Genomic DNA, 56825 nt, shown 5'->3' with positions numbered 1-56825 from the left:
TCAACCCGGCCGGAGTGCGCCATCAGGTGCATGGCAATATTCTTCAGTCCGCCAGCCGGGTGCTGAAAGAGTTTGTCACCTTTGACGCTTCGGCGGTGACGTCGCTGGACTGGGGCGGCTACCCGATCCTGCGTTTTGACGAGTTGCCGCAGGTGGATGTTCAACTGCTGGACTATCCGGATGAGCCGCCGATGGGGGCGGGAGAATCGGCTTCGGTGCCGAGTGCGGCCGCCATCGCCAATGCGTTATTTGATGCGTTGGGAGTACGCCTGCGGGAGGTGCCCTTTACTCCCGAGCAGGTGCTGAAAGCGTTAAAACAGCAGGCTTCCGCCAACGCAGCAACCAGGGATAAGTCATTATGAGCAAATTAAAGAAAGCCGCTGGATGGGGCAGCCTGGCCGTCGTCGCCGTAGCAGTCACCGGCGCTATTATCAGCTGGCAGCCGGAAATTGCACCTCGTGATGTGAACGAGACCCAGGTTTTTAGCCAGCAACAGATTGCCCGTGGCAAAATGCTGGCCGATCTCGGCGACTGTTCGGTTTGCCATACCCGGCCGGGCGGTAAACGCAATACCGGCGGGCTGGCGATGGAGATCCCATTCGGCACCATCTACACCACCAACATCACTCCTGATAACGAAACCGGCATTGGAAAATGGTCGTATGCCGCCTTTGAACGGGCAATGCGTCATGGGGTCGATCGCCAGGGGCGCTATCTCTATCCTGCCTTCCCCTATACCGCCTTTACCCGTACCAGTGACGAAGATCTGCAGGCGTTATACGCCTACCTGATGTCGCAACCGGCGGTGAACTACCAGCCACCCGTTACCGCACTGAGTTTTCCGTTTAACATTCGCCAGGGCATAGTCACCTGGAACTGGCTATTCCTGACGCCGGGCGCGATGAAGGCAGACCCCGACCAAAGCGCCGAATGGAACCGGGGAGCCTATCTTGCCGAGGGGCTGGGTCATTGCAGCGCCTGTCATTCACCCCGCAATCTGATGTTTGGCGAAAAAGGCGGCAGTGCGCACTTGACCGGCGGCGTGGCGGAGGCCTGGACGGCGCCGTCGCTTACCGGCAGTTCGGTGGCACCGCTGGATTGGACCCGGCAGGATCTCCTCAGCTTTATGCGCAGCGGATATTCAGCAAATCACGGCGTAGCGGCAGGGCCGATGGCACCGGTAATTGAAGAGGGGCTTTCACGCCTGCCGGAGCAGGACCTGCAGGCCATCGCTACCTATCTTCGCAGCTACCATCCGCAGCAGCCCAGAGTCGCAGAGGCACAAAGACTGAACGACTGGGCAGAGTTAAAAACGCAGCCGTTAACCACCGAAGGGGCGCGTATTTTCTCCGGGGCCTGTATGGCTTGCCATGCTCAGGAAAAGGGGGCGCAAATGGCCGGTGTCAGGCCTTCACTGGCGCTGAATACCAATCTGTTTGCCGATACGCCAGACAATGCGATTCGGGTGGTGCTGGACGGTATCCAGCGGCCGGCCAATATCAATCTGGGATATATGCCGGCATTCCGTCATAACCTGAACGATGCACAGATTGCGGCGTTGCTTGATTTCCTGCGGCAAAGTTACGCCGGGAAAGCGCCGTGGCCTGACCTGCAGACGCAAGTCAGCCGCTTACGCAGTGAGACTGAAGATAAATAGGTTTGGTAAATAGATAGGTTCGTTAAATTGGCGGGGGCCATTGCAGGCCCCCAATTTACTGAGTCACGCACAGCTCATTCCAGTAGCTGAAACGGACGCGCTGTTTCAGTCGGTTATTCCACAAATAAAGCGTCATCGTTTGTTCCTCCGCCATGTCTGTCTCAATAAATAACAGCTATTTCTCAACGGGGCGAATACCTTATTTTGCTGAGCTTTTGATATTTTTGGGATAACCCTGCCTGACGTGTATCGGTGATAAAAACGGGTTTTAAGGCGTTTGGCGCTCGTCCGCCAGACAGGGCTTTTTCTTCGCCCGCATCAGTCGCCAACCAAAGTTCATCCCCGCCGCCGCCAGCAAGATGGCCGCAGCGCCCAACAGTTGCATCAGGCTCAGGCGGTGGCCGAACACCGCCCAGTCGACGATAATCGCCACCAACGGATAGATAAACGACAAGGCACCCACCAGGCTGGTCGGGATTTTCTGGATCGCGCTGTACAACAGCGAAGACATCAACCCGGTATGCACCAGGCCAAGGGTTGCCAGCAGCAGCCAGGCATTTGCCGTTGATGGCAGAGCGTCCAGCCCGGCGAAGGGAGCCAACAGCACCACGCCAACGGTGAGCTGAATCAACACGATCAGATGCGGTGGCACCCCTTTCAACTGTTTGACAATCGCTGCCGCGACCGCATACATAAAAGCCGCACCCAGCGCCAGCATCACACCGGTAAAATAATGGGATCCGGAAGCAGCGCCTTCATGTTTTCCGTTAATAATCAGCAACATGCCGCCAAAGGCCAGCAGCAGCCAGCCGATTTTGTTTGCGGTCAGTTTTTCACCAAAAAACAACAGCCCCAGCCCGACCAACATAAAGGGTTGCACGTGGTAAGTGACCGTTGCCACGGCAATAGAGGCGTAGGAATAGGCAGCAAATAACAGCGTCCAGTTCAACACCAGCGCGATCCCACCCAGTACCGCTATTGCGGCCTGTCGCCGGGTTAACCGGCCCTTTTTCAGCAGGCCGAGCAGGGCGCAGGCAACCAGCATCGCCAGCGCGCCAAAGGCACAACGCCAGAAGACCACCGTGGTAGCCGGTTGCCCCAGCATCACCACCGGCCAGCCTACGGTGCCGGAAATCATCATGGCGAGCGTCATCTGCCATACGCCGCTGGTTTTCACCTTCATTCACCTTCTCCCCGTTTGCGCTCAGTGCTTGCCGACATCGGCAGTTACCATTAAAATGAACAACTGAACATTATGATGAACAGCCTGCAGCTGTTCGTCAAGTCGAACAAATGGATGATATGGTAAACAATGAGCGCTAATACCGACAGTAACCTCACTCCTATTGGCCTGCTTTCTAGCGCTATTCGCCGCGAACGCGAGCGGCTGGGGCTGTCGGTTACCGAGTTGGCCCGGCGGGCGGGTATAGCAAAATCGACGCTTTCGCAGCTGGAAACCGGCAACGGTAACCCCAGTCTGGAAACGCTGTGGGCGTTGGCGATGGCGCTGGATGTGCCGGTCAGCCGGTTAATCTCCCAGCCGCGTCAGCACGTGCAGGTGATCCGCGCCAATGAAGGGGTGACCACCGTTTCCGAGCAGGCCAATTACGCCGCGACCTTGTTGGCGACCTGTCCGCCGGGCGCGCAGCGCGATATTTACCGCCTGAGCGTGCAACCGGGCGAGGCACGCATTTCGCGCCCGCATATGCCGGGCACCATTGAGCACGTGATTATCAGTAGTGGCAGGGCGCTAGTCGGGCCGAAGGACCAGGCGGTGGAGTTGAGTCCGGGGGATTACATCAGCTACTCCGCCGATCGGGAGCACATTTTCGAAGCCCTGGCAGCGGATACCACGGCGGTGATGCTGATAGAGCAAGGCTAGTCCCATTGGGTCACTCAGGCAGGTGTTCTGTGTAAAAGGTCATCTTTTGATAATGGTCGTTGAGCAGATTGACCTCCGCCGTCACGTTGAACCCCAGCGTTTGATACATTCTGCCCAGATAGGGTTTACTCTTGTCGGCCAGCAAACCGACCTTTTGGAAACCCTGTTTTTTGGCCTCAAGCGTCACCTGATTAACCAAATGTTTGGCTATGCCCTTGCCCCGGCATTCTGGTAACACCGCCAGAGAATCAATATAGATTTCATCCGGTTCAGACTCATTTTCCATATCGGGCAAATGTTCGGTGATGGACTGAAAACCGGATTCATCTTCACCGCGAAAGTAGAGGATACAACCCAGGATCCCGCTGTGGCTTCTGGCGACAAAGATGTTTCTGTAACTGAAGTAGATATCATCACGACTGAAATTGATTTCGTACTGGTGGAGGGCATCGTTAATATCATCCTTACCGGAAAGAGCCAATACGGCATCTTTATCTGCCAGGGAGATGAGCCTTACAATTTCTGCCGCATCGGTTTTTTTCGCTTTTTCGATAATGATATTTTCCATAAATTGCCTTCCTTTTAAAACGTGGCCTTTGTACTTTGAAACTTGCTGCCCGAATGATACCTCGGATCCTGTCAGGCGAATCGGTATTTTATTGAAAACGCTTCTCATTTATACTATTGTGCCGCGCCTGATTAAGGCCACCGTCATGGTTTAACAACCTTCAAGGACTGAAGATGAAAATTGTTGTTCCCTCGATACTTTTGCTTGCCGGTCTGACTGCGGCGCAACCGGCAACGCTGCTGGCTGCAGAGGCCCCGACGGCTACCGCGCAGGAAAACGCTGCCCGTAATGATTTTAGCTTTGTGCGTTACCGCGCCGATTATCAAGTGCGAGCCAATGCCAGCAATGTGAAAACCGAGAGCTACGAAGTCCTGCTCAAAACCAAAGCCGCGGTCGAGAAATTCAGCCAAATCCGCCTGAGTTACAGTGAGAAAATGGAAACGCTGGAGGTGCTCTCCGCTTATACGTTGACCGCCGATGGCCAGCGCCATGATGTGGCACCCGATCGCATCTATACCCAGGAAAGTTATTCCAGCGCCTCGGCGCCCTTGTATGCCGATCGCAAGGTACGGGTTATCGTCTTCTCCAACCTGGCACCGGGTTCACGCGTGGTGTATGAACTGCGTCGCACGCAAAACACGCCGTATTTCCCGGATTACTTTGGCCTGTGGGAAACCTTCAGCGTATTCGACCAATTTGATGACGCGGAAGTTAACCTGCTCGCGCCGGCAGATTTGCCGATGCATGTGTTTACCCGTGGCGTGGAAGGTGGCAATGCACCACAGATTAGCAATGGCCAGGCACACTGGCGCTGGCGTTATCAGCGCAGCGATCCGCTAAAGGCCCAGAACTGGTCGGCGAACAGTTGGACGTTCAGCCCAACCATCATGGCCAGCACCTACCGTGAATGGCCGCAGTTGGCCAAAGCCTACCAGTTGAAGGCCGGCCAGGCGGCGAAAGTCACCCCGGCAGTGCAAGCCCTGGCGGATAAAATCACCAGCGGTATCAGCGATCGTCGTGAGCAGACGGCGGCGATCTACCGCTGGGTGGCACAGAATATTCGCTACGTTGCCGTGTATTTGGGCAACGGTGGGCTGGAGCCCAATTCGGCGCAGAGTATCCTCGATAACCATTACGGGGACTGCAAGGATCACGTGGTGCTGCTGGAGGCGTTGTTGGCCGCCAAGGGCATCGTCAGTTCGCCGGTGCTGATCGGCATGGATGAAGGGCCAACTCTGCCAACGGTGCCGCTGTTGGGGCGCTTCAACCACGCGATTACCTACGTGCCGGAATTCAATCTGTATCTGGATTCAACTAATCCCTGGGCTCGTTTTGGTCAACTGCCAGGGGCCGATCTCGGGGCGCCGGTGTTGATCACGCGCGAAGCGAAATTGGCACGCACCCCAGACAATGATGAACTGCGTAATAACACGTCACTCAGCGTGGACTTTGTCTTCGATAAAGCGGGCAATATGCGTGGGCAGACGGAGCGCAAACTGGGTGAGGTGGATGAGATTGACCTGAGGGGCTATTTTTCCCAACTTAACCAGCAAAACCAGGCACGGGTGGAAGAAACCATTATGGCGTCTTCCGGTATTGATGGCCGTGGGGAAATTGCACTGCATGGCGATCCACTCGATCTCAAAAAGCAGTTTGGTTACAGCTATCGTTTCAAGGCCGAGGACTATGTCGATTTTGGCGTGGTCGGCGGGATGACGGTGCCAACGCCGCCCGGTGGGAAATCTTTCCGTACGCTTTACTCGACGACGTCGGCACCGACCAACGAAACGCCGTTCTATTGCACCGCACAACGCTATGATGAGACCTATCGTCTGAGTTTGCCCACCGGCGTGCCGATCATTGCGGTTCCAAAGAACCAGCAGTTCAATAATGCCGCCGGTGAATACCGGGTGACATGGCAGTTGGAGGGACGGCAGGTGATGGTTAACCATCGGTTGCAGATGAATGCCGTTCGCGGCAAGGATGCCCTCTGTCAGCCGCAGGATTACCCGGCATTCCGCGAGCTGTTCCAGCAGGTACGTCGCGGTTTCCGTGGGCAGGTGGTTTATGGTGAATTGACTCAAGGGGCCGTTAAAGCGGCTACGGCTGCGAGGTAATAAAGCCAACCGGGCGGGCTTACTGTGAAGCCGCCCGGTTTTTATCGTTACTTTTTCACCACCAATCCCACGCCGCGGCCACGAGGGTCGGACGCCGTCTCTGGCGTATCGCCGTTGACGCGGATCGCCTGAATATCCCCCATATACCAGCCCTGATCTTCCAGCTTATAGCCCATGGCTTTCAGTTGTTCCGCTACTTTGCCGGTCAGTGGGGCAAAGCTGTCGAAGAAGATGGTGTCTTTAGGGAGAAGTTGGTGATGAACGCGTTGGGCGGCCACGGCTTTGTCCAATGGCAGTTGGTAATCATAGATGTTGTTGATCACCTGGAAAATCGAGGTGAAAATGCGCGAGCCGCCGGGGGTACCAATCACCAGGCTGACGTTACCGTCACGGGTGATAATGGTCGGGCTCATGGATGAAAGCATGCGTTTACCCGGTTCAATGGCATTGGCATCGCTGCCGACCACGCCAAAAGCGTTGGCTACGCCCGGTTTGGCGCTGAAGTCATCCATCTCGTCATTCAGCAGGAAGCCGGCACCTTTCACCACCACACCGCTGCCAAAGTCCCAGTTCAACGTATAGGTGTTGCTGACCGCATTGCCCTGGGCGTCAACAATCGAGAAATGGGTAGTCTGGTGCGGTTCTAGGCCAGGACGCACTTTTTCGGTTGGCGAAATGGCGGTGGGGTTGATCTCCGCTGCGCGTTTTTGCAGGTAGTCCGGCGCGACCAGTTGAGCTACCGGGACCTTGGCAAAGTCCGGGTCGCCGAGGTAATCAGCGCGATCGGCAAACACGCGTTTCTCTATTTCCGACAGCAGGTGAATATAACGTGCGGAGTTAAGTTCTACGCCTTTGAAGTCGGCGGCACGATCTTCTTTGATCCCCAGCAACTGCGCCAGCGCAATGCCGCCAGAACTGGGCAGCGGGGCGGTGTAAAGGGTATTGCCGCGCCAGGAGATTTGCATTGGTTCACGCCATTTAACCCGGTAGTCAGTCAGATCGGCCTGGGTAATCAGGCCGCCATCGTGCTGCATCTGGGCCACCAGCAGTTTGGCCGTTTCCCCCTGATAGAAGTCTTCGGCGCCTTTATTGGCGATGCGCTCCAGCGTTTTGGCCAACTCCGGTTGTTTAAACACCGCGCCGGGTTTCATACTGCCAAAGTAATCGCCAAAGTTGGTTTTTCCGGCGAACAGCTTGTTGGCGTCTTCACGGTACTGATATTGCTGATCGGCGACCTTAAAACCTTGCTGCGCGTAGCCGATGGCCGGGGTCAACAGCTCCGCCCAGGGTAATTTACCAAAGCGTTTATGTGCCTCCCACAGCCCCAGCACCGTGCCGGGCACTCCGGCGGCCTTGGTCCCCACCAAACTGAGGTTTTCAATCACTTCACCTTTTTCGTTCAGGTACATGGTTTTGGTAGCGGCTTTGGGGGCGATTTCACGGTAGTCGAGGAAATAGGGTTTGCCGTCGACGTACAGCGTCATAAAGCCGCCGCCGCCAATGTTACCGGCTTCCGGGTAGGTCACGGCCAGGGTAAAAGCGGTGGCGACTGCCGCATCGACCGCATTACCCCCGGCCTGCAAAATTTGTGCGGCCACTTTGGCACCGTATTGATCCGGTGCCGCTACGGCGCCGGCATTCAGATTTGCGGCCAACACCGAGGGGCTAAGAGTGGCGAGTGCCACGCTGAGTGCTAAGGTTTTTAATAAGCCAGAATGCATAGCGGTTCCTTTTCGAATTGAACGATGGCAGGTGACTTCAATCTCAACAATTACTTAGCGCCATTCTGTGCAGGTTTTCGGGCGCCTGATTGAAGGTAGCATCGCTCAATCCGCCATGCTTTATCCGCTGCATGGATCCGTGAACTGGAGCGTTAAACGGTGGACGGTAATTGTGTTAGCAACCACTCACAAAACTGCCGGGTATGCGGGTTATGTTCGCTGTCGCGGTGGACAAGCAAGGCCCAGTGGGGTCCGCGTACGCTTTGTTCCGTCAGGGGTTGCAATACGCCTTTTGCCTGCGCCTGTCGGGCCAGCAATTGACTGACCAGCGCGATCCCCAGGCCATCGCAGGCGGCATCCAGTAACAGGCCAGGATCCGAGAAATTCAGCCCATGGCTGCTTTGCCCGACATTGACGCCGCCCTGAACGGCCCAATGGCTCCAGTCCATCTCACGTTCGCCGTGCAGGGTGGTTCGTTGCTCAGCCTCCAGTTTCAGTACGTCAGGATGGCCAGCCGGATAGAGTCGGTCCTGATGTAATACCCGGAGGCTGCATTCGGCTTGTGCGCTGAGATCGTCACGGATCGCCAGATCGACGGTTTCCGTTGCCATATCCGGTGGGGCGAAGGTGGTGAACAGCCAAAGGTCGATATCCGGGTGCTGCCGATGAAAACTCTTCAGGTTCGGCACCAGCCAGTGGCGGGCAAACGCCGGAGTGGTATTGACGATCAGTTGGTTGGGTTTGCGGTATTGATCCAGACGGCGGATGCCGACTGCCAGTTGTTGCAGCATCACCTGGGCGGTGCTGTACAGATCGTGCCCGGCGTCGGTCAGGCTGACGCTGCGGCCGCTGCGGAAAAACAACGGTTGTTCCAGATAGGCTTCCAGGCTGCGTATTTGCTGACTGATCGCCGACTGGGTGAGGTGCAGCTCATCGGCGGCCTGGTGGAAACTGCCCAGGCGGGCAGCGGCTTCAAAACCACGTAACGCGTTCATCGGGGGCCAGTGCTTTAGCATTATTGATAAGCCTATCTAATCAGGTGTCTGCTAAATGTATCCTTTGTTATGGCAGTGTTGGAAGCTTTAACATGTATTACATCGAAATCACGCCGTCTTTCACTGAACAGAATATCTTATTTAAATGACGGCAATACAGGAGCTAACCATGTCAACGCGTCGTGAATTTATTAAGCAGGCATCCCTGATTGCCGGCATGAGCCTGACGGCATCCATGGGGCTGACGTTATCCGCCCATGCCGCGCCAGCCGTGCGAGGAGAAGGCTGGCGTATGCCGGATGAAGGCGAGGAGCAGCAACGCGCTTTTATCGCCTTCGGTGCGCAGCGGGCTATTTGGGCTGATTACACTGCGGGTGTGCAGGATGCTTTGGGGCGCATAGCTCGGGCGATCGCTCAATATCAACCGCTAACCGTATTTTGCCGTGAGAGTGAACGTCGTCTGGCGGAAGAAAAATGCGGCAGCCACAATGTGACCTTTATTGTCACCGAGCTTGATGATATCTGGATGCGTGACATTGGCGCCAATTTTGTCGTCAATCAGGCGGGCAAACTGGGGGCGGTGGACTTTAACTTTAACGGTTGGGGCAACAAACAGCAGCACCGCTACGATGCGCGTTTGGCGGCGTTTGAAGCCAGTCATTACGGTGTGGCCAACATATGGCGCAGCGGACTGGTGGGGGAAGGCGGCGGCATCGAAGTGGATGGCCACGGCACCGGTATCATGACCGAGAGCAGTTGGGTCAACAAGAACCGTAACCCAGGCTGGAGTCGTGATCGGGTGGAGCAAGAGTTGAAAGAGATGCTCGGGCTGCGCAAAATTATCTGGCTGCCGGGGATTAAAGGGAAAGATATCACCGACGCCCACGTCGATTTCTACGCCCGTTTTGCCAGCCCGGGAGTCGTGGTGGCCAATCTGGACACCGATCCCGACTCTTACGACCATAAAGTGACCCAGGCGCATTTGGCGATCCTCAAACAGGCGACCGATGCCGATGGCCGCAAGTTGCAGATACATACCATGTCGCCGCCGATGGAACCGCGCCGTAGCCGTTTCAGCAAGGGTAATCCGGACTTTGCGGCGGGATATATCAATTACTTTGTGATCAACGGCGCGGTTATCGCTCCCGAATTTGGCGATCCGGATGCGGATGGTGAAGCGTTGCGATTATTAACCGAGCTTTATCCCGATCGTGAAGTCGTGCAGTTGAATATTGACGCCATTGCCGCAGGCGGCGGGGGCATTCACTGCGTCACCAATCAACTGCCGGCGGTTTAAGTCGGGTAACAGTGCAGGGCCGGCTCTGGCTCTGCCTATTGATTGCTTTGTTCATGATTCTTTCGCAGAATTCATCATCGAGGTCTATTAGATTATATCCCAGCGTAGCAGACAGGATTTTGCCAACGGTACTTTTACCAGCACCGCCGGGACCTATCAGAAAAATATAATCTGCCATACCTTCTCCATCAACATTAGTCTCATCGTTAGAATCAACTTGGTACAGGGGTTTAAAAATTTTTTATTTATAAAAATTTAGCCTTCATCTTTTAGTTTCAAAACATACTTTTTCCAGAAGTGGCTGGAAAGGAAGGCATAAAGCAGGGTGACGATGATTGAAGCAAGGCAGGCATTAAACAAAGAACCGGGGAAGTGAAACTCCCTGATATGGGTTATCAAATAGACGGTAAAAGAGACGCCCGCGACCAGCTTTAATCTTTTGAGCCTTTCCTGCTTCATAGCTAAACCCTTTATCCTAAAGAGGTGAGGTCATAATCTCTCATTTCTCCGACCGAACGTAAAATCATTAATGCCCGTTTTCAATACCTCAGCGCTTTGGCCCCAGACCGTGGGTCAGCAGCGTAATGGCGTGACGGGCGATAATATCGGCGCTTAGTGGGTTGCTGTCATCACGGTGCCATTTGGGCGCGGTGGCCAACGGCAACAGCGTCATGCCAAACAGGGTGATAAACAGCAAAGAGGGTTCCAGTCCTGCATGCAGTTTACCTTCCGCCTGCCAACGGATGATCGATTGCAGCGCACCTTTGCGCTGGGTGTCGCCAAAACGCTCGTTCATGCGCTGCTTCAGTACGCCGTTATCACTCATCACCTCACGCAGCCACAGCGGGGGAAACCACGGGTGCTCGCTGGAAATATCAATAAACCGCTGCGCCAATTGGGTAAATGCGGCCACCGGATCGTCGGTATTGGCGTCAAAAACGCTGCTGGCAGCGAGCCTCACCGGCATAAAACGTTCGTCGATCAACACATCCAGCAGCTGTTCACGGTTGTGAAAGTAGTAGTGCAGCATGGCTGGAGTCACGCCGGCCTCACGGGCGATGGCGTTCAGCGATGTTTCGGCAATGCCCTGACGGGCAAACATATTTAGCGCCGTGTCGAGCAAATGCTCGCGCTTTTCTGCGCCATTGGCGCTGCCGCTGGGGCGACCGGGGCGGCGTGGTTTTTGAACGTTTTGTGCTGTCATCGCGGTGAGATCCATTGACCGGAGAAAAGAATAACCCATATATTAATTACCCGATTAATTAATTACAAGCAGGCTCGGCTAAATGGGTATTGATAACGTAGCAGGCAACGAAGAAAGCGGCAGGGAGTCTGAACAGGCACCCTCGATCCGCTTGCTGTTCTCCGCGCTGCTGCTGGTTATGCTGCTGGCAGCACTCGATCAGACCATTGTATCTACCGCATTACCGACCATCGTCGGCGAATTTGGTGGCCTGGAGAATCTGTCGTGGGTGGTGACCGCCTATCTGTTGGCATCCACCATCGTGGTGCCGCTGTATGGCAAGTTTGGCGACCTGTTCGGTCGCAAGATAGTGTTGCAGATCGCCATTGTGGTGTTCCTGCTCGGTTCGGTGCTGTGTGGGTTGGCACAGAATATGACGGAACTTATCCTGATGCGTGCGCTGCAAGGGCTGGGCGGCGGGGGTCTGTTGGTGGTGACCATGGCGGTGGTCGGCGATGTGATCCCACCGGCCGATCGTGGACGCTATCAAGGGTTGTTTGGCGGGGTATTTGGTCTGGCGACGGTGGTCGGCCCGCTGATCGGCGGGTTGCTGGTGCAGCATTTCTCCTGGCGCTGGATCTTCTATATCAACCTGCCGCTGGGGATCTTCGCGCTGTTGGTGATCGGTGCGGTGTTCCAGTCCAAGGTTAACCGGGTGAAGCACGAAATTGACTTTCTGGGTGCCAGTTATCTGGCTGCCGCGTTGACCTGCATCATCCTGTTCACCAGCCAGGGCGGCACGGTGATGGCCTGGTCGGACGGTCAACTGTGGTGCATTCTGGCCTTTGGCCTGGTGTCGATAGGCGGGTTTATCTACGAAGAGCGGCTGGCGAGCGAGCCGATTATCCCGCTCGACCTGTTCCGTAATCGCACCTTTGTGCTCTGTGCATTGATAGGTTTTATCGTCGGTATGTCGCTGTTTGGATCGGTGACTTTCCTGCCGCTGTATCTGCAGGTAGTGAAGGATTCCACGCCTACCCAGGCCGGGATGCAGCTGCTGCCGCTGATGGGCGGGATTATGCTCAGTTCGATCATTAGCGGTCGGTTGATCAGCAAGCGCGGCAAATACCGCATTTTCCCGATTATCGGCACCCTGTGTGCCCTGGCAGGCATGGTGTTGCTGGGGACGTTGAAAAACTCGACCCCGGTGCATTTGCTGTACCTCTACATCAGCCTGCTGGGGTTGGGGCTGGGTATGGTGATGCAGGTAATGATCCTGGCGGCGCAAAACAGCGTAGAGCCTAAGCATATGGGGGTAGCGACCTCCAGCGCCACGCTGTTCCGCTCTATTGGCGGCTCTATCGGCGTGGCGGTGTTTGGCGCAATTTTTACCAATGTGTTGCACAGCCGCCTGGCCACCTTGCTGCCGGAGGGCGCAGAGCTGCCGCGTTCACTGGGGGCTGATGCCGTGCACCATTTGCCGGCGCAACTGCAAAATGACTACCTGCAGGCCTTCGGCGGTGCGATCCACTCGGTGTACCAGATTGCGGCGGGAGTAATGGCGCTGGCCTTTGCCTTGACCTGGCTGTTGAAAGACGTGCCTCTGCGCAAGAAATAAACCCTGAGCCGGTGCACGAAATGCGTGCGTACCGGCTATCCACTCGCTCTGCAGTGCACTTTTACTGAATCCTTACGGAACCCTGTCAGACTAAAAACGTCGCTTTCTATATATTGAGAATAAACGTTCTCAATAGGATGAAAAGTCGATGCAAAGGAACAAGGTTTTACTGGTCAGCCTGTCGCTGTGGTTGTCTGCCTGTGATGGTCAGAGCGGCAGTATGCCGCCCGGAGTCGGTGGTTCGCCGGAGGTTGGCGTGGCAACGTTGCGCAGTCAACCGGTCACCTTGAGCAGTGACCTGACGGGCCGGGTCAATGCCACCATGACCTCGGATGTTCGTCCGCAGGTGGAAGGCATTATCAAGGCTCGCCTGTTTACCGAAGGGGCGGAGGTCAAAGCCGGACAGGTGCTGTATCAAATCGATCCCGTGACCTACCAGGCCAGTTACGATCAGGCCGCCGCGCAGTTGAAAAGCGCCCAGGCCACGGTGAAGTCCAGCCGTTTGAAGGCGCAGCGTTATGCCGCACTGGTGAAGGAGAATGGCGTCTCCAAACAGGATGCGGATGATGCGATGGCAACCTATCTGGAAGCCGTAGCCGCCGTCGCGCAGTATCAGGCGGCGCTGGAAACCACCAAAATCAATCTTGCCTATACTCAGGTACGCGCACCGATTTCCGGCCGTATTGGTATTTCTTCGGTCACGCCGGGTGCGCTGGTGACCGCCAGCCAAACCGATGCGCTGGCAACCATTCGCACGCTCGATCCTGTTTATGTCGATCTCACCCAGTCCAGCAGTCAACTGCTCAAATTGCGCAAGCAGCAGGCTTCACTACAACGTGACGATGTCACGCCGGTAGCGATCAAACTCGAAGACGGCACGCCCTATACCCACCTCGGCAAGCTGGAACTGACAGAAGTGTCGGTGGATGAATCTACCGGCTCTGTCACGCTGCGTGCCGTGTTCCCTAACCCCGAGCACGAATTGCTACCGGGCATGTATGTCCATGCCACCCTGGACAACGGGGTCGATCCCAAAGGCATTTTGGCACCGCAACAGGGCATTACCCGCAATGCCAGGGGCGAGGCGACCGCGTTGGTGGTTAACGCGCAAAACAAAGTGGAACAACGCACCGTCACCACCGGACAGGTTATCGGCAGCAGTTGGCTGGTCAACAAAGGGCTGAATGCAGGTGACCGACTGATCGTCGAAGGCACCAGTAAGGTGGCCGTCGGCGTTGAGGTCAAGGCCGTTGAAGTGCAACAGCAGGCGAATAAGGCTGCGACTAACGGCGGGGATCAATAACCATGGCGCAGTTCTTTATTCGGCGGCCGGTGTTTGCCTGGGTGATTGCGATCATCATCATGCTGTGTGGCCTGATGTCGATCAATTCGCTCCCCATCTCGCAATATCCGGACGTCTCCCCACCGCAGATTTCCATTTCCGCCACCTACCCGGGGGCCGATGCGGAAACTCTGGAAAACAGCGTTACCCAGGTGATTGAGCAGCAGCTTACCGGCCTGGACGGACTGCTTTATTTTTCAGCGACCAGCAGCTCCGACGGTTCGGTGAGCATTAACGTGACCTTTGATCAGGGCACGGATCCGGATATCGCTCAGGTGCAGGTGCAAAACAAGGTACAGCAGGCGGAAAGTCGACTGCCGGCAGAGGTGACCGCTCAAGGGGTCACGGTCAAGAAATCCCAGAGCAGTTTTTTGCTGATCGTCGGGCTGTATGATGAAACCGACAAGGCCAGCATGGCGGATATTTCCGACTATCTGGTGAGCAACATTCAGGATCCGCTGTCGCGCATAGACGGCGTCGGTGATGTGCAGGTATTCGGGTCTGAATACGCGATGCGCATCTGGCTTAACCCGACCAAACTGGCGTCTTTTTCGCTGATGCCGTCCGATGTGGAAACGGCGATTGAGGCGCAAAACACCCAGGTTTCTGCCGGTAAGGTCGGCGATTTGCCTTCCGGTGCCGATCAGCAACTGACCGCCACGGTGAAGGCGCAGTCGCGGCTGCAAACGCCGGAGCAGTTCCGCAATATTATCCTGAAAAGCGACAGCAGCGGGGCGTTGGTGCGCCTGGGCGATGTGGCGCGGGTTGAGCTGGGCAACGAGGATTACTCCTCCAGCGCCCGCTTGAATGGCCACCCGGCCTCGGGGATTGCCGTCAAGCTGGCCGCCGGGGCCAATGCGCTCAATACTGCCAAACTGGTCAAGGCCAAGGTGGCGGAATACCAAACCTCAATGCCGCATGGCTACAAGGTGGCCTATCCGAAAGACAGCACCGACTTTATTAATATCTCGATCGAAGAGGTGGTGAAAACCCTGATCGAGGCGGTGGTATTGGTGGTGATCGTGATGTTTGTCTTCCTGCAGAACTTGCGTACCACGCTGATCCCGACCATTACCGTGCCGGTGGTGCTGTTGGGCACCTTCGGTGTACTCGCCGCCTTCGGCTATTCAATCAACACCCTGACGTTGTTTGGCATGGTGCTGGCTATCGGACTCTTGGTGGATGACGCCATCGTGGTGGTGGAGAACGTCGAACGCGTGATGCGGGAAGAGAAACTGCCGCCGCGCGAGGCAACCGAAAAATCGATGAAGGAAATCACCGGCGCGCTGGTTGGCATTGCCATGGTGCTGTCGGCGGTCTTCCTGCCGATGGCGTTTTTCGGCGGTTCCACCGGGGTGATCTACCGCCAGTTCTCGGTCACTATTGTGGCTTCCATGGTGTTGTCGGTGATCCTGGCGTTGACCCTGGCTCCGGCACTGTGCGCCACCTTGCTGAAACCTGCGCATGAGGAACTGACCAACAAGGGCCTGCTGGGCAAATTTAACCGCGGCTATAACCGCCTGCAGGAGAAATATGCCGATAAGGTCGGCAGGGTGATCCACAGCCCAATGCGCTATCTGCTGCTGTACGGCCTGCTGTTGATTGCCGCTGCCGTGATGTATATGCGTTTGCCGACCGGCTTTCTGCCCAATGAAGATCAGGGGGTGGTGATGGTGCAGTATACGCTGCCTGCCGGTGCCACCAATGCCCGTACCTCGGCGGTCAGTGACGAAGTAAAAGATTATTTCCTCAACGATGAGAAGGCCAACGTCAGTACCATTTTCACCATTAACGGCTTTGGTTTCAGCGGCAGTGGCCAAAACGCCGGTATGGCCTTCGTCAGCCTGAAAGACTGGAGTTTACGCTCCGGCAGTGCCAATACCGCTGATGCGATTGCCAAGCGTGCGATGGCGCACTTTGCCAAGATCCGCGATGCCCAGGTGTTCTCGATGAGCCCTCCGGCGATTGACGGTTTTGGCCAGTCTGACGGTTTCACCTTCGAATTGCAGGCCAAAGGCGCAACGACCCGTGCAGAGTTGCAGGTGATGCGTGACCAGATAATTGCGGCGGCGGCGAAAAATCCCAGCCTGAGCGCGGTTCGCGCCAACACTCTGCCGGATACCCCACAGCTGCAGGTGGAGATCGACAATGACAAACTGCAGGCGTTGGGGCTGAGTAATAGCGACGTCAGCAGCACGCTTACCAGCGCCTTCGGCAGCACCTATATCAACGACTTTATCGACCGCAACCGGGTGAAAAAAGTCTATATGCAGGGTGACGTCGAGTACCGTTCAAAACCGGAAGATCTCGAAAAATGGTTTGTCCGTGGGACTTCCAGCAGCGGTACCACCAGCATGACGCCGTTCTCGGCCTTTGCCTCTTCCCACTGGATTTACGGGCCGGAAAACCTGTCGCGCTACAACGGTCTGTCGTCGTTTGAGATCACCGGTGAAGGCGCGCCCGGGACCAGTTCCGGTACGGCAATGGATGAGATGGCAAAGCTGGCGGCGAAGTTCTCTTCCGCCAGCAGCTTTTCCTGGAGCGGTCTGTCTTATCAGGAACGCTTGACCAGCGGACAGGCTGGGTCCCTGTATGCCATTTCACTGGTGGTGGTGTTCCTGTGCCTGGCCGCACTGTATGAGAGCTGGTCAATTCCGTTCGCGGTGATGATGGTGGTGCCGATGGGCGTGGTCGGGTCGCTGTTGGCGATCACTCTGCGTGGGCTGGAAAACGATATTTACTTCCAGGTGGCGCTGTTGACCATCATTGGGCTGTCGGCCAAGAACGCCATTTTGATCGTCGAATTCGCCGAAGAGAAATACCTGCGGGGCGAAACCTTGCTCGCCGCGGCGGTCGAGGCATCCCGCATGCGTCTGCGCCCGATTCTGATGACCTCCCTGGCGTTTAGCGCCGGCGTGTTGCCGCTGGCGGTGTCCAGCGGTGCCGGGGCCAACAGCCGCATCGCCATCGGTACCGGGATCATTGGCGGCACCATCACGGCAACGTTACTGGCGATCTTCTTTGTTCCGTTGTTCTACGTCTTGGTGCGCCGGATGTTTTCACGCAAAACCGTCGTCGCCAAACCGCTGGAAAACACTGCGCCGCAGGCAGGAGAATAATGTGTTGCAACGTTTAATCACTCTGACATTTCCGCTGTTACTGGCGGGGTGTATCTCGCTGGATCCGAACTACCAGCGCCCAGCGGCACCGGTTCCCACCACCATGCCACAGGGGGCGGCTTATACTGCGCCTTCCGGTAAATTATCACTGAGCTACCCGGATATTCCGTGGCGTGACTATGTGGTCGACGCCAAACTGCGGCAGGTGGTAGAGATGGGGCTGAGCAGCAGTCGAGATCTGCGTGAAGCCATTGCCAATATTGAATCGGCGCGGGCGCTCTACGGCGAGCAGCGCTCCGATTTGTTCCCGACCATTAACGCCGGTATGGACGGCAGCCGTGGGCGGGCACTAACCGGTAACGGTAACGCCACCGCGATTAGCCAGAGCTACGAAGCCACGGCCGGCACCAGTGCATTTGAGCTGGATTTGTTCGGCAAGAACCGTAGCCTGTCACGATCGACCTTTGAAACCTATCTGGCAGAGTCGGAGGCGGCCAAAAGCACTCGCCTGACGTTGATCGCCGATATCGTCACCGACTGGGTGAACGTGGCCGCCGAACGCAGCAACCTGAATGCGGCCAAAAGCACCATGGAAAGCGCCAAATTGTCACTGGCCGTGACGCGCAAAAACCAGCAAAACGGCATTCTGTCGATGGTTGATGTCGCTACGGCGGACACGGTGTATCAGCAGGCTCGCTCGGACGTGGCCAGCTACACCACCAGCGCCGCACAGGCGAAAAATGCGCTGGATCTGGTGGTGGGGCAAACTGTACCTGAGAACCTGTTGCCGACGGATATCGCAGCATTGTCCGGCATAATGAAAGATATTCCGGCGAATCTGTCATCCCAGGTGCTGCTGAACCGTCCGGACGTGCTGGAGGCTGAGCATAACCTGAAGGCGGCCAACGCCAATATCGGTTCCGCTCGCGCGGCGTTTTTCCCGTCTATCAGTCTGACGGCCAGTGGCGGTATAGGCAGTGGGGAATTGTCATCACTGTTCAGCAAGGGGGCTGGCGTCTGGTCATTTGCACCGAGTATCAGCCTGCCGATCTTCACCGGCGGCTATAACACCGCCCAGTTGAATTACACCAGGGCGCAGAAAGACCTGTACGTTGCCACCTACGAGAAAGCGGTGCAGACGGCATTCCAGGAAACCGCCGATGCCCTGGCGCGTAAGGGCACTATTCAGGAACAGTTAGCGGCGCAAACCGGCTATGTGGCGGCTTCACAGGAATATTACCGCCTGGCAGAGCTGCGTTATCGCCACGGGGTGGATACCTATCTGACGATGCTTGACGCGCAGCGTACCTTGTATAGCGCTCGTCAGTCGTTGATTTCCACCCAGCAAACCGAATACCAAAACCTGATCACGCTGTATAAAGTGCTGGGCGGGGGTATTAGCGCAGAGAAGCAGAGCGATGGCGTTATTGCCAATAATGTCTCCCTGACCCAATAAGATTTACTGCAAGCAACCATGCTAATACGCAGGATGCCGACAACATTCTGCGTATTTTTATATTCACTCTGTGATGAAAGTGTAAAGAAAAGGAAAATCACTTTGTCATGCAGAACTCGTTACCTTAAGAAAGGTCTGAATATTATCGCATCATTCTCGCGGCCAAATAGTTTGAGGTTGAAATGGAAAGTGATATTCAGCAGCAGGTGATTTCAGTGGTCGACCGTTATAACACGCCGGGCCTGCTCAAAAGGGGCATAGACGTGACTCTCAATACCGAAATAAACAAAGAGCTAAACCTGTCTTTACCTATGTCGGAGACGCTGATGCATGGTTACTTCGACGCCTTCCGAATAGACAGCAGTAATTACAACCATGAGCTGTATTTTCGTCAGGAGTCTAAATCAGTGTCATTATTTTCCCCATCATCCCGACGTGGTAATCATTGGGATCTTGAGATGGAAAGGATCCGCCCCTTGTATGTTTATATGCTGGTGCGATCCGCCCGGGCAAAACGTTGGCTCTATGACATTCACTTTCTGATTGAGCAATTAAAGTAACCTCGAATTGTTGGCGGAATAATTAACCCACGAACAGTTAAAGTAAAATATTGGCCCGCGCTGGGTTGCGGGCCTTTTCATTGCGTTATTCCGCCAGCAGTTCGGCAAATTTCGCCAACCATTGTGGATGTGCCGGCCAGGCCGGGGCGGTCACCAGGTTGCCATCAACATGGGCCTGATCGATGCCGATATCGGCAAAGTGTCCGCCAGCCAACTGCACTTCTGGCGCGCAGGCCGGGTAGGCGCTACAGGTTCTGCCTTTCAACACGCCGGCGGCGGCCAGCAGCTGCGGACCATGGCAAACGGCGGCAATGGGCTTGCGTGCGGCGTCAAAGGCCTGCACCAGCTTGATGACCTGCGGGTTCAGTCGCAGATACTCGGGCGCTCGGCCACCGGGGATCAACAGGGCGTCGTAGTCTGCTTCTTTGGCTGCCGAAAAATCGGCGTTCAGGGTGAAACGATGACCCGGTTTCTCACTGTAGGTTTGCGCACCGTCAAAATCATGGATCGCCGTCATGATGTAGTCGCCTATGGCCTTATCGGGGCACACGGCATCCACCTGATGACCTATCATTTGTAACGCCTGAAACGGCACCATGGTTTCATAATCTTCGGCGTAATCGCCAACCAGCATCAGGATCTTTTTCTTGCTCATCAGGGGCTCTCCGGGAGGGGAAATGATCCCTAACATATAGCCTATCAGGCAGCGGAGCGCGAACCTTTACACTGGTATGACCTCGTCTATACTGATTACTGCCGTGGTTTTTTTTCGCCGCAGGCTGTTCAGGGAGAGCAACCTCAGCGAGGTCGCGCAGTATCTCAGTCGATGACTCACCGGGCATGCCCGGTCTCTGCTTTCGAGAAAACCTCATGCTAAATTTGGCTACATTGCTTGAAGAGAGTGCGCGTTCGTTTCCGGATCGTCTGGCGTTGGTGCAGGAGGATATTCAGTTTAGCTACGCCACGTTGAATCAAAGGGCCAATCAGATCGCTAATTTGCTGATTGCCCGGGGAGTGCAGCCCGGTGAAAGGGTGGCGCTGGCTTGCCCGAACAGTTGGGAGTTTCCCGCTATTTACTATGGCATCCTCAAAACCGGTGCGGTGGTCGTCCCTTTGAACACCTTGTTAAAAGCGGGGGAGTTTGAATATTACCTGCAGGATTCGCAGGCGGTAGTGTTCTTCTGCTTTGAGGGCGGCAATGGATTAACGTTGGGGGAAGAAGCTCGACGCGCGTTTGAAACCGCAGAACATTGCCGTGATTTTATTATTATCGGCGATAGCCTTCCGCTGGCGGGTGACCGTTTCAGTCAGGCGATCGGTAGCCAGTCCACCGATTTTGACAGCGTCAGCACGGTGGAATCCGACACCGCCGTGATCCTCTACACCAGCGGCACCACCGGCCGTGCCAAGGGAGCGGAGCTGACCCATTCCAATCTGGTGCTGAATGCGCTGGGTTCGGTACAGTTGTTCAATAGTTCGTTAGAAAATCCCGATCGCCATTTGGTGACGTTGCCGCTATTCCATACCTTTGGTTCCACCGTGCAGATGAACGCCGGTTTTGCCCTGGCGGCGACGTTGGTCATGGTGCCGCGTTTCGATGCGAAGCAGGCCATTGCACTGATGCAAAAGCACGCCATCACCTTTTTTGCCGGTGTCCCCACCATGTACTGGGCATTACTGAACGCGCTGGATGATACGGCGGATCTTGCCCTGTTACGTAAAAACCTGCGCATGGCGGTCTCCGGCGGTGCCAGTTTGCCGGTGCAAATTATTGAAGATTTTGCCCAGCGTTTCGGGGTGAATATTCTGGAAGGCTATGGCTTATCGGAAACCAGCCCGGTCGCGACCTTTAACCATCCGGGGCGGATCAATAAAGTGGGTTCTATTGGCCAGCCGATTTGGGGGATTGAAGTCCGTCTGGTTGACGTCACCGGTAAAACGCTGACGGAGATAGATCAGGTTGGCGAGATTGCGGTGCGTGGCCACAACGTGATGAAGGGCTACCTTAACCGCCCGGAAGCCACGGCCGAGGTGCTGGAAAAGGGCTGGTTCAGAACCGGTGACCTGGCACGCCGTGATGCCGATGGCTTCTATTTTATCGTCGACCGGTCGAAAGATGTAATTATCCGCGGCGGATTTAACGTCTACCCACGAGAAGTTGAAGAACTGATGATCCGCCATCCGGCCGTATCATTGGTGGCCGTGATTGGCGTACCGCATCCGTCACTCGGTGAAGAGATTAAAGCGGTGGTGGTGCTGAAGGATTTGGACGAACCGGTGAGTGAAGAACAGCTGATCGCCTGGACCAAAGAACGGCTGGCGGCGTTTAAATACCCACGCGTCGTTGAGTTTGTCGAACGGTTACCGATGACCAGTACCGGCAAGGTGATGAAACGACTGCTGCGTTAAAGGGGATCGCTTTGAAATAATCCCGGCCTGCAGAGCAAGCCGGGAGAGATAACGCATTAACCTGGGTAAATGCCACGCTCTTTACGTGCGGTCAGGATACGCTCACAGGCGACGATATAAGCCGCTGTGCGCAGGCTGCACTCTTTCTCTTCGGACTTGTTCCAAACGTGAATCATGGCGTCGGTCATGATCTTGTCCATACGCTCGTTGATTTCGCTTTCGCTCCAGAAGTAGCTGGCCATGTCCTGCACCCATTCGAAGTAGCTGACCGTTACGCCGCCGGCGTTACAGATAACGTCAGGTACCACGGTGATGTTGCGTGAACGCAGCACGTCGTCCGCATCTGGGTAGGTTGGGCCGTTAGCGCCTTCCAGAACCAGTTTGGCGCTGAGGATTTCTGCACGTTGACGGGTAATCTGACCTTCCAGTGCGGCTGGGATCAGGATATCCATGTCTACGGACCAGAAAGCTTCGCTTTCGATTTCGCTGGCGCCAGGGAAGCCGGCGATTTGCTTGTTCTTGGCCTGCCATTCGGTCAGTGCAGTCAAATCGATGCCGTTGGCGTTGAACAGGGTAGCGGAGTGGTCCTGAATCACCACTACGCGCGCGCCGATACCAACAAACAGGCGGGCGGCTTCGCTGCCCACGTTACCAAAGCCCTGAACCGCAACCTTGGCACCTTCGATTTGCACGCCCAGACGTTTCGCCACTTCACAGCCGGTAACGAATACACCGCGACCGGTGGCTTTCTCACGACCCAGAGAGCCGCCCAGGTGAATAGGTTTGCCGGTAACCACGCCGGTGATGGTAGTGCCGTGGTTCATGGAGTAGGTATCCATCATCCAGGCCATGACTTTGGAGTTGGTGCCGACGTCCGGTGCCGGGATATCTTTCTGTGGCCCGATGATAAAACCGATTTCGCTGGTGTAGCGACGGGTCAATCTTTCCAGCTCGCCTTCAGACAGTTTGAAAGGATCGACGCGGATCCCCCCCTTGGCGCCACCGTAGGGCAGGTTGACTGCCGCACATTTGATGGTCATCCAGGCTGACAGCGCCATGACTTCATCGAGATCAACGTCCGGGTGATAACGGATGCCGCCTTTACCCGGGCCGCGCGACAGGTTGTGCTGAACGCGGAAGCCTTCGAAATGGCGGATTGAACCGTCGTCCATCTGCAGTGGGATATCAACGATCAGCGCACGCTTCGGGTGACGCAGGGTATCAACCCAACGCGACAGATCACCCAGGTAAGGTGCAACGCGGTCGATTTGTTGCAGATAGGTGGCCCAGGCCGTTGTGCTGCTTTCTGAAGCGTAGGATAGCTTTTCCATAACCAACCTTTTTTATATAGAGGTGTTTATTTTGTTTAACCGTGGTTTACCAAGTGCATAACACTTTTGCGACGCCAAATTTACCATTAAAAGCGCGGCTTGTTAGCCCCCCCTTGATGGCCTGCGGGGCGGTTTCCAGCGGGTTTTTCGGTGCAAAAATGAATAGTTAATTACTTTTTCAGGAGGGGTTAGCTGACCACGCATATTTTATGCATAAAAAGTGCATAAAATGCGTTTTTATCTATTTTTCAGAACCTTGAATGTGATCAAAAAGTTTCATTTTATTTAAGTGTCGTGTTGACAATGCCGTTTCCTGACGCCAGAGTTAAATTCATGTTAAATCTGTGTTGGTCGCATGTTTTTCTTGAACGGGAATGATAATAACTCACTGATATAAAGCCATTTATCCTCCATGCTCATGCTTCGCATGCTAAATGTGAGCTGGCACTCGGTTCGAACAGTCGTTTTCTGAGTCGTACAGATATTTACTTCCCTTTAACAAAAGGGCAGGCAGCGTTTGGCCTGAATTTCTTTTTTGCCGGTAGAACGCCAACGGCGTTTCACTCCTGCTGCAGCGGTAAAAGCTGCTTAATCGCCTTAATGACGGACAGGTAACACCATGACAAAAAGTAAGCAACATCGGTTGAATACCCTTTCAACCGAGGGGCACGACTGCGCCCAAACATTGCAACGAGGTCTGAGCGAACGCCATATTCAGCTTATTTCCATCGGCGGTGCCATTGGCACCGGGTTGTTTATGGGCTCGGGCAAAACCATCGCGCTTTCCGGCACTTCCATTGTTTTAACCTACGTCATTGTCGGTTTCTTTATGTTTATGGTGATGCGGGCGATGGGCGAATTATTGCTGACCAAGCTCGACTATCGCTCATTTGCCGATTTCGTCTCTGAATACCTGGGGCCCAAAGCCAGTTTTTTTCTCGGTTGGTCTTACTGGCTGAGTTGGGTGGTGACCTGCATTGCCGATGTGGTGGTCTGCGGGGGTTACGTGCAGTACTGGTACCCGGAAGTTTCGCCCTGGCTGCCGGCCTTGCTGACACTGGGGCTACTGTGCCTGTTCAATATGCTGTCGGTGAAGATGTTTGGTGAAGCCGAGTTTTGGTTTGCCATCATTAAAGTGATTGCCATTATCGCGCTGATCCTGACCGGTGCCTGGATGGTATTTATTGGCTGGACCTCGCCGGATGGGGTTAAAGCCTCGGTGAGTAATATCACCGACCCTAATATCTTTATGCCACACGGCATATTCGGCTTTTTTGCCGGCTTCCAGATTGCCATATTCTCCTGTACCGGCATTGAGCTGCTGGGCACCATGTCGGCCGAGACCAAAAATCCGCAGAAAGTACTGCCCAAAGCGATCAACGTGATCCCGGTACGCATCATCATTTTCTATGTGTTTTCGATGCTGGCGATTATCGCCGTGACCTCATGGAGCCACGTTTCGCCGGACAGCAGCCCGTTCGTTATGCTGTTCGACCAGGCTGGTTTGCCTGCGGCAGCCGCGGTGATTAACTTTGTCGCCTTGACCTCCGCCATGTCTTCGGCCAACAGCGGGGTTTATTCCAGCACCCGCATGCTGTATGGCCTGTCGATGGAGAAACACGCGCACGGGCAGTTCAAAATACTGTCACGTACCACCGCTATTCCAATCCGCAGCCTGATGTTCTCCTGCTTCTGTATGGTGGTGGGTACCATGCTGTTGATCCTGATGCCGAACGTGATGACGCTGTTTACCATTGTTTCTACCGTGGCGGCGATACTGGTGGTTTACAGCTGGGGCATGATCCTGGTGGCCTATCTGGTTTATCGTAAGCAACGGCCCGAATTGCATGAGCGTTCTACCTTCAAGATGCCGGGCGGGGTGATCATGACCTGGCTGACGTTGGCGTTTTTCGCTTTCACGCTGGTGCTGATGGTATTTGACCGGGATACGCTGATAGCGCTGTGCAGTATGCCGCTGTGGTTTATCGCCCTGGCGATAGTTTGGCGCTTCAGAATCAAAAATAGCCTGGCCCGGGAAGGCTATGTGTATTACCAGGCTGGTCAAGAGGCTGAGTAGGTTCAGCGATAAAAAAAAAGGCGAGGGCGCCCCCTAAGAAGCCCTCGCCAAAACTCCAATGATTGTTTTAATTTCTGAATGGTTCCGATATAGTTGCTTCATACAACCATATCGGAGTCGCCATCATGCCAACCCCCCAACCGAACCCGTATTTACAACCGATCCGGGATGCGTCACGCCATCTGGTGCGTGAGCTGGGCTTTATGGGCAATACCCTTGCCGGCACAGATTTACCGCCGTCGGCGGTACACGCGTTGATTGAAATCGGCGATCGCCATGTCGATACAGCGGCGGAGCTTTGCAGCGTGCTCAACCTGGAAAAATCCAGCGTTAGTCGCATGCTTAACAAACTGATCAAAACCGGAGAATTGGTGACTTTGCCCAGTGAGCGCGATGCCAGGGAAAAAATCCTGCGGTTAACGGATAAAGGGCGGCAAACTCTTGCTGGGATTAACCGTTTTGCCGAGCATCAGGTTCTTAATGCGCTGGATAAACTGCCACCTGACGCCAGCGCAGGCATTGCCGGTGGCCTGCAGAATTATGCTGCGGCGTTACGCGCTCACCGTTTGGGAGAAGCGTCGCTCTCAGCGCCAGCAATCGAGATTGTCAGCGGTTATCTGCCTGGGTTTACCGGTAGAACGCTGGAAATGCACATGCAATATTATTCGCGCACGGTGGGGTTTGGTGCCTTCTTTGAAGCTGCCGTCGGTACAGCGCTGGCCGATCTGGCCGGGCGGCTGTCGCATCCGCTAAACCAGACCTGGTCTGCATTGAGCGATGGCCGCATTGTCGGATCGGTTTCAATTGATGGGGAAACCCTGGGGGAAAATCGCGCCCACCTGCGTACCTTTATCATCGATGACAGTGTGCGCGGCAGCGGCGTAGGCCGCCAATTGCTGAACCGGGCGGTCAGTTTTTGCGATGAACAGGGCTTTGATGAAACCCATTTGTGGACTTTCAAAGGGCTGGATGCGGCCCGGCATCTGTATGAAAGCGTCGGTTTCACGCTGGCAGAAGAGCAGCCGGGCACACAATGGGGTCAATTGATGACCGAACAGCTATTTATTCGCCCTCAAATTGCCCGAGGTTGACGTATTTGGTTTCGAGATATTCATCAAGCCCGACTGAGGGCCGAAGAAAGTAGAGGCGGAACACGCACAGATTATGAAATCCAATAATATGGGGTTTACCTCCGAGGTTTCTGGTGACTGGGCGAGTATCCGCTAGAGAAGTAATCTTGCAACTGGCCCGGTAAACCGGGCCTTATCGTTATGCGATATGTGCACCAAAACCACCCCGTCCGGGGGCTATATCGACTTTCAGGGTTAATGCCGGGATCTCGTATTCGCCCGCATTTTGTCGGCGGAAGGGGATCGGTGCTGTATGCGCCAGGTCGTCCAGCCGTTGCCCCAGGGCGTCACCGATCTCGGTAAAACGTGTTTCATCCATTCGGCCGGTACGATAGATGACAAAGGGGGGTAGCACCTCGAAACCGGGGTAATGCAGGATGCCATGCTGGATAGGGAACAGGATGTCATCGATCGGGCCATTGATACCGCGCGCAGCGTAATGAGATTCCCAACCACCGGTGGTAACAATCAGCATTGCCCGTTTCCCCGCCAGGGTGCCTTCGCCATAACGATCACCCCAGCGTGAGTCAGAGTGTTCCCCGACGCCATAGGCAAATCCGTAGGCATAGACGCGTTCAACCCAGCCTTTAAGGATTGCCGGCATCGAAAACCACCACAGGGGAAACTGCAAAATGACCGTATCCGCCCAGCGTAGTTTTTCCTGCTCCAGCTCAATGTCCTGGCTCTGTAACCCGTTGGCAAAGGCATGCTGGGAATCGAGTGAGGGATCAAAGCGCGAACCTAGCGGGGGAACCCTGCTGTCATTGGCATCGAGCGTGGCTTTCCATTGCATGGCATACAGATCGGAAACCTGTATCTGGTGCCCGGCAGCTTTCAAACGTTGGACCGATAAATCCTTAAGGGAGCCATTTAACGACTGCGGTTCAGGGTGAGCATAGACCAGTAAAACATTCATAGTGGGACCTCCATTAGTTGATGGAAGTCAGGGTAGGCGCTTATCAGGTATACTAGAAATGAATTTATAATATTACAGGTATTACCATGAATAATATCAGACGCCTGGATCTCAATTTGTTGGTGACGTTGGACACCTTGCTGGCCGAGCACAATGTGACCCGGACGGCACAGCGATTAAACCTGTCGCAGCCTGCGGTCAGTGTGCATCTTGCCAAACTCAGGGATATCTTTCACGACCCTTTGTTGATGCCGGGACCACGCGGGATGCGACCGACTGCGCGTGGTGACGAATTACGTGAACCACTGCGGCTGGCACTCGAGGCGTTGGAGCTTGCGGTATCACCATCAGAACCTTTTGATCCCAGAGTGGCCGATAATACCTGGCGTGTGGCGGCATTCGACTACGGTGAGTCGACCATCGTTCAACCGGCGCTGATGGGGTTACGGGCTGCGGCACCGCACAGCCGCCTGGCAGTGATAGAAACCGTGCCCTCACGCATTGCCAAACAGGCCGAGCAGGGCGAGGTAGACCTGGCCTTTCATACTCGCGAAGGTTCACCGTCCAACTTGCGTCAGCGCATTTTGTTTAGTGAACGCTATGTGCTGGTCGGGCGTGCGGGGCACCCTGGCTTGCAAAAACCGCCGTCGCTGGCCCAGTTTTGCGAGTTGGGACATGTGATGGTATCACCGGACGGCGGAGGGTTTTTCGGCATCACCGACAAGGTACTGGCAGAAGCCGGTTTAACCCGGCGGGTGGTGCTTTCCGTACCACATTTTCTGTTTGTGATGTCGGTGCTGGCAAATTCAGATCTGGTGGCGATGTTGCCATCGCGGCTGGTACGCAACAACAATGCGCTGCAGGTGGTTGAACCGCCGCTTCAAGTGCCTGGGTTCGAAATGACCATGTTGTGGCATGAGCGTTCCCATCGTGATCCGGCACATCAATGGCTACGTGAGCATATTGTTGCCTCGGTTGGCTGAAGTTCAGGGATGCCTGCTGTATTTCAGTAATTTCCCCTGAAGCAACAACATCAACGTACGCACAAACAGCAGGCCAATCAGCACGTTGCTGAAGACAAAAAGAGGTAATGCAAGCGCAGACAATATTCCCTCCTGGCTTGCATGCCCCAGATGCAGCGCGGTGGTCGCCAGGGCAGAAAGTCCGAATGAGAAGCTCCAGAACGAGACATTGAAGGGACCTTTCAGATACCGGGGAAGCAGACGCACGATAAACAACAGTTGCAGCAGGCCGTAGCCGAAAAGCATTTTGGCCAGTACGTCCGCTTCCCCCCCATTAATCGCCAGCCAGGCGCTACAGGCCACCAGAGCCGGGGCCAACTGGATCCCGAGGGAAAGACGAACCGGTGTCGGTATTTCACCCTGGCTACGCAACCGCTGCAAAATGGACGGCTCCAGACTCAGCCAGGAAAGGATCCCCGCCCCCAGAAACAGCAGGCCCAGATCCTGATAACCTAATGCACCGCAGGCCATGCAGCTGATAAAGTTGTTGGCGACCGTTGGCAAATAGAGCCCGGGCGTGGTGGCTTCAGCAGGATGAGACCCGCGCCACAAACCGGCACTTTGCCAGGCGGCATAGCTCAGTTGTGCCACGGCCCCCAGGGTGAATATCGCAACGGCCAGTGAACGCCACCAGGGCACCACACCAATGGCGACCAGGATGGTGGTGGCCGGGAGCAAACTGACATAACTGCTCATCAGTGGATGCTCTATTTCTGCTTTCACGCTGTGGGGAAAACGCAGTAGGCGGTATAAAAATGCGCAGGCCAGCAAAAACCAAATGCCGATGGCGATGACGATCAGCGTCTCGCCAATCATTGAGGAGACGGGCAGGATAGTGGCGGCATAACGCCAACCAAAACCCGAGCCAATGATACCCAATACCATGCCAAAGTAGCCGGCAGGCAAATCGAGGAAACGCGGTGCATCGTTTAAAATAGGCTTATTCATTTTGTTTATTTTTTAAAATATATTTTAATCGATCTTAGCGAGTTTGGGGTGGGGAAGCAATAATACTTAGGGAGTGAGAACAGGCTCAAAAGGGGCTTTGCCAGGGGGAAATTAGCCACATCCCTGAGGATGCGGCATAAAAGGTTATTTCAGGTTGGTTTTAAAGAACGACGTCAGCTTGGCAAAAGGGATCAGGTCGGTACGGTCATACAGATCGACATGGCCTGCGCCTGGGACGATGTACAACTCTTTCGGTTGTCCGGCACCTTGGTAAGCATCTTCGCTAAATTCTTTCGAATGCGCCTGACTGCCGGTGATGAACAGCATCGGGCGTGGCGAGATTGTTTCAATATCATTGAACGGGTAGAAGTTCATAAACTTTCCAATGCTGCTCAACATGGGCTTGGTCGTCAGTTCTTCTTGCTCGCCTTTTGGCGTGTAGCCGCCACGCGATGTACGGTAAAAATCGAAGAATTCTCTCTGAATCGCAGATGTTGAATCATCCAGTTGGTTCACGGTCCCTGGGATATAGGCTATATCACCGCCTTTAGACTCAACAAAGCGCTGTTCGGTAGCCGATTTAATCAAGGCTTTACGCTGTTCTGACGTAACCGAATGATGAAGCCCATTACGGAAAACAGACCCCATGTCATACATGCTGACAGTGGCAATGGCTTTCATTCTCGGGTCAATTTTGGCCGCACTGATGACAAAGCTCCCGCTACCGCAGATACCCAACACGCCAATTTTCTCCGCATCCACGTAAGGCTGAGTACTCAGATAATCGACGGCAGCACTAAAGTCATCCGCGTAAATTTCCGGAGAAACCAGATGACCGGGTTTGCCATCGCTCTCACCCCAGAAGGACAGATCAATTGCCAGCGTCACAAACCCTTGTTCCGCCAGTTTCTGGGCATATAAGTTTGAACTTTGTTCTTTTACCGCCCCCATCGGATGACCAACAACGATAGCCGGGTTTTTAGCGTTCTGCTCCATTCCTTTCGGCATAAACAGATTGCCGACCACATTCATCTGGTACTGGTTTTTAAAGGTCACCTTTTGTTGGGTGACTTTATTGCTTTGGTAAAAGTTATCTGCTCCGTTAGACATATCGGCTCCTGTGGCAGCAAACGAGCTGATTAACAGCCCCAATAACATGGTTAATGTTCTCACTGAATAATCCTCAATTGGTTTGGTAGAGATCTTTACGTGACGTCCATAAAGTCAGGGCAGCCGCGATCACTAATAAAACGATGCTGATGGTGAAAGTGCTTTGATAACCGCTATGGTCAAATGCGAAACCACCGAGGGTGGATCCCAGTGCGATTGACAGCTGCACTATGGCAACCATCAACCCACCGCCGGCTTCTGCATCATCAGGCAATGTTCTGGCGATCCAGGTCCACCAACCGGTCGGAGCAGCCGTAGCGAACAACCCCCATAAACCCAGCAGCAGTGTGACAATCCAGACGCTGTGGCCAAAGGCGATCAGCGCTCCGGCTATGGCAGCCATCAGCAATGGGATGGCTATCAACGTCAGATAGAAGGTGGATTTCAAGAAAATGCCAATCAGCAAAGTACCGATAAAGCCTGCAACCCCGATGGTCAGCAAAATGAGCGACAGCGTGGTGATATCCACCCGTGTTACCGTTTCAAGAAACGGACGCAAATAGGTAAACAAAGAAAACTGGCCCATAAAGAACAATCCACAGGCGGCAAGGCCAAGGGTCACCAACGGATTGGCAAAAAGGCGAAATACAGTGCCGCTACGCTTGGCGTCTTTATCCGTAGTCATGGCCGGCAAGCTGAACAACTGCCAAATAAAAGCAATTACCGCGACCGGCACAATGCAAAAGAATGCGCCACGCCAGCCGATGACAGAACCCAGATAACTCCCCAATGGAGCGGCTATAACAGTGGCCAGCGCGTTGCCCCCATTAAAAATAGCCAGTGCGCGAGGTACCCGATGTTGCGGAACCAGGCGAATAGCCGTGGCAGCCGATAGTGACCAGAAGCCACCAATAGCAATTCCAATCAGGGCTCGGCCAGCCATGTAAATAAAATAGCTGGGCGCTAACGCTATGATGGTTCCGGAAAGCGCCATCAAAGCCGTCATACCCAACAGCAAGATTTTGCGATTCGCAGCCCCAGCCAGCGTAGAAATGGAGAGACTCGTCAATACGGCAAAAAGTCCGGAAATAGCGATCCCCTGACCAACCAGTCCCTCACTCACGGCCAGGTCCGCGGATATTGGTGTCAGTAGGCTGACTGGCATAAATTCCGAAGCAATTAAGGTGAAGACGCACAATGTCATGGCGAATACGCCGCTCCAGTACGCGCGCTCATTGTGAAGTGGTGTGTCACTCGACGATCTGGGCATAAACTGCTGACTCCGAATAATCCCCGCCTGTGTTTAGGCAAGCCGGGGCCGTACGCTATTGGCAGGAATAACGTCAGAAAAGGTGAATGAAAGATGAAATGGCAACGGCGTTTATCCGCCATCGCTTAAGAAACTCTTGCTGAAAATTTTACATGCAGGGTGCAAAATAACTAGCTAATGAATACTTAATGACTTTATAACCAATGCTTATTAATAGGGTGGCTAGACCAGATGAAACGCAACCTGAATGACCTGCTTTATTTTGTTACGGTCGCACGTGAAAGCAGCTTTACCCGCGCGGCGGCACAATTGGGCGTCACTCAACCGGCTCTGAGCCAGGCGATTTCCGCACTTGAAGAACGGATGCAAATTCGCCTACTGACGCGTACCACCCGTAGTGTGTCACCGACTTCCGCTGGAGAACGATTGTTACTGGCTATAGGCAATCGTATCGATGAGATTGAAGCCGAGCTGGATATGCTGACGGAGCTGCGCGATAAGCCGGCGGGTAGGGTCCGCATCACCTGCGGGCCAGACGTTTTACACAGCACGCTGTTGCCAAAACTGGCGCCCCTGTTGCGAGAGTACCCGGACATAAATATCGAATTCGACGCCAATCATGGTTTCCGCGACATTGTGGCAGACCGTTTTGATGCGGGCGTTCGGCTGGGTGACACCATTGATAAAGACATGATAGCCGTTCCGATTGGCCCCAAATTACGCATGGCTGCAGTGGCAGCACCGGACTACTTTTCACGTTACCCGATCCCCAATACCCCCCACGAATTGACGCAACACCTGTGCATAAATCAGCGAATGGTCAGGTCTGGCGGACTGTATGTCTGGGATTTTGATCAGGATGGTGGGGATCTTAATGTGCGCGTCAGCGGACAACTCATTTTCAATACTTCTGTACATATTGTTGATGCCGCGCTTGCAGGGCTGGGGATTGCATTTTTGCCAGAAGAAGAATTTGGAAAGCATATTGAAGACGGGCGTCTGATTCGCGTACTGGAGCCATGGTGTAAGCCGTTTCCTGGCTACTACTTGTATTATCCCAGTCGTAAACAGCCTTCCCCAGCGTTCTCATTGGTTGTTGAAGCGCTTCGGGTAGGGTGAAAATGCAGACCCGCCCAAGTCACTTGGGCAAAAATCTTTGCCGGGCGATGATAATCACCACCCGGCTCGGTTTAGTTAGAAGGTGACATTGACCTTGGCCCAGAGGGTGCGCCCTGGCTCATTTACCGAAGTATTCGATGAATAACCGAAGGTGCTGTTGCCTGCCAGATTGAGATGCTCGCTGTAGGTTTTGTTGAAGATGTTATCCAGGCCGGTGCTGAGTTTGACCTGCGGAGTGACCTTGTAGGCCACATTGGCGGAAAGCACGCCAAAGCCCGGACTTTCGCCAAAGTCTTTACCCACCACGTTACCCTGATTGATCGCCACACGGTGCTGGCTACTGACCAGACGCCAAAGGCCGGTGCTGCTCCAGTCGCCACGTTCGTAGGTTAAACCAAAGCGTGCTTCCAGCGGCGGTATTTGCGGCAGTGGCTGGTGGTCAGTGGTGTTTTTACCCCAGGCATAGGCCAGGCTGGCATCGGTTTTCCAGTGCTCGGCAAGTTGGTAACCCATGCCCATTTCACCGCCCATAATCGTGGCGTTCACGTTATCGGCCTGACTGATACGAGCATGGTGTGGATCGTATTTGAACAGGATAAAGTCATTCACATGACCCAGGTATGCGGACACCCAGCTGTTAAAGCGTTTATCGGTGTATTGAGCGCCGATATCGATTTGCGTGGTCTTTTCACTTTTCACGCTATCAAACGGGCTTTTACTGCCGTTCGGCCCCAAAGTCGGGGAGAACAGTTCCCAGTAGTCAGGGAAGCGTTCGGTATAGCCAATCCCGGCGTAAACCATCAGCGGCATGCCGGCAAGCGTATGCTCAATGCGCGTAAAACCGCTAGGCAAGGTATCGGAACGTTCACGCTCATTAGCCGATTGATAGTTATCCACCAGGCTGCGATCGAGGCGTGCACCGCTGATCACTTTGCTTTGTTCGGTCGCGGTCCAGGTCAGCTCGCCAAAAGCACCGTAGTTATGAAATTGCGCATCTTTCTGCCAGCCGTCACCCTGTCTATTGCGGTGAGTGTTGGTTTGCGTATCCATACCGCTTTCCAACTTGAAATCTTGCCATAGCCAGGTACCCATGACGCGCCCGCCGACGGTGCGGCGATCCAGTTGCATCGTCATCCCCATATTCATATGACCCATGCCCATATGTCCCATCGCCATGCCACCCTGACCGGGGGAGCGAAGGGTGACGTTATCCATAATATGGTTGGCGTAGTTGTAATAAACCTGAGCTTCAAGTTTATCCAGCACCTCACCAATGTTGGATTTTTCAAACCGCATGCCCAGACTTTCACGCTTGAACTGTGAACCGTCCATGCTGCGCCCGGCATAACGAGCCTCACCATTACCCCGGCCCATGGTCACTTCCAACAGAGTATCGCTGTCTGGCGTCCAGCCCAGCGCCAAATCACCATTCCATTTATCCCAGCGTGATGGTACGCGGTCGCCATTGCCATCCTTATAGTCGTTGGAGCGCGATTTGTTGCCCATCAGGCGTAAATAGCCTTGTTCGCCCCCCAGACTGGCATCGATATTTTCATCCCAGCGACCGTTAGAACCGGCCAATACGCTGGCATTGCCCTTGATGCCGGGCTGTTCAAAGCGCGGACGCTCACGTTCGAAACGTACTGTTCCCGCTGAGGAACCTGGCCCCCAGAGCACCGTCTGCGGGCCTTTGGTGATGGTCAGCAGATCATAACTTTCCGGCGAGATATAGGAAGTAGGGGCGTCCATCCTTGCCGGACAGGCACCCAACATTTCGCCGCCGTCGGTCAGAATTTTCAGTCGTGAGCCAAACATGCCGCGAAACACCGGATCGCCATTGGTGCCGCCGTTACGGATTTGCGAGAAGCCTGGAATGGTTTTCAGATAATCAGAACCATCGCTGGCCGGCACCGGCTGACGCGGTGTTTTAGGGGACGTCACTATGGTCATCGGTGAATAGAGTGGCGCAGTCACGGTAATGACGTCACCGTCATTGGTTTTGACGGCAACATCATGCTGATGCTGTTCTGCGGCATGGCCGTTAAAGGCCACCAGAGCAAACAAGGGCATCGCCGCAGTAATATGCAGTGACAGAGGGTGTTTTTTATAATTTTTGGTTTTACCGAACATCATCGTTCCTTAATGCAAATTTTGACGCTAAACGTATTTTCACATCACGACCGGTTATTATTTAGACGCAGTGATGCCCGGAGCATCATGCCGCCGTAAATAGAGGGTCGTTCTCGTCATGACGGATTAATAACGCCACTCGAGTTGCGATAAATAATGATCTGCAGCAGTAAATTTGACAGGCGTGCGTCAACCTCCTGATTGAATTATCTCAACAGGAATAATTTGGCTGCAGTCTATTAACTTTTAAATCAGAGGAAGTGATGCTGGTGGTGCGCGAGGTTGTGACTCGGAGTAGGTCAGATGGACGAATAACGGGAAGATATAATGCGCTGGTGGAGCACGGGACAGCAACGAACCAGACCAGAACAACGGCGAATAGGCCAGGTCCAACAGCGGCACATGGATCAGCAGCACACAGTAACCGCAGGCGCTGTCATCCATCATCATCGCCATATTGTGGCTGCCGGTCTGCATGCCCATTGGCATACCAGGCATGCTGGCCTTAGCGCTCGGTGCTGACGGTGGCGGATGATGCATATGCGTCGACATATCCATACCGCAGTCTGCCATACTGGCGGTTTCAGACTGCCCGACGCGCGCATGCTCCAGCGATCGGGAGATCACCGGGGCAATGAACAACATCAGGATCGCAAAAATCCCCAGACAGGCGGGGAGACGGCTTCGCGATTTGGCAGTCCTAATTAACGACACATATATCCTAAAAATAGTGCGAAATTAACGGACGGAATTGTACTGTTTTATCTGGCAAATGTTAAAACATTTTATCCGGGGTTAGCCTATTGATAAAGTGAATTGCCGTTTGTCTCACATTCTCAACCAATTTAACCATTGAGATATATCTTGGTTCTGACGGAAAATAATACCGGCAGTAAAGAAGTGGTTATATCTCGAACATCGCATTCCTGTCGAAAATATCATCCCCGACAACAAAGACGATTAAGTGATATTACCTGCCCACATCCGCATTTCTGTTAGAGACTGATGCTTACACAGGGAGTTCCCCCAGGTTTTTTAACCAAGCAATGAAGGCGTCAATCTTCGGCCACTGGCGGTCAGAAAGTGTCGATACATAGTAGTGCTGGTCACATTTCAGCTCCATTTTCGGGAATGGCGCCACCAGTTCACCGGAGTTAAGCCGTTTGTGGATCAACCGTTTACGGCCCATAGCCACGCCAACATGATTGATGGCTGCCGTAACGGCCAGATCGGAACGATCAAAACCTATACCCGGAGAGGTATCCAGATTGACACCGAAATGCTGAGCCCAACTGTGCCACTCATCGGTACCGGAATCATAGCTCCAGGCTTGTCGATCGTGGAGCAGGGTGCAGTGGGAGAGGTTGCCGGGAAAGTTGGCCAGCTCAAATTGACTGGCGTACTCCGGGCTGCATACCGGGATGATCGCTTCATCCATCAGGTATTGATAATGAAGCTGCGATGACGGGGTGGCGTCAAAGTAAACCGCCAGATCAATGCCGGCGCGTTGGAAGTTCACATATTCGTTGCCGGTCAGAATGGTCAGATTAATGGCGGGGTATCGGCGGGAGAAATCCGCCAACGCCGGCACGATCCAGCACTGAGCAATGGAGGGGCGGGAGTAAATTGTTAATGAACCTGATAGCGCCTGATTCTTGATATCCAGAATCTCCTGATTCAGGGTGCCAAGTGAAGATTTTAGCGCCCAAAAAACCCGTTTGCCTTCGGTCGTGAGTTCCACCTTACGGTGAGAGCGAACAAACAGCTGGATACCGAGATTGGCTTCAAGCTGGTTAATATTATGGCTGACGGCGCTGGGGCTGACAGAAAGCTCATCGGCCGCCATGGCGAAAGACTCATGCCGCGCAGCCACTTCAAAGGTAAATAACCGCGATAACTGCCAACCATTCAGTGAGCGATGTGGCCCCGTTAGATTTACCGTCATAATCCCCCCAGAAAATTTAAAAATATCTGCGATTTACACACCAGCTTGGTGAGTAAAGTTGACCCATGTCGCTAAACTGCACCATTTTTTGGCGTAAGTCACTCGTTTGATTCTGTTTCACTCATGTGAGAGCGGATTTTTATCGTTTGTCACCGATCGTCGTTTTCCTGTCCAATGACAGTCAGTTTATGACGGGGGTATGGGCTATGGATTCGCAAGTTTGGGTTGCCGGCACGCTGATCGCCAGTATCGCGATCATCATTTTGACCATCGTGAAGTTTAAGTTTCACCCTTTTTTGGCGTTACTGTTAGCAAGCTTCTTTGTCGGCAGCATGATGGGGATGGGCCCGATTGATATGGTCAATGCCATCGAAAACGGCATCGGCAGTACGCTAGGTTTTTTGGCAGCGATCATTGGGCTGGGGACCATTCTGGGCAAAATGATGGAGGTCTCCGGGGCGGCAGAGCGTATTGGTATTGCGTTGCAACGCTGCCGCTGGTTGTCTGTCGACGTGATTATGGTGCTGGTCGGCTTGGTTTGCGGTATCACGCTGTTTGTTGAAGTGGGCGTAGTTCTGTTGATCCCATTGGCTTTCTCCATCGCCAGAAAAACCGGGACGTCATTACTCAAGCTGGCGATTCCTTTGTGTACCGCATTGATGGCGGTGCACTGTGTGGTTCCCCCTCATCCCGCAGCGTTATTTGTTACCAACAAACTGGGAGCCGATGTGGGCACGGTGATTGTTTATGGCCTGTTCGTCGGGCTGACGGCGTCACTGGTAGGTGGTCCACTGTTCCTGAAATTGCTGGGTAAACGCTTGCCGTTTAAAGCGGTACCGCCTGAGTTCTCCAATCTGGCCGTGCGAGAAGAACATTCACTGCCATCACTGGGAGCAACGCTGTTTACGGTTTTACTGCCCATAGTGCTGATGCTGGTCAAAACGGTCGCTGAGCTGAATCTGAATAAAGAAGGGAGCTTATTTGCCGCTATGGAGTTTATCGGTAACCCGATCATTGCCATGTTTATTGCTGTGTTTGTGGCTTATTACGTTCTGGGGATACGTCGTCACATGGGGATGAGCGCGCTGTTGAGCCATACTGAGTCCGGTTTCTCCTCCATTGCCAATATCTTGTTGATCATCGGGGCCGGCGGAGCGTTTAACAGTATTTTGAAGACCAGTGGCCTGGCCGATACCCTGGCGCTGATGCTGTCAAACCTGCATATGCATCCTATCTTGTTAGCCTGGCTGGTCGCGCTTATTCTGCATGCTGCCGTGGGTTCCGCCACCGTAGCCATGATGGGCGCTACGGCGATAGTTGCGCCGATGTTGTCGCTTTATCCCAATGTCAGCCCAGAGATCGTGACCATTGCCATCGGTTCTGGTGCTATTGGCTGCACCATAGTGACGGATTCACTGTTCTGGTTGGTGAAGCAATATTGTGGAGCGACGCTGAATGAAACCTTCAAGTATTACACTACGGCCACCTTTATCGCTTCGGTATTGGCGCTGGGCATGACCTTCCTGCTTTCATACATTATTTGAGTATCTTCATCGGTAATCGTCGCCAGGTGAGGTCCTGCGACGATTGCCGTTATTAAGATTGTTTTGGGTCAGAAGTGATGCGGCGAGGACGATAAATTGCAGGTATTTCCGGGTTATTACCGCTGATCAGCTCTTCACTGACCATTCTGCCCAGGGTAGCCGCACAGGTTACCGCCGGATGCATGACGGCAACATAAACTCCAGGCCTCTCGCCGACAAATCCGATGACCGGGCATCCATCTTCCGGCACTGGGCGCTGTCCCACCGATTGGCTCAGTAAGTGCAGCGAAGCTGCGCCGTTCAATCCTGATTTCATCGCTGCCAGGGTTTCAGCGGCAACATTATCGGTATTGCCCGATAGCGGAAAGTCTTCCGCAGCCAAAATATCACCGTTACGGGCATGCCGGGCTTCTACATCATGACCAGAAATCAGGGTATTAATTAAATGTTTTTCGGTGCCGAACCGTAACAGAATTGCCGGTGACGCCAGGATCGGCAACGGGATCCCAATGGTAGCAAGTAGGGGAGTTATACCTGTTCCGCAGGCCAGGATAACCGCATCCGCATTTAATACGCCCTCCGGGGTTTGGATGCCGGTAACATGGTTGCCATTTTGGAGAAAACCGATGACCGGCGTTTGAATTTTCAGCGTAGCGCCCAAGTTACAAGCCTTTTCCAGCAGGGCGTGCGTGGCATCGATGGGGTCGACAGCACCATCATAAACCGCATAATATGCACGCCGTGGCGGGTTGTTAAACGCGGGTTCAAGCCTGGATATCTCGGGTTGTTGAAGCAGGTTTTCATTGGGCTGACTTTCCAGCGATTCATCGTCATAACTTAGTGCGCCAGTCCAATTCACCCAAAGCTCCGGGATTTCTTTTTCCAGTCGCTGCCAATCGGCCGCCGAGGCGCGGCGAAGAAAAGCATCAGGTGCATCATCACTTACTGTCATGTGGATCCAGCCAAAAGAGCTGCCGGTAGCGCCAGAAGAAGGTTGGTTTTTATCAATGACCGTCACTTTTATCCCGCGGCTTGCCAAATGATAGGCTATTGATGCCCCCATAATTCCCGCGCCGATAACAATCATATGTTTCTCTGTGGTACACATCCTGAGTTCCCTGTATACAAACTGGGCTGACTATCCCATAGAATAGCCAAATCTTGCAGAGGTATTTTGGACTTGATAGCAAAGGGAGCTTTTCCCATGAAATGGCCAGGGCTTCAGATCTCAGTTTGTCATATAGGGAAGGAAATAAAGTGCGAACGCGACCAGCATCCAGGCTTTTGATTACTGAACCTTCAGGACAGGTTTTGTTGTTTAAATTCACGCACGGCTCTGGCGCGTTGGCGGGACAATCATATTGGGCAACACCAGGCGGCGGTGTTGAACAAGGTGAGTCCTATAAGCAAGCGGCTGTTAGAGAGCTACACTGTATACAAACTGGGCTGACTATCCCATAGAATAGCCAAATCTTGCAGAGGTATTTTGGACTTGATAGCAAAGGGAGCTTTTCCCATGAAATGGCCAGGGCTTCAGATCTCAGTTTGTCATATAGGGAAGGAAATAAAGTGCGAACGCGACCAGCATCCAGGCTTTTGATTACTGAACCTTCAGGACAGGTTTTGTTGTTTAAATTCACGCACGGCTCTGGCGCGTTGGCGGGACAATCATATTGGGCAACACCAGGCGGCGGTGTTGAACAAGGTGAGTCCTATAAGCAAGCGGCTGTTAGAGAGCTACAGGAAGAAACGGGCATTGTGTGCGAAGAAGTTGGCCAGTGTGTGGCGCAAAGAAACTTTGAGATGATGTTGCCGAATGGCGAGATGGTTGAAGCGCAGGAAAAGTTTTACGTTGTGCGAGTGAGACATCGCGAGATCAACACTGACCGTTGGAGCGGTGAAGAAAAACGTGTCATCAGCGAGCATCACTGGTGGAGTGTCGAAGAGTTAAGAACAACGGATGAGATTGTCTATCCACAAAACATAGCTGAGATACTCGAGTCGATTTAGCCGTAGAAATTCATCCGGTGGGCTGGCGGCCAACCAACTTAGAGATATCTTGATAAGGCTTATGATAAAAGCCAGAAGCTCAGATTCTACGTACAGCCACCTTGGTACGCATAATGTATATTATGTTAAATTGCATTTATGGCCACGCACCGGGCTGTCTATCCTGTCCATAACTACTCACCTCGCCTTTCTCTTTGCCGGTTCTTGTCTGTTATTGGTGATTGTGGGTTTGTGGCTCAACATCACCTGTGTCAACAATTGGTCGGCGTGCCCTGATGAAAACGCATCTGCCATTGACCGCCATTGTCATTTGCAGATAACAACCAGATCGACGATCGCAATGTACATCGAGTAACGTCACCATCGTCACCCTGTTGAAAACTACGGTACGTCAGCAACACCGCACCTTCGGTAATGATGGCCAGCTTAAAGCCTTCGGAAAAAATCGGTGTCTGACCACTTTCGATTTGAAGTGCCGCCAGGGTTTGCTGTTTATCATAGTTATGACCTGAACGCCCAATCTCTTCAAAGTCGTCATGCAGCAACTCGCTGACCACCGCGACGTTGTTCCTTGTTGCCGGCAGATGCAGCTTAACTTCCAGTGATTGGATTAATGCTAATAGCTGTGTCGAATCGGTCAAAACGCCCTCCTTTTTTGATCGCGCTACGCGAAATCTGAAAACAATTGGCACTAATCACCCTGCAGATTTCGTCAAAATGCGCTATGTCAGCTTACAGTTTTCGGTGTCAGCCGAGCTACCTCCATGCCATCACGGAATGCACCAAATTGAGGGTAATGTAACGACTAAATTGTTACGGTGTCACGAAAAAAGCAGAAGGGATTTTAAATCAGAACTCCCCGCTCAGTAACGGGGAATTCCACCAGATAAGCCAATATGGACGCCAACCTGACTTATCTGTTGAGTGCCCTAGCGGGCCAGTTCCACTCCGTCCAGTTCAGAGATGGCCAGGCAGAATACTTCAGTGATGGCATCCACCGTGTAGGCGGTTTTAGCCGGGATCATCAACATCTCATGAGCCTGTAGAGTCTGATCGCCAATTTTCAGCTCACCCGACAGGACCATCAGTTTGACCCAGCCCGGATGCATTCTGGCTGACTGATGACTGCCAGCATCAAGTTTCAACAGCGCCGTGTGCCCCTGCGCCTCACGTTTCAAGATGTGGTAATACACTCCGTCGTAAGGCATTTTCTCGTAGTGCAGTGTCGCCAGTGTTCTTTTATGCATGATAGCTTCCTAGTAATCGGTGATTAGTTGGATCAAGTATCACAATTCCCTAACGGCCTATGGGCCTGTTAATAAATATATAGGACGTATGCCTCATACGCAAAAACTCACTTTTGCGAACTCAATCAGCCAGATCGCTTAAGAACTTCCTTGCAGGAACAAAGAAGTTAACGCCGGCTACGGCCGTGGAGAAATCAAGGATCCGGTCGTGCAGAGGGGCTGGATTGCCAATGAACATACGCTCAAGCATCTTCTCAATCACCCAGAGATGGCGTGAATAGCCGATAAAATAGGTGCCGTATTCACCACGCCCCGGTGAGGCAAAGGGCATATTATCTCGCAAAATGTCGTGTTCACCCTGCTCGTCCTCAATAGTACACAGAGTCTTATGTGATTTTTGTCCCTCTGTCGCATCCGGTAACTCGACGTTATCAAACTTGGTGCGCCCGATAATGGCTTCCTGAGTTTCCACCTTCTGTGCACGCCAGGCGGCCATATTGTGCAAGTATTTTTGTATCACCACATAGCTGCCACCCGCATAGTCAGGATCCTCATCACCTACGATTGTCGCCTGTGGCAAAGCCAGACCCACCGGGTTCGCGGTACCATCGACAAACTCCAGCAGGTCGCGCCCGTCGAAATAACGGAATCCCGCAACTTCATCGACAACAGTGATCGAATCGCCAAAGGCTTCCAGCAGGATTTTCTCGAACTCAATGATTAAATCTGTCGCACCTGCGCGCACGTGGTACAGCAAATCGCCGGAGGTGGCCACGGCCGTATGCTTGGCGCCTTTTATTTCCTTAAACGGCGTCAGCTCTTTGGGCGCGGGTTTTCCGCTAAGGCTCTCCCAGACGCGATGTGAAATACCGACGTTGCAGGTGAAGCTGACATCGATGGATCGTATCTGGACATTTTTAATTAGATCTTCGGTACTGGAGATCACGGCTCGGGCGGTGGCGAGAGATGCACTATCGTCGTTGATCTTGAGGATAAGAAAGGCGGCTGCGGCCGTCATGGGTGCATCAATGTATTGGGGTTCGGTCTCCAGCGCGCGTTGCGCCAACGACAGTGGTGAAGATGATTCTTGGCTCACGAAAATCTCCCTTAATGGGTGAGTAATCAAGGGTATTTATCTTAGCGTCGAAGACGCCGCATAGCCAAGCTATATCCCTGCGGATGCCATTGACATTGAGTAACAAATTGATTGGCGGGAATAGCAGAAATGCCCGCAAAATACGGGCGATATCCAGTACATTCGTACCCTGTCATCCCTTTTTAGACTGCCGCTCACCGGCAAACAACCCCCGCTCTCTGGCCCAGACAATGGCTTCGCTGCGGCTGTGTACGTCGAGTTTGGAGTAAACCATCGCCACATGATTGCGCACGGTATTGGGGGCAAGATTGAGTCGCGTGGCGATTTTCTTGTCTGGAAGGCCCTCGCAGATTAACCCCAACACATCGCGCTCTCGGGCGGTAAGATCGGTGAAGGAAAATCCGGACAGATTGGGCTTATTGATACTTTTCACATTGGCCAGTTTCTCGAGCAGCGTCTGACTGAACCAGGAAGCGTCCTGCATCACTTCCTCGATGGCGGAAACCAACTCCAGTTCCGAACGTTTGCGCTCGGTAATGTCCATCATGACCAACAGGTAACAGGGGACGTCATGAATACTCACGGCATCAGCAGATACCACACAGTCGAGCACTTCGTTGCCCTTCTTGCGGAGTTTAAGGTCCTGGCTTTCTACGTTGCCGGTTTTTCCCAGTAAGCTAAACAAGCGCCGACATTCACCCTGCCCGTCGATGACATTGATATCCTCGACCCTCTTGCCAATCAGCTCCTCAGCGAGGTATCCGGTGGTCTTTATAAAGGCTTCGTTAATATCCAGCACCTGCTGCTTGTCCGCCGTGCACACCAGCGTGGGAACCGGGCTCAAACGAAAGGACTTGGCGAACCGCTCTTCACTCTCGCGCAGCGCCGACTCGGCCTTACGGCGGGGCTCAAGGTCAGTGAAGGTGAACAGCATGCAATCGACTTCATTAATATCCAGCGGCTGACCGGCGACGATCACCAGTTTGGTTCCTCCGGCCGGCAGTTTTAACTCGGCCTGCATCTGTGGAATGGTTGCCCCTTCGCTCAAGCGCTGCACCGCCAGATCCTTATGTTCCGCTTGCTCCAGCACATCCAGCGCGTAGACCGAGTTACCCATCACCTGATCGCGGCTATAGCCGGTCATATCGAGGAACCCCTGGTTAACCTTGATGTAACGCAGGTCGCTCAGGCTACAGATCACCGCAGGCGCCGGATTGGCATTAAAGGTTTTTTCAAAGCGCTCTTCGGCGCTGGCCCACTCGGTGGCGTCACTCAGGATCAATACCAGCAGCTCGGGCTGCCCTTTGGCGTCAGTGATCGTCAGGCTGCGTAAACGGTGAACCCAGAGAAAATCCGGCTCGCCAACGGGCCGTACCTCGACCAGCACGTCGTTGAACTCCTCGCCAGCAGCCACCCGGTTAAGCGGATATTGCTCTGAGCTCAAAGGATGATTGTTGCGATAACGCAAGGCAAAACGCTCTTCATACTCCTGGGCATTGGCCCCCAACTCACTCAGCCTGGTCAACCCATGCATGCTCAGTGCGGCCTCATTGGCCCACAGAATGGTCCGGTCGACTTCAGTCAGGATCACCCCTTCGGTCAGTCCCGAGATGATCTGTTGTAGTTGGCTACGGTTGGTTTCGCTGGCAAGAACGGACTGGCTCATTATTTCTCCATAAGACAAAAGATCTCAGGCCACCGGGCGGCGATCGGAGCGCCTGACAATGACACGACTTCCCCACCAGCATAGTGCTTAAGTAGTTCATTCGCGGGGTGTGAATGCACTAGCTCCATGGGTGCAAATGAACCGGGACGTTCAGTGGTGCACAGCGGCAGACTGATTCTGTCGGTGCAGCGGAGTGCTGCGCGTACAACCACTTGTCCAGTAAATATAAGGAATAACAATGACCACTGTCTATGAATCCAATCGCCTGGCGTTTAACGTTTCATGGGGCTCAATATTGGCCGGGAGTGCCATGGCGCTGGTGACCTATCTGATATTGAGTGTACTGGGTACTGCTGTCGGCGCATCGGCCGTGGATCCGTTGCACGCAGGCAATCCCCTGAGTGGCTTCGGCGTGGGGACCGGCATCTGGCTGTTCGTCACCACCTTGCTCTCCCTGGCCGCGGGTGCTTTTGTCGCCGGCCGAACGGCCCCCAACCGCGGTGGCTTGCATGGCCTGTTGAGCTGGGCGGTCACAACCTTGCTGACCACCTGGCTGATTATTTCATTGGCGAGCGGCGTGGTCGGTCTGGCCGGCAGTGCGGTTGGCAAGGGGTTATCTCTGGCGGGTAACGGTGTGGCGGCGGCAGCGCCGGGCATTGGTGACAGCGTAAAACAGCAACTTGATAAAAAAGGCATCAGCCTGGATTGGGATGACCTGCAAAATCAGTTGGCTACCACGCTCAAGCAAACCGGCAAGGCTGAATTAGACCCGTCCAAACTGCAACAAAAAACCGAGCAGGCCGGTGCGGATGGCAAACAGTCGGCGACCGATGCGGTTAGCGACCCGGCACAGGCGGCAGCGGAGCTTAAGCAATGGTTCGAGCGCGTTAAGCAATCCGGTGAACCTACCCTGAACGCGGCGGATAAAGACGCGTTGGTGAACATCGTCGCCGCACGTACCGGCAAGAGCCACGCAGAGGCGAGCCAAATTGTCGACAATTACGCCCAGGCTTATCAGCAGGCGGTGCAAAAAGTCGAACAACTTAAGGCTCAGGCCGAACAGAAAGCGCGTGAAGCGGCTGACGTTGCGGCCAAACAGGTATCCCGTGCCGCCTGGGGCTCCTTGCTGATGCTGCTGTTAGGTGCCGGCTTGAGTTTTGCTATCGGGCGTATTGCGCTGTCAACGCGTCGTACTCTTGTTGTGAGCGAATGAAGATGGACGTTTCCATAAAGCGAGAGCTGTCATCTATCTCATTAAATTATCGTAAAGTCGTGGGGGCTTCAGTACCGGTGCTTACCATCGATTTCTACAATGAAAAAAACGAGCGCTATACCCTGCGTTATAACTTGCCGCCGGACACGCCGGAACGGACAGAGCGACGGGTGTCTTTACTGCTGCATCTGTTGAGCAAGCAAAAGCCGCTGGAGATCGATAACGCGATAACTTAATTCAAATTAAGTGACCCGCCAGGCCCGAGCCGGATACGCCACCGGACTCGGGCCTTTTAATTCGCTGATGCCAATTACCTGACCGCAATCCCCCACTTTTTCATGCGTGAAAGCAGCGTAGTGCGCTTGATACCCAGGCGCTGCGCGGCGCCACGTGGGCCGGCAACCACACCGTTGGTTTCTTTCAATACGCGGATAATCCGCTCGCGATCGTCCTCACCCGCCTGGACAGGCTCCGCCGAGGGCAAGGGTAAGGCCATCGATGGCACCGGATAGCGCAGCTCCGGCAATTCCAGGTTAAGTACCGTGCCACGCGTCAGCAATACTGCCCGTTCGATGACATTCTCCAGCTCGCGCACATTGCCCGGCCAGGGCATTTGACTCAGCAGGCGCAGCGTCTCTGCCGGAATGCTGTCGATGGTGCGCTTCATCCGACGCGCGATTTTGTAGGTGAGAAACTTCACCAATTGCGGGATGTCTTCCGGCCGTTCACGCAATGGCGGGATGACGATCGGGAACACGTTCAGCCGGTAAAAAAGGTCACTGCGAAACTCCCGGTCGGCCACCATTTGCTGCAGGTCACGGTTGGTGGCGGCAATCAGGCGCACATCCACCGAAATCACCTTGTTGCCGCCTACCCGTTCAAACTCCCTTTCCTGCAGCACTCGTAGCAGTTTAGGCTGCAGTTCCACCGGGATTTCACCCACTTCATCCAGAAACAGCGTTCCTTTATCCGCCAGCTCAAAGCGCCCCATCCGCTGGTTGGTTGCGCCGGTGAAAGAGCCTTTTTCATGACCAAACAGATCGCTTTCCAACAGCCCGGTCGGCATCACCGCACAGTTCATTTTCACCATGCGCTGGTCACGTCGCTCGCTCAGGTTGTGGATAGCGCGGGCAATCAACTCTTTACCGGTGCCGGTTTCGCCGAGGATCAGCACCGAACAGTCGCTTTTCGCCACCATTTCAACCTGTTTAAGCACCGCAGACATCACCACGCTGCGCCCGACAATCTCACCAAAGTCCGGGTTGTTGCCGTTGATTTGCTCGGTCAGATAGAGGTTTTCATGCACCAGGCTCTCTTTGAGGCGGCTGATTTCCTGGTAGGCCAACGCGTTGTCCACCGCAATGGCGATACGCTCGGCGATCTGTTGCAACACCCGCAGATTGGCGGCGTTGAAGTTGTCCGGCTGGCATTGCGCCAGCTTCAATACGCCCAGGGTCTTGTTGCCAAACACCAGCGGCAAGAGGCACAGCGTTTGGATTTGATCCTGCCAGAGATCGAACAGTTGGCGTTCATAAGCTGCCAGACGATCGGAATGCTTCAGATTGAGCAGCAGCATTTCCCCGCTCTGCATCACCTGTTCGGATAAGGTACCGGCCAGTGCCACGCTGTACTGCTGACGTTCAACCACGTCGTCTTGCAAATAGTGGGTGGAATAGATGGTCACCCGATCGGTTTTATCGACGCATAGCACCATGCTGATGGCATCGATCTTGAAAAAACGGTGGATCTCGGTAGATATTTCACCAATCAAGTCATCCAGATCGAGTTTCGATAACACTGCGTTGGTGACGTCGACCAAAACGCGGTAATCGTCACGCTCATGGCATAACTGACGTTGGCGGTTTTCCGCCTGCTCACGCAACCTGATCTGTTCCACCGCCAGCGCAACCAATTCCATCAGGGTCTGCAACTGCACCAGACTGGCATCACTGAAGGGTTGCGGGCTACTGCGTAACAGTTCACAACCGCCGATCAGGCTACCGCCTGCGTGCAGCGGCATCAGGCAATATTGGTTAAACGGCAGATACAGCGCCAGGGCGTTGATTTGCGGGTAACGTGCATGCAGATCCTCACTCTGCCAGCGCTGCGGCAACGGGCTTTGTCGCAGCCGGCTCACCGGCCCATTGGCCAGCAAAGTCTCATCCTGATAGATGACCGGCTGCCGCTGCGCATCCAGCCCATGAAAGCTGACCCGCTCACTGTGCATATCAAACAGCACCAGCGTCACATGGTCTGCCAGTTGCTGACGTTGCAGCACCTGGCGCAGTTGCCGTAACAAATCGGCGAAGCTGTGCTGACTGAGCAGCGTGCGGGTCGTTTCCAGTAATTCTTGTTTTTCTAATTGAGCATTCGACATTGTTTATCACTTGCCTGAGTCGCGATGATGATTTTAGTGAGTCACGTCACAAAGTGTAACGCTGGGCGACAAGGTTCTCCCCCGACAGGATCAACAAATGCGCGGCAAAGGTTCGGCATGCGGCAAATCCAGCAGGCGGCTGATGCCATAAGCGCCCTGCAGCCTCACTTGTCGTCCGGCAGTCACCCGGCCAATCAATGCCGCGGCCTTGCCCAGCGGATGCGCCTGTAACGCTGCCAGTACCGCCTGTTCGGCTTCCGGCGCGGCTACCACCAGCAGTTTGCCCTCGTTGGCAAAGTTGATGGCATCCAGCCCCAGCAACTCGCAAATCCCTCGCACTGCCGGTGCTATCGGTAACAGGTTCTCTTCAACTTCAATCCCCACGCCCGCCGCACGAGTAAACTCATGCAAAATGGCATTAACTCCACCACGGGTAGCATCGCGCATGGCTCGCACGCCGTTAATGCCACGTAATGGCGTGATTAACGGAGCCAACACCGCGCAATCGCTGATCACATCCAGCGACATGCCCAGCTTTTCCCGCAGGTTGAGGATCGTCGCCCCGTGATCGCCGAGGGTGCCGCTGACAATAACAGCATCGCCGACGCGAACATTTTGCGCTGCCCAATCCAGGCCCGGCGGGATCACCCCAATACCGGCGGTGTTGATAAACACTTTGTCGGCCGCACCGCGCTGCACCACCTTGGTATCCCCGGTCACAATGCGGATACCGGCCTGCAGCGCAGTGGCCGCCATCGAAGCCACCAGCCGTTGTAAATCAACCAGCGGCAAACCTTCTTCGAGGATAAACCCGCAGGAAAGATAACGCGGAAACGCGCCGCTGACCGCCAGATCGTTAGCCGTCCCGCAGACCGCCAGTTTGCCAATATCACCGCCCGGGAAGAAAATCGGATCAATCACGTAGCTGTCGGTAGTAAACGCCAGCCGATCGCCCTGTTGGGTTAACTCGGCCAAATCCAACCGGGCCTGGTCTTCACGTTGATCCAGCAGCGGATTGGCAAAGGCCGGCAAGAAAATCTCATCCAGCAGTTGCTGCATCGCGCTGCCGCCGCTGCCGTGCGCCATAGTAATCACGTTATTCATGCCGGGGTTTCCTCTGTTTCACGACGATATTGGTACCAGGCGGCGCAGGCACCTTCCGAAGACACCATCAACGCGCCAAAAGCATTTTGCGGCGTACAGCCACCACCAAACAGCGGGCAGTCACGCGGTTTGCAACGCCCGGTCAGCACCTCTCCACAGCGGGCACGAGGATCGTCAGCCACCTGCCGGTGTTGCGGACGGAAACGTCGTTCCGCATCAAAGGTGCTATAGGCCGGGGTTAAGGCAATGCCCGAATCGGCAATGGTGCCAAGGCCGCGCCATTCGCTGCCACCGCCCAACACAAAGACTTCGCTCATCGCCTGCTGTGCCAGCAGATTGCCCTGTTCAGGTACCACCCGGCGGTATTGGTTCTCGGTTTGGCTCCGCTGCCCCACAAACTGCTCAACCAGCATCATCACCCCTTGCAGGATATCCAGCGGTTCAAAGCCGGTCACCACCAGCGGTTTATGGTATTGCCGACTGATAAAGTGATACGGCGCGGTACCAATCACCATACTGACGTGGCCGGGTGCCAGAAAACCGTCGATGCGGACATCCGGCTGTTGCAACAGGCTGCGCAAGGTGGGGATCAGGCTGATGTGCTGGCAAAACACGCTGAAGTTATTCAACCCTTCCAGCCGGGCCTGCTGCAGGGTGATCGCCGTGACCGGCATGGTGGTTTCAAACCCCAGGGCAAAGAACACCACCTGCCGCTGCGGGTGTTGCCGCGCCAGCATCAGAGCATCCAACGGCGAATAAACCACCCGCACATCGGCGCCGCGCTCACGGGCCTGCAGTAAAGAGCCTTGTTTTCCCGGTACCCGCAACGCGTCGCCGAAGGTGCAAAAAATCACCTCCGGGTGAGCGGCGATTTCACAGCAGGCATCTATACGCCCCATGGGCAACACACAAACCGGGCAGCCCGGCCCATGAATAAATTCAATCTGTGGCGGCAGCAGCTTATCCAGGCCAAAGCGGAAAATGGCATGGGTATGACCACCGCATACTTCCATAATTTGCAACGGCCGCTCAGCGCTAAACGGCAACTGTGCGGCTCGCTGCCGAATATGCTGCAACAGGGTTTTTACCCGCTTCGGATCGCGGAACTCATCAACGTAATGCATGGTTGCCTTCCCCCGCCAAAAACAGCGCCACGTCCTGTTCCACTTCCCCCATCGCCTGCAGTGCCGAAAGCATCTCCTCGGCCTCTTGCCTGTCGAGCCGACTCATGGCGAAGCCCACGTGGATCAGCACCCAGCAGCCGATCATCGCTTCCCTGGGTTCACCTTCCTGCCGCACCAGCGCAATATTCACTTCGCGCTGCACACCACAGACTTCGGCCCAGGCATGCTGAGGCTGCTTTTCATCCAGCGCCACAATCTGCCCTGGAACGCCTATGCACATAACTGTTTCTCCAGCCAGGCCAGCCACTGATCCATGCCTTCACCACTGGTCGCCGAAAGGGTAATCACCTCAATCGTCGGGTTCACCTTGCGGGCATTGTCGATACAGGCTGCCAGGTCGAAGTTCAAATACGGCAGCAGATCGATTTTGTTCAGCAGCATCACCCGTGCGGCAGCAAACATATGTGGGTACTTAAGCGGCTTGTCTTCCCCTTCGGTAACCGACAGCACCGCTACCTTATGACGCTCCCCGAGATCAAAGCTGGCCGGGCAAACCAGATTACCGACGTTCTCGATAAACAGCAGGCTGTGGGGCTTGAGTTCCAGACGCCGGGCGGCCTCGTGAACCATTTGCGCATCCAGATGGCAGCCTTTACCGGTATTGACCTGAATCGCCGGCACACCGGTGGCGCGGATACGTTCCGCGTCATTGGTGGTTTGCTGATCGCCTTCCACCACCGCGCACGGGTGCTGACCACGCAGCCTCAGCAACGTTTCTGTCAGCAACGTGGTTTTGCCGGAGCCGGGGCTGGAAACCAGATTCAGCGCCAGAATATGTTGGTCGGCGAAATACTGGCGATTACCCTCCGCCAGACGATCGTTCTTATCCAGCACCCGGGTTTCAATTTCCAGCATCCGGCGCTGGCTGATACCCGGTGCATGGGTGCCTGCCAGCCCCAAACCGTAATGCAGATCGCCCTGCACATTGCGTTGCGGACGGAATGGCACCTTCACATCCCCTTCAATGGTTAATTCACCCTGGGCACAACCGCAGGTACTGCACATATTCATTCCCCTCTGTTATTCAATTTCCAGGCGTTTTATTTGCAAGCCATCGTCGGCCTGTACCCGCAGATTTCGTCCGGTACAGTGCGGACAGACCAGCACCTGCGGTACCAGCAGCTCGACATCGTTCTGGCAGTCATGGCACCAACACAGCGCTTTCTGTTCCGCCAGATGCAGTTCGCAGCCTTCGGCCAGCGTGTCGCGGCACACCATGTCAAAACAAAACCGCAGTGACTCCGCTTCAACGCAGGAAAATGCGCCAATCTCGAACCATACCGCGGTGATGCGTTGCGCATTATTTTGGCGAGCCTGTTGCTGCATTATTTCCATCGCATGCTGGCATAAGGTTATTTCGTGCATCCGGCCTCCGTTAATGGCGATAAACGCGTTATTCCCTTCACGTTGCAAATATGATGCCAAGCCGCCAATGACATATTTGTCGAACCGACTGTCATCGTCAGTCATTAAATCAGTTATTCCCTAACGGATTGACGGATTAATTTCACTCTGATGGTTGAATTAAAAGGAAATAATGTAATTTACCGGAATTTGGCACGTTTTATGCTTTAACTCGCTGACCCGGAGCTATTTCGACAACGACTATCAATTTTGAGTGAGGACCATGAGTACAATCAGTGAAGTAACCAGTCAGGCCGATTACATCGCCAACAAAAGCAATCGTCTGATGGCACAATGGCAGACCTACCACAGCACTCTGGTCAAAGCGGTCACCACCACCAAAAAGAAGATTAATCATCAGTTTACCTACGGGCAGGAAAACGATCTGCGCTTTGTGCTGTTTAACCACTTTACGGTCAGCATCCAGTTGAGCGAAGGGTTTTACAGCCGGGATATTTGCTACCGGATTAATCTGGCCACGGCCCACGAGCCGGAAAACTTTGCCCCTTTCGCCCATGCCACGCTGGATGAAAACGGCAATATCGACGAAGTAATAAACAACCGCGACATGCAGGCGGTATTTGAACATTACCTGGATAAGATCGCCGTTATTTATCAATGCCTGTTTGATTCCTTGCATGATGGTCACGCCATTCAAGACGCTCTGAAAAAAATAACCTTACCCGTCTGATCGCAGGCGTTAATCACCGACAGGAAACTGTCGAAGCGTCATTTTTTACTGACGATTTCGTCATAAATGACGAAGCAAGGAGTGTGCATGAACCGCTTTATTATTGCGGACCCTAAATTGTGTATTGGCTGCAATACCTGTATGGCCAGTTGTTCTGCGGAACATCGGCAATATGGATTGCAGTCATTACCCCGCCTGCAGGTGATTCGCAACGCTCGCGACTCTGCGCCGGCGATGTGCCACCAGTGTGAAGATGCCCCCTGCGCGCAGGTATGTCCGGTCAACGCTATCCGCCATCAGGATGACGCCATCGTACTGAACGAAAGCCTGTGCATCAGTTGCAAGCTGTGCGGCATTGCCTGCCCGTTCGGTGCCATTGGTTTCGGCGGCAGCACCCCACTGGCGATCCCTGCGGACTGCAACACCTCGCTGGCATTGCCTGCGCCCAAAGCACCGCGCCCAATCAGCCCCTTCCTCGATTGTGTGCCCGGTGTCCGTGCCGTGGCGGTGAAGTGCGATCTCTGTGACTTCAGCCCCGAAGGACCCGCCTGTATCCGCACCTGTCCGACCCAGGCGATCCGGCTGGTGACCGACCGAGACGTGCGCAACGCCAGCGAACAGAAAAGGCGCAATGCGATGCAGGCGCTCAGCGCCGAGTTGCCGTTTGCGGCCGTCCCTGGATCCCACAAGGAGCCAAATTGATGATATATGCCCTGTTGCCCGACCCGTTGTTACTGCTGACTTCGGCCCTGGTCGGGTATTTACTCTGCGCCCTGTTGGGCTGGCTACTGGCCCCCTGGTCGCGTGTCAGCACTTTGCTGAGCGGCGTCACCTTAATCTGTGCCGTCGCTACCCTGCTGGCCGCGGTGCAAATGCTGTTTGCCCCACTGCACAGTGCCCGTTTGCCGTGGCTGCATTACGCGGTGGAAATCAGTGGCCTTAACGCCCTGTTACTGCTGGTGATGGCTCTGTGCGGGGTCTTTGCCGCGCTGTATCACGCCGGTAGCTTATCCCGGCTGAACCCGCGTGCTCGCGGCCGATTGGCTGGCTTAAGCAACCTGATGCTGGCGGCCTTAAGCGCTGCGGTGATGGCCGATAATGCCCTGGCCTTGCTGTTGCTGCTGGAGTTGGCGGCGCTTTGCGGCTATTTCCTGATTGTCCATGCCCCAAGCGCTAAAAGCCTGCGCGCCGGACATAGCCAGTTCTTGCTGATGCGCTCAGGTACCCTGTTGTTGGTTGTCGCCTTCGCACTGATCTATTGCCATAGCCACAGCCTACAGTTCAGCGTGATCCGCGCTACGCCACTGCCGGATGCATTGCGTAATGCGGTATTCCTGCTGGCGCTGGCCGGGTTTGGCATTTATGCCGGGCTGATGCCGTTACATGCCTGGGTGCCGCAATCCCATAGCAGTGCGCCTGCCTCCGCCGCCATGTTGTTTTCCAGCGCGCTGATGAAGGTCGGCCTGCTGGGCATCCTGAAAGTCGGGCTGGATCTGCTGGGTACGCCGCCGCTGTGGTGGGGAGTGCTGGTCTTGCTGTTGGCTGCCGGTACGGCTTTCTTCGGCGGGCTGTATGCGCTGATGGAGCACGATCTGCGCCGCTTGCTGGCTTACCACACGCTGGAGAACATCGGCATTATCCTGCTGGGCATCGGGGGCGCAATGGTCGGTACGGCGCTGCAACAGCCGTTATTGACCGCCTTCACCCTGATTGGTGGCCTGTTCCACCTGCTGAATCACAGCCTGTTTAAAAGCGCATTGCTGCTGGCAGCCGGCGCCATTGAACAACAGACCGGGCTGAAAGACATGGAGAAAATGGGCGGTTTGGCGCGGCTGATGCCCTGGACCGCCGTTTCTTTGCTGATTGGCCTGGTGGCGATGGGCGCATTACCGCCGTTGAACGGTTTTGCCAGTGAATGGTTGATCTACCAGGGACTGTTCCACTTCAGCGCGGCACCCGGTTTTATTGGCCATCTGTTTGGCCCGCTGCTGGCGGTGGCATTAGCCCTGACCGGTGCGCTGGCGGTGATGTGCGTCAGCAAAGTGTTTGGCGTGGCTTTTCTGGGCGCTCCGCGCTGCGACGCTGCAGCAAACGCGGTTCAGGCCAATGTTTGGATAACGCTAAGCCATGCGCTGCCGGCCGTGTTGTGTCTGGTTTGCGGTCTGGGGGCTCCCTGGATCATTCCACTGTTTGCCCGCCTGATCGGCCTGACGTCCGAACAGACGCTCTCCTTGTCCGATACGCTGGTTTCCACCCCGCTGATCGCCATTTTATTGCTGGCGATGCCGTTACTGCCGTTGTTGATCGCGGCGCGTTACCAGACGCGTCGGCAACCTCGGCGGGTACAAGGCAGCGCCTGGGCCTGTGGTTATGGGCATGAGGACGCGATGGTGATCACCGCCACCGGCTTTGCTCAGCCGTTGCGAGTGATGTTTGCCCCACTGTATCAACTGCGCCGCTGGCTACCGGGATCCTTCGGCGACCGGTTACACCGTAACGCATTCGTTGCCTTCTGCCGCGGTCTGGCCGCCGTAGAGTTGGCGGTGCTGCTGGTCGTGGCTTTTGCCTGAGGAGATAACGATGACCTATCCCTATGTGTTACTCGGTTTGCTGCAGGCCCTGCTGTTACTGGCTGTTGCCCCGCTGTTTGCCGGCATCAGCCGGGTGCTGCGTGCCCGCATTCATACCCGACGCGGCCCCGGCGTATTACAGGAATACCGTGATATCGCCAAACTGCTGAAGCGCCAAAGCGTGGCGCCGGGGGCTTCCGGTCTGGCTTTTCGCGCCATGCCTTACTTACTGACCGGCACCTTGCTGGCCATCGCCTGTGCACTGCCGATGCTGACTACCGCCTCACCGCTGCCTGCCATCGGTGATGTGATCACCCTGATCTATCTGTTCGCCGTGGTGCGCTTTGTGTTTGCCATTGCCGGGCTGGATACCGGCAGCCCCTTCACCGCTATCGGTGCCAGCCGTGAGGCAGTGTTAGGCATTCTGGTCGAACCGATCCTGTTGCTGGGTCTGTGGGTGACGGCGCTGGTCGCCGGTTCTACTCAACTCAGCGCCATGGTGCAAAGCCTGCTGGGCTTGCCGCATCACGCCTGGCTGCCACTGCTGTTGGCCGGTTTGGCCTGCGCGTTCGCCACCTATATCGAAATGGGCAAGCTGCCGTTCGACATGGCAGAAGCCGAACAAGAGCTGCAGGAAGGCCCGCTGACGGAATATTCCGGCGTCGAGCTAGGCATTATCAAATGGGGCATCAGCCTCAAGCAACTGGTGGTGCTGCAACTGTTCCTCGGCGTGTTCCTGCCCTGGGGCCAGGCGGCACAGCTCACTGCCCCGCAGCTGTTGACTGGACTGGTGCTGGCGCTGTTCAAGCTGTTGTGTGCGGTGGTGCTGATCGCGGTTCTCGAAAATAGCGTGGCACGTTTGCGCTTCCTCAAGACGGGCCGTACCACCTGGGCCGGTTTTGGGCTGGCTTTTCTGGCGCTGGTTTCCTGGCTGGTCGTCGGCTGAACAATGATTAAGGCAATCAATAATGACTAACGAACATCAAGGCCAGCACTATCTGGCGGCGTTGCAGCAACAATTCCCCGCTGCCATGCTGGCAGCCGAATGGCAAACGGCCGACCAACTGACGGTGACCGTCAAACTCAACGCGCTGCCGGAAGTGGTGGAATGGCTGTATTACCAACAGGGCGGCTGGTTGTCGGTGCTGTTTGGTAACGACGAACGCACGCTGTGTGGCAATTACGCGCTGTATTACGTGCTGTCGATGGAGCAAGGCACCAAATGCTGGATCACGGTACGGGCCGAGGTTGACGCCCAAACGCTGGAGTTCCCTTCCGTTACGCCACGGGTGCCTGCTGCCGTCTGGGGTGAACGCGAAGTGCGCGACATGTATGGCCTGCGCCCGATCGGTTTGCCGGATGAACGCCGGTTGGTGCTGCCGGACGACTGGCCGGACGATCTCCACCCGTTGCGCAAAGACGCCATGGATTATCGTCAACGGCCCGCGCCCACCACCGATGTGGAAACCTATCCGTTCCAGAGCCTGGCCGGCAGTAAAGCCAACGTGGTGCCGATCGGCCCGCTGCATATCACCTCGGATGAACCCGGGCATTTCCGCCTGTTCGTCGACGGCGAAGACATCATTGATGCCGACTACCGGCTGTTCTATGTGCACCGTGGCATGGAGAAACTGGCCGAAACCCGCATGGGTTACAACGAAGTGACCTTCCTGTCGGACCGGGTGTGCGGCATTTGCGGTTTTACCCACAGCGTGGCCTACACCAGTTCGGTGGAGAACGCGATGGGCATCCAGGTGCCGGAACGCGCCCAGATGATCCGCTCAGTGCTGCTGGAAG

At 54.7% G+C, this 56825-nt stretch carries 51 protein-coding genes and 2 pseudogenes (2 of these 53 running past the window's edge); 26 read left to right on the top strand and 27 right to left on the bottom strand.

Going from position 1 to position 56825, the window contains the following annotated elements:
- Together SERS4_RS0113410 and SERS4_RS0113405 are read left to right on the top strand one after the other, a co-directional pair.
- Nucleotides 1-362, top strand: partial view of a molybdopterin cofactor-binding domain-containing protein gene (locus SERS4_RS0113410; RefSeq protein ID WP_017892892.1) — the 3' end only. Its footprint begins 1924 nt before the window's first position; only the last 362 of its 2286 coding nucleotides appear in the window; its start codon lies off the left edge, out of view; it ends in the stop codon at nt 360-362.
- Nucleotides 359-1657 (top strand): cytochrome c, encoded by a 1299-nt coding sequence (locus SERS4_RS0113405; RefSeq protein ID WP_017892891.1) that lies wholly within the window; start codon nt 359-361, stop codon nt 1655-1657. The genes SERS4_RS0113410 and SERS4_RS0113405 overlap by 4 nt, the downstream gene beginning before the upstream one ends.
- A 268-nt stretch (nt 1658-1925) precedes the next feature.
- On the opposite strand, the gene SERS4_RS0113400 is transcribed toward SERS4_RS0113405, so the two are convergent.
- A complete protein-coding gene (locus SERS4_RS0113400) occupies nt 1926-2840 on the bottom strand; it encodes a DMT family transporter (RefSeq protein ID WP_017892890.1) in 915 nt (304 codons plus the stop codon).
- Between the two features lie 129 nt (nt 2841-2969).
- Here SERS4_RS0113400 and SERS4_RS0113395 point away from each other — a divergent pair, with 129 nt between their 5' ends.
- A complete protein-coding gene (locus tag SERS4_RS0113395; protein ID WP_017892889.1) occupies nt 2970-3539 on the top strand; it encodes a helix-turn-helix domain-containing protein in 570 nt (189 codons plus the stop codon).
- Between the two features lie 10 nt (nt 3540-3549).
- On the opposite strand, the gene SERS4_RS0113390 is transcribed toward SERS4_RS0113395, so the two are convergent.
- Complete coding sequence (locus SERS4_RS0113390; protein WP_017892888.1) at nt 3550-4107, bottom strand: GNAT family N-acetyltransferase; 558 nt, start codon at nt 4105-4107, stop codon at nt 3550-3552.
- A 173-nt stretch (nt 4108-4280) separates the two neighbouring features.
- Here SERS4_RS0113390 and SERS4_RS0113385 point away from each other — a divergent pair, with 173 nt between their 5' ends.
- The gene (locus SERS4_RS0113385) at nt 4281-6224 is read left to right on the top strand and encodes a DUF3857 domain-containing protein (protein ID WP_017892887.1); all 1944 of its coding nucleotides are present in this window, start codon (nt 4281-4283) and stop codon (nt 6222-6224) included.
- Nucleotides 6225-6271: 47 nt separating this feature from the next.
- Here the strand turns inward: SERS4_RS0113385 and ggt are convergent, their stop codons facing one another.
- Complete coding sequence (ggt, locus tag SERS4_RS0113380) at nt 6272-7945, bottom strand: gamma-glutamyltransferase (protein ID WP_017892886.1); 1674 nt, start codon at nt 7943-7945, stop codon at nt 6272-6274.
- A gap of 152 nt (nt 7946-8097) precedes the next feature.
- The gene (locus SERS4_RS0113375; protein ID WP_026142380.1) at nt 8098-8961 is read right to left on the bottom strand and encodes a LysR family transcriptional regulator; all 864 of its coding nucleotides are present in this window, start codon (nt 8959-8961) and stop codon (nt 8098-8100) included.
- Between the two features lie 148 nt (nt 8962-9109).
- On the opposite strand from SERS4_RS0113375, the gene SERS4_RS0113370 reads away from it, so the two are divergent.
- Nucleotides 9110-10237: an agmatine/peptidylarginine deiminase gene (locus SERS4_RS0113370; protein ID WP_017892884.1), complete on the top strand. Its 1128-nt coding sequence runs from the start codon at nt 9110-9112 to the stop codon at nt 10235-10237.
- Here the strand turns inward: SERS4_RS0113370 and SERS4_RS26335 are convergent.
- The 3 genes from SERS4_RS26335 to SERS4_RS0113360 all read right to left on the bottom strand — a co-directional run bounded on the left by SERS4_RS26335 (nt 10212) and on the right by SERS4_RS0113360 (nt 11480).
- Complete coding sequence (locus SERS4_RS26335; RefSeq protein ID WP_071593015.1) at nt 10212-10415, bottom strand: shikimate kinase; 204 nt, start codon at nt 10413-10415, stop codon at nt 10212-10214. The genes SERS4_RS0113370 and SERS4_RS26335 overlap by 26 nt on opposite strands.
- Before the next feature lie 77 nt (nt 10416-10492).
- Nucleotides 10493-10696, bottom strand: coding sequence for a hypothetical protein (locus SERS4_RS0113365; RefSeq protein ID WP_017892883.1), 204 nt, complete (start codon nt 10694-10696; stop codon nt 10493-10495).
- An 88-nt stretch (nt 10697-10784) separates the two neighbouring features.
- On the bottom strand, nt 10785-11480 hold the full coding sequence (locus tag SERS4_RS0113360) for a TetR/AcrR family transcriptional regulator (protein WP_026142379.1): 696 nt from the start codon (nt 11478-11480) through the stop codon (nt 10785-10787).
- A 43-nt stretch (nt 11481-11523) separates the two neighbouring features.
- Between SERS4_RS0113360 and SERS4_RS0113355 the strand changes: the two genes are divergently transcribed.
- From SERS4_RS0113355 to SERS4_RS0113335, 5 genes are all read left to right on the top strand, one after another.
- A complete protein-coding gene (locus SERS4_RS0113355) occupies nt 11524-13038 on the top strand; it encodes an MDR family MFS transporter (RefSeq protein WP_017892881.1) in 1515 nt (504 codons plus the stop codon).
- A 148-nt stretch (nt 13039-13186) separates the two neighbouring features.
- Nucleotides 13187-14341 carry an efflux RND transporter periplasmic adaptor subunit gene (locus SERS4_RS0113350; protein ID WP_017892880.1) on the top strand — a complete coding sequence of 385 codons (1155 nt, stop codon included), beginning with the start codon at nt 13187-13189 and terminating at the stop codon, nt 14339-14341.
- A gap of 2 nt (nt 14342-14343) precedes the next feature.
- Nucleotides 14344-17499, top strand: coding sequence for an efflux RND transporter permease subunit (locus SERS4_RS0113345; protein WP_017892879.1), 3156 nt, complete (start codon nt 14344-14346; stop codon nt 17497-17499).
- Between the two features lies 1 nt (nt 17500).
- Nucleotides 17501-18955 carry an efflux transporter outer membrane subunit gene (locus SERS4_RS0113340; protein ID WP_017892878.1) on the top strand — a complete coding sequence of 485 codons (1455 nt, stop codon included), beginning with the start codon at nt 17501-17503 and terminating at the stop codon, nt 18953-18955.
- 182 nt (nt 18956-19137) lie between these two features.
- Nucleotides 19138-19515 carry a DUF1493 family protein gene (locus tag SERS4_RS0113335; protein WP_012145204.1) on the top strand — a complete coding sequence of 126 codons (378 nt, stop codon included), beginning with the start codon at nt 19138-19140 and terminating at the stop codon, nt 19513-19515.
- A gap of 85 nt (nt 19516-19600) precedes the next feature.
- On the opposite strand, the gene SERS4_RS0113330 is transcribed toward SERS4_RS0113335, so the two are convergent.
- A complete protein-coding gene (locus SERS4_RS0113330; protein WP_017892877.1) occupies nt 19601-20170 on the bottom strand; it encodes a DJ-1/PfpI family protein in 570 nt (189 codons plus the stop codon).
- 215 nt (nt 20171-20385) lie between these two features.
- Between SERS4_RS0113330 and SERS4_RS0113325 the strand changes: the two genes are divergently transcribed.
- Nucleotides 20386-21924 (top strand): long-chain fatty acid--CoA ligase, encoded by a 1539-nt coding sequence (locus SERS4_RS0113325; RefSeq protein ID WP_017892876.1) that lies wholly within the window; start codon nt 20386-20388, stop codon nt 21922-21924.
- A 56-nt stretch (nt 21925-21980) separates the two neighbouring features.
- Here SERS4_RS0113325 and SERS4_RS0113320 read toward each other — a convergent pair whose 3' ends face one another.
- Nucleotides 21981-23255: a Glu/Leu/Phe/Val dehydrogenase gene (locus SERS4_RS0113320; RefSeq protein ID WP_017892875.1), complete on the bottom strand. Its 1275-nt coding sequence runs from the start codon at nt 23253-23255 to the stop codon at nt 21981-21983.
- A 619-nt stretch (nt 23256-23874) separates the two neighbouring features.
- On the opposite strand from SERS4_RS0113320, the gene SERS4_RS0113315 reads away from it, so the two are divergent.
- From SERS4_RS0113315 to SERS4_RS27335, 3 genes and pseudogenes are all read left to right on the top strand, one after another.
- A complete protein-coding gene (locus SERS4_RS0113315; RefSeq protein WP_017892874.1) occupies nt 23875-25332 on the top strand; it encodes an amino acid permease in 1458 nt (485 codons plus the stop codon).
- A 125-nt stretch (nt 25333-25457) separates the two neighbouring features.
- Nucleotides 25458-26423, top strand: a complete 966-nt coding sequence (locus SERS4_RS0113310) for a helix-turn-helix domain-containing GNAT family N-acetyltransferase (protein ID WP_017892873.1) — start codon at nt 25458-25460, stop codon at nt 26421-26423.
- Nucleotides 26424-26460: 37 nt separating this feature from the next.
- Nucleotides 26461-26553 (top strand): annotated as a pseudogene (locus SERS4_RS27335) (hypothetical protein); the annotation flags it as partial.
- A gap of 48 nt (nt 26554-26601) precedes the next feature.
- On the opposite strand, the gene SERS4_RS0113305 reads toward SERS4_RS27335, so the two are convergent.
- Complete coding sequence (locus tag SERS4_RS0113305) at nt 26602-27378, bottom strand: NAD(P)H-dependent oxidoreductase (RefSeq protein ID WP_017892872.1); 777 nt, start codon at nt 27376-27378, stop codon at nt 26602-26604.
- Nucleotides 27379-27464: 86 nt separating this feature from the next.
- Between SERS4_RS0113305 and SERS4_RS0113300 the strand changes: the two genes are divergently transcribed.
- The gene (locus SERS4_RS0113300) at nt 27465-28361 is read left to right on the top strand and encodes a LysR family transcriptional regulator (protein WP_017892871.1); all 897 of its coding nucleotides are present in this window, start codon (nt 27465-27467) and stop codon (nt 28359-28361) included.
- A 3-nt stretch (nt 28362-28364) separates the two neighbouring features.
- Here the strand turns inward: SERS4_RS0113300 and tehA are convergent, their stop codons facing one another.
- From tehA to SERS4_RS0113285, 3 genes are all read right to left on the bottom strand, one after another.
- A complete protein-coding gene (tehA, locus tag SERS4_RS0113295) occupies nt 28365-29348 on the bottom strand; it encodes a dicarboxylate transporter/tellurite-resistance protein TehA (RefSeq protein ID WP_017892870.1) in 984 nt (327 codons plus the stop codon).
- 144 nt (nt 29349-29492) lie between these two features.
- Nucleotides 29493-30506 carry an alpha/beta hydrolase gene (locus tag SERS4_RS0113290; protein ID WP_156816687.1) on the bottom strand — a complete coding sequence of 338 codons (1014 nt, stop codon included), beginning with the start codon at nt 30504-30506 and terminating at the stop codon, nt 29493-29495.
- A gap of 25 nt (nt 30507-30531) precedes the next feature.
- Nucleotides 30532-31728 (bottom strand): MFS transporter, encoded by a 1197-nt coding sequence (locus SERS4_RS0113285; protein WP_026142377.1) that lies wholly within the window; start codon nt 31726-31728, stop codon nt 30532-30534.
- A 231-nt stretch (nt 31729-31959) separates the two neighbouring features.
- On the opposite strand from SERS4_RS0113285, the gene SERS4_RS0113280 reads away from it, so the two are divergent.
- The gene (locus tag SERS4_RS0113280) at nt 31960-32847 is read left to right on the top strand and encodes a LysR family transcriptional regulator (RefSeq protein WP_017892867.1); all 888 of its coding nucleotides are present in this window, start codon (nt 31960-31962) and stop codon (nt 32845-32847) included.
- A gap of 75 nt (nt 32848-32922) precedes the next feature.
- On the opposite strand, the gene SERS4_RS0113275 is transcribed toward SERS4_RS0113280, so the two are convergent.
- From SERS4_RS0113275 to dsdC, 3 genes are all read right to left on the bottom strand, one after another.
- The gene (locus SERS4_RS0113275; protein ID WP_371257896.1) at nt 32923-34980 is read right to left on the bottom strand and encodes a TonB-dependent copper receptor; all 2058 of its coding nucleotides are present in this window, start codon (nt 34978-34980) and stop codon (nt 32923-32925) included.
- Between the two features lie 243 nt (nt 34981-35223).
- Nucleotides 35224-35691 (bottom strand): DUF2946 domain-containing protein, encoded by a 468-nt coding sequence (locus tag SERS4_RS0113270; protein WP_071593014.1) that lies wholly within the window; start codon nt 35689-35691, stop codon nt 35224-35226.
- A 295-nt stretch (nt 35692-35986) separates the two neighbouring features.
- Nucleotides 35987-36922, bottom strand: a complete 936-nt coding sequence (gene dsdC, locus SERS4_RS0113265; RefSeq protein WP_017892864.1) for a DNA-binding transcriptional regulator DsdC — start codon at nt 36920-36922, stop codon at nt 35987-35989.
- A 206-nt stretch (nt 36923-37128) separates the two neighbouring features.
- Between dsdC and dsdX the strand changes: the two genes are divergently transcribed.
- The gene (dsdX, locus tag SERS4_RS0113260) at nt 37129-38466 is read left to right on the top strand and encodes a D-serine transporter DsdX (RefSeq protein WP_012145178.1); all 1338 of its coding nucleotides are present in this window, start codon (nt 37129-37131) and stop codon (nt 38464-38466) included.
- 52 nt (nt 38467-38518) lie between these two features.
- Here dsdX and SERS4_RS0113255 read toward each other — a convergent pair whose 3' ends face one another.
- A complete protein-coding gene (locus SERS4_RS0113255) occupies nt 38519-39574 on the bottom strand; it encodes an FAD-binding oxidoreductase (protein WP_017892863.1) in 1056 nt (351 codons plus the stop codon).
- Nucleotides 39575-39723: 149 nt separating this feature from the next.
- Here SERS4_RS0113255 and SERS4_RS26330 point away from each other — a divergent pair.
- Both SERS4_RS26330 and SERS4_RS0113250 read left to right on the top strand, forming a co-directional pair.
- Nucleotides 39724-39882 (top strand): annotated as a pseudogene (locus tag SERS4_RS26330) (NUDIX domain-containing protein); the annotation flags it as partial.
- Between the two features lie 180 nt (nt 39883-40062).
- The gene (locus SERS4_RS0113250) at nt 40063-40476 is read left to right on the top strand and encodes an NUDIX domain-containing protein (protein WP_017892862.1); all 414 of its coding nucleotides are present in this window, start codon (nt 40063-40065) and stop codon (nt 40474-40476) included.
- Between the two features lie 251 nt (nt 40477-40727).
- Here the strand turns inward: SERS4_RS0113250 and SERS4_RS0113245 are convergent, their stop codons facing one another.
- The 4 genes from SERS4_RS0113245 to SERS4_RS0113230 form a co-directional block, all read right to left on the bottom strand.
- A complete protein-coding gene (locus SERS4_RS0113245; RefSeq protein ID WP_017892861.1) occupies nt 40728-41117 on the bottom strand; it encodes a DUF4440 domain-containing protein in 390 nt (129 codons plus the stop codon).
- A gap of 288 nt (nt 41118-41405) precedes the next feature.
- Nucleotides 41406-41723 carry a cupin domain-containing protein gene (locus tag SERS4_RS0113240; RefSeq protein ID WP_012145173.1) on the bottom strand — a complete coding sequence of 106 codons (318 nt, stop codon included), beginning with the start codon at nt 41721-41723 and terminating at the stop codon, nt 41406-41408.
- Between the two features lie 121 nt (nt 41724-41844).
- Nucleotides 41845-42819 carry a Dyp-type peroxidase gene (locus SERS4_RS0113235; RefSeq protein ID WP_017892860.1) on the bottom strand — a complete coding sequence of 325 codons (975 nt, stop codon included), beginning with the start codon at nt 42817-42819 and terminating at the stop codon, nt 41845-41847.
- 172 nt (nt 42820-42991) lie between these two features.
- Entirely contained in the window at nt 42992-44485 is a 1494-nt protein-coding gene (locus SERS4_RS0113230; protein WP_017892859.1) for a PAS domain S-box protein, read from the bottom strand.
- A gap of 238 nt (nt 44486-44723) precedes the next feature.
- Between SERS4_RS0113230 and SERS4_RS0113225 the strand changes: the two genes are divergently transcribed.
- Nucleotides 44724-45698 carry a hypothetical protein gene (locus SERS4_RS0113225; protein WP_017892858.1) on the top strand — a complete coding sequence of 325 codons (975 nt, stop codon included), beginning with the start codon at nt 44724-44726 and terminating at the stop codon, nt 45696-45698.
- Nucleotides 45699-45700: 2 nt separating this feature from the next.
- Complete coding sequence (locus SERS4_RS0113220; protein WP_017892857.1) at nt 45701-45934, top strand: hypothetical protein; 234 nt, start codon at nt 45701-45703, stop codon at nt 45932-45934.
- A gap of 74 nt (nt 45935-46008) precedes the next feature.
- Here the strand turns inward: SERS4_RS0113220 and flhA are convergent, their stop codons facing one another.
- The 6 genes from flhA to hypA form a co-directional block, all read right to left on the bottom strand.
- Nucleotides 46009-48075 carry a formate hydrogenlyase transcriptional activator FlhA gene (gene flhA, locus SERS4_RS0113215; protein ID WP_017892856.1) on the bottom strand — a complete coding sequence of 689 codons (2067 nt, stop codon included), beginning with the start codon at nt 48073-48075 and terminating at the stop codon, nt 46009-46011.
- Between the two features lie 90 nt (nt 48076-48165).
- A complete protein-coding gene (hypE, locus tag SERS4_RS0113210) occupies nt 48166-49179 on the bottom strand; it encodes a hydrogenase expression/formation protein HypE (protein WP_017892855.1) in 1014 nt (337 codons plus the stop codon).
- Entirely contained in the window at nt 49176-50303 is a 1128-nt protein-coding gene (gene hypD, locus SERS4_RS0113205) for a hydrogenase formation protein HypD (protein WP_017892854.1), read from the bottom strand. The genes hypE and hypD overlap by 4 nt, the downstream gene beginning before the upstream one ends.
- Nucleotides 50290-50583: a HypC/HybG/HupF family hydrogenase formation chaperone gene (locus SERS4_RS0113200; protein ID WP_012145165.1), complete on the bottom strand. Its 294-nt coding sequence runs from the start codon at nt 50581-50583 to the stop codon at nt 50290-50292. The genes hypD and SERS4_RS0113200 overlap by 14 nt, the downstream gene beginning before the upstream one ends.
- Nucleotides 50574-51368, bottom strand: a complete 795-nt coding sequence (gene hypB / locus SERS4_RS0113195; RefSeq protein ID WP_017892853.1) for a hydrogenase nickel incorporation protein HypB — start codon at nt 51366-51368, stop codon at nt 50574-50576. The genes SERS4_RS0113200 and hypB overlap by 10 nt, the downstream gene beginning before the upstream one ends.
- Before the next feature lie 15 nt (nt 51369-51383).
- A complete protein-coding gene (hypA, locus tag SERS4_RS0113190; RefSeq protein ID WP_026142373.1) occupies nt 51384-51728 on the bottom strand; it encodes a hydrogenase maturation nickel metallochaperone HypA in 345 nt (114 codons plus the stop codon).
- Nucleotides 51729-51990: 262 nt separating this feature from the next.
- Here hypA and hycA point away from each other — a divergent pair, with 262 nt between their 5' ends.
- From hycA to SERS4_RS0113165, 5 genes are all read left to right on the top strand, one after another.
- Complete coding sequence (gene hycA, locus SERS4_RS0113185; RefSeq protein WP_012145162.1) at nt 51991-52458, top strand: formate hydrogenlyase regulator HycA; 468 nt, start codon at nt 51991-51993, stop codon at nt 52456-52458.
- Between the two features lie 87 nt (nt 52459-52545).
- The gene (locus SERS4_RS0113180) at nt 52546-53160 is read left to right on the top strand and encodes a 4Fe-4S dicluster domain-containing protein (RefSeq protein WP_012145161.1); all 615 of its coding nucleotides are present in this window, start codon (nt 52546-52548) and stop codon (nt 53158-53160) included.
- A complete protein-coding gene (locus SERS4_RS0113175; RefSeq protein WP_017892851.1) occupies nt 53160-55028 on the top strand; it encodes a proton-conducting transporter membrane subunit in 1869 nt (622 codons plus the stop codon). Before SERS4_RS0113180 ends, SERS4_RS0113175 begins: the two co-directional genes overlap by 1 nt.
- 10 nt (nt 55029-55038) lie before the next feature.
- Nucleotides 55039-55974 (top strand): respiratory chain complex I subunit 1 family protein, encoded by a 936-nt coding sequence (locus SERS4_RS0113170; RefSeq protein WP_012145159.1) that lies wholly within the window; start codon nt 55039-55041, stop codon nt 55972-55974.
- Nucleotides 55975-55996: 22 nt separating this feature from the next.
- Nucleotides 55997-56825: the 5' end (the start) of an NADH-quinone oxidoreductase subunit C gene (locus tag SERS4_RS0113165; RefSeq protein ID WP_017892850.1), read on the top strand. It continues 875 nt past the right edge of the window; the window shows 829 of its 1704 coding nt (coding positions 1-829); the start codon lies at nt 55997-55999; its stop codon lies off the right edge, out of view.

The organism is Serratia sp. S4, assembly GCF_000347995.1.
GTDB classification, from domain to species: Bacteria; Pseudomonadota; Gammaproteobacteria; order Enterobacterales; family Enterobacteriaceae; genus Serratia; species Serratia quinivorans.
The sequence above is the reverse complement of the archived record's forward strand: the minus strand, read 5'-3'. Positions and strand labels throughout refer to the sequence as shown.

What these genes read in the sequence shown, in the direction of transcription:
- SERS4_RS0113350 (WP_017892880.1), top strand. Translation starts at nt 13,187, where the DNA reads ATGCAAAGGAACAAGGTTTTACTGGTCAGCCTGTCGCTGTGGTTGTCT.
- hypD (WP_017892854.1), bottom strand. Translation starts at nt 50,303, where the DNA reads ATGCATTACGTTGATGAGTTCCGCGATCCGAAGCGGGTAAAAACCCTG.
- SERS4_RS0113325 (WP_017892876.1), top strand. Translation starts at nt 20,386, where the DNA reads ATGCTAAATTTGGCTACATTGCTTGAAGAGAGTGCGCGTTCGTTTCCG.
- hypA (WP_026142373.1), bottom strand. Translation starts at nt 51,728, where the DNA reads ATGCACGAAATAACCTTATGCCAGCATGCGATGGAAATAATGCAGCAA.
- dsdC (WP_017892864.1), bottom strand. Translation starts at nt 36,922, where the DNA reads ATGACGGTAAATCTAACGGGGCCACATCGCTCACTGAATGGTTGGCAG.
- SERS4_RS0113290 (WP_156816687.1), bottom strand. Translation starts at nt 30,506, where the DNA reads ATGTTATTGGGGCTGTTAATCAGCTCGTTTGCTGCCACAGGAGCCGAT.
- SERS4_RS0113225 (WP_017892858.1), top strand. Translation starts at nt 44,724, where the DNA reads ATGACCACTGTCTATGAATCCAATCGCCTGGCGTTTAACGTTTCATGG.
- SERS4_RS0113170 (WP_012145159.1), top strand. Translation starts at nt 55,039, where the DNA reads ATGACCTATCCCTATGTGTTACTCGGTTTGCTGCAGGCCCTGCTGTTA.
- SERS4_RS0113400 (WP_017892890.1), bottom strand. Translation starts at nt 2,840, where the DNA reads ATGAAGGTGAAAACCAGCGGCGTATGGCAGATGACGCTCGCCATGATG.
- SERS4_RS0113300 (WP_017892871.1), top strand. Translation starts at nt 27,465, where the DNA reads ATGAATAATATCAGACGCCTGGATCTCAATTTGTTGGTGACGTTGGAC.
- SERS4_RS0113370 (WP_017892884.1), top strand. Translation starts at nt 9,110, where the DNA reads ATGTCAACGCGTCGTGAATTTATTAAGCAGGCATCCCTGATTGCCGGC.
- hypB (WP_017892853.1), bottom strand. Translation starts at nt 51,368, where the DNA reads ATGTGCAGTACCTGCGGTTGTGCCCAGGGTGAATTAACCATTGAAGGG.
- SERS4_RS0113335 (WP_012145204.1), top strand. Translation starts at nt 19,138, where the DNA reads ATGGAAAGTGATATTCAGCAGCAGGTGATTTCAGTGGTCGACCGTTAT.
- SERS4_RS0113285 (WP_026142377.1), bottom strand. Translation starts at nt 31,728, where the DNA reads ATGCCCAGATCGTCGAGTGACACACCACTTCACAATGAGCGCGCGTAC.
- SERS4_RS0113315 (WP_017892874.1), top strand. Translation starts at nt 23,875, where the DNA reads ATGACAAAAAGTAAGCAACATCGGTTGAATACCCTTTCAACCGAGGGG.
- SERS4_RS0113280 (WP_017892867.1), top strand. Translation starts at nt 31,960, where the DNA reads ATGAAACGCAACCTGAATGACCTGCTTTATTTTGTTACGGTCGCACGT.
- SERS4_RS0113395 (WP_017892889.1), top strand. Translation starts at nt 2,970, where the DNA reads ATGAGCGCTAATACCGACAGTAACCTCACTCCTATTGGCCTGCTTTCT.
- tehA (WP_017892870.1), bottom strand. Translation starts at nt 29,348, where the DNA reads ATGAATAAGCCTATTTTAAACGATGCACCGCGTTTCCTCGATTTGCCT.
- SERS4_RS0113365 (WP_017892883.1), bottom strand. Translation starts at nt 10,696, where the DNA reads ATGAAGCAGGAAAGGCTCAAAAGATTAAAGCTGGTCGCGGGCGTCTCT.
- SERS4_RS0113320 (WP_017892875.1), bottom strand. Translation starts at nt 23,255, where the DNA reads ATGGAAAAGCTATCCTACGCTTCAGAAAGCAGCACAACGGCCTGGGCC.
- SERS4_RS0113385 (WP_017892887.1), top strand. Translation starts at nt 4,281, where the DNA reads ATGAAAATTGTTGTTCCCTCGATACTTTTGCTTGCCGGTCTGACTGCG.
- hypE (WP_017892855.1), bottom strand. Translation starts at nt 49,179, where the DNA reads ATGAATAACGTGATTACTATGGCGCACGGCAGCGGCGGCAGCGCGATG.
- SERS4_RS0113175 (WP_017892851.1), top strand. Translation starts at nt 53,160, where the DNA reads ATGATATATGCCCTGTTGCCCGACCCGTTGTTACTGCTGACTTCGGCC.
- SERS4_RS0113375 (WP_026142380.1), bottom strand. Translation starts at nt 8,961, where the DNA reads ATGCTAAAGCACTGGCCCCCGATGAACGCGTTACGTGGTTTTGAAGCC.
- SERS4_RS0113405 (WP_017892891.1), top strand. Translation starts at nt 359, where the DNA reads ATGAGCAAATTAAAGAAAGCCGCTGGATGGGGCAGCCTGGCCGTCGTC.
- flhA (WP_017892856.1), bottom strand. Translation starts at nt 48,075, where the DNA reads ATGTCGAATGCTCAATTAGAAAAACAAGAATTACTGGAAACGACCCGC.
- SERS4_RS0113220 (WP_017892857.1), top strand. Translation starts at nt 45,701, where the DNA reads ATGGACGTTTCCATAAAGCGAGAGCTGTCATCTATCTCATTAAATTAT.
- SERS4_RS0113275 (WP_371257896.1), bottom strand. Translation starts at nt 34,980, where the DNA reads ATGATGTTCGGTAAAACCAAAAATTATAAAAAACACCCTCTGTCACTG.
- SERS4_RS0113390 (WP_017892888.1), bottom strand. Translation starts at nt 4,107, where the DNA reads ATGGAAAATATCATTATCGAAAAAGCGAAAAAAACCGATGCGGCAGAA.
- SERS4_RS0113230 (WP_017892859.1), bottom strand. Translation starts at nt 44,485, where the DNA reads ATGAGCCAGTCCGTTCTTGCCAGCGAAACCAACCGTAGCCAACTACAA.
- SERS4_RS26335 (WP_071593015.1), bottom strand. Translation starts at nt 10,415, where the DNA reads ATGGCAGATTATATTTTTCTGATAGGTCCCGGCGGTGCTGGTAAAAGT.
- SERS4_RS0113355 (WP_017892881.1), top strand. Translation starts at nt 11,524, where the DNA reads ATGGGTATTGATAACGTAGCAGGCAACGAAGAAAGCGGCAGGGAGTCT.
- SERS4_RS0113345 (WP_017892879.1), top strand. Translation starts at nt 14,344, where the DNA reads ATGGCGCAGTTCTTTATTCGGCGGCCGGTGTTTGCCTGGGTGATTGCG.
- SERS4_RS0113255 (WP_017892863.1), bottom strand. Translation starts at nt 39,574, where the DNA reads ATGTGTACCACAGAGAAACATATGATTGTTATCGGCGCGGGAATTATG.
- SERS4_RS0113240 (WP_012145173.1), bottom strand. Translation starts at nt 41,723, where the DNA reads ATGCATAAAAGAACACTGGCGACACTGCACTACGAGAAAATGCCTTAC.
- SERS4_RS0113200 (WP_012145165.1), bottom strand. Translation starts at nt 50,583, where the DNA reads ATGTGCATAGGCGTTCCAGGGCAGATTGTGGCGCTGGATGAAAAGCAG.
- SERS4_RS0113310 (WP_017892873.1), top strand. Translation starts at nt 25,458, where the DNA reads ATGCCAACCCCCCAACCGAACCCGTATTTACAACCGATCCGGGATGCG.
- SERS4_RS0113360 (WP_026142379.1), bottom strand. Translation starts at nt 11,480, where the DNA reads ATGGGTTATTCTTTTCTCCGGTCAATGGATCTCACCGCGATGACAGCA.
- dsdX (WP_012145178.1), top strand. Translation starts at nt 37,129, where the DNA reads ATGGATTCGCAAGTTTGGGTTGCCGGCACGCTGATCGCCAGTATCGCG.
- hycA (WP_012145162.1), top strand. Translation starts at nt 51,991, where the DNA reads ATGAGTACAATCAGTGAAGTAACCAGTCAGGCCGATTACATCGCCAAC.
- ggt (WP_017892886.1), bottom strand. Translation starts at nt 7,945, where the DNA reads ATGCATTCTGGCTTATTAAAAACCTTAGCACTCAGCGTGGCACTCGCC.
- SERS4_RS0113180 (WP_012145161.1), top strand. Translation starts at nt 52,546, where the DNA reads ATGAACCGCTTTATTATTGCGGACCCTAAATTGTGTATTGGCTGCAAT.
- SERS4_RS0113330 (WP_017892877.1), bottom strand. Translation starts at nt 20,170, where the DNA reads ATGAGCAAGAAAAAGATCCTGATGCTGGTTGGCGATTACGCCGAAGAT.
- SERS4_RS0113305 (WP_017892872.1), bottom strand. Translation starts at nt 27,378, where the DNA reads ATGAATGTTTTACTGGTCTATGCTCACCCTGAACCGCAGTCGTTAAAT.